General features: G+C 69.6%; 42 protein-coding genes, 1 pseudogene and 1 riboswitch (1 of these 44 only partly in view). Of the genes and pseudogenes, 14 read left to right on the forward strand and 29 right to left on the reverse strand.

The window, feature by feature from the left end; genetic code table 11:
* Positions 1-32: 32 nt before the first annotated feature.
* Positions 33-314, forward strand: coding sequence for an HPr family phosphocarrier protein (locus ACWEFL_RS08640; protein ID WP_451709376.1), 282 nt, complete (start codon positions 33-35; stop codon positions 312-314).
* 283 nt (positions 315-597) lie between these two features.
* On the opposite strand, the gene ACWEFL_RS08645 is transcribed toward ACWEFL_RS08640, so the two are convergent.
* The 3 genes from ACWEFL_RS08645 to ACWEFL_RS08655 all read right to left on the reverse strand — a co-directional run bounded on the left by ACWEFL_RS08645 (position 598) and on the right by ACWEFL_RS08655 (position 4,693).
* The gene (locus tag ACWEFL_RS08645; RefSeq protein ID WP_451709378.1) at positions 598-1,371 is read right to left on the reverse strand and encodes a M23 family metallopeptidase; all 774 of its coding nucleotides are present in this window, start codon (positions 1,369-1,371) and stop codon (positions 598-600) included.
* Between the two features lie 13 nt (positions 1,372-1,384).
* Positions 1,385-1,546: riboswitch (cyclic di-AMP (ydaO/yuaA leader) on the reverse strand.
* Between the two features lie 376 nt (positions 1,547-1,922).
* Positions 1,923-3,290 carry a M16 family metallopeptidase gene (locus ACWEFL_RS08650; protein ID WP_451709500.1) on the reverse strand — a complete coding sequence of 456 codons (1,368 nt, stop codon included), beginning with the start codon at positions 3,288-3,290 and terminating at the stop codon, positions 1,923-1,925.
* Positions 3,291-3,316: 26 nt separating this feature from the next.
* A complete protein-coding gene (locus tag ACWEFL_RS08655) occupies positions 3,317-4,693 on the reverse strand; it encodes a M16 family metallopeptidase (protein ID WP_451709502.1) in 1,377 nt (458 codons plus the stop codon).
* Between the two features lie 402 nt (positions 4,694-5,095).
* Between ACWEFL_RS08655 and ACWEFL_RS08660 the strand changes: the two genes are divergently transcribed.
* On the forward strand, positions 5,096-7,576 hold the full coding sequence (locus tag ACWEFL_RS08660) for a DNA gyrase/topoisomerase IV subunit A (protein WP_451709381.1): 2,481 nt from the start codon (positions 5,096-5,098) through the stop codon (positions 7,574-7,576).
* A gap of 192 nt (positions 7,577-7,768) precedes the next feature.
* Here the strand turns inward: ACWEFL_RS08660 and ACWEFL_RS08665 are convergent, their stop codons facing one another.
* Complete coding sequence (locus ACWEFL_RS08665) at positions 7,769-9,004, reverse strand: CobW family GTP-binding protein (protein WP_451709384.1); 1,236 nt, start codon at positions 9,002-9,004, stop codon at positions 7,769-7,771.
* Between the two features lie 407 nt (positions 9,005-9,411).
* Between ACWEFL_RS08665 and ACWEFL_RS08670 the strand changes: the two genes are divergently transcribed.
* Both ACWEFL_RS08670 and ACWEFL_RS08675 read left to right on the forward strand, forming a co-directional pair.
* Positions 9,412-11,109 (forward strand): ATP-binding protein, encoded by a 1,698-nt coding sequence (locus ACWEFL_RS08670; protein ID WP_451709386.1) that lies wholly within the window; start codon positions 9,412-9,414, stop codon positions 11,107-11,109.
* Positions 11,110-11,174: 65 nt separating this feature from the next.
* Positions 11,175-11,855, forward strand: coding sequence for a response regulator (locus ACWEFL_RS08675; protein WP_451709504.1), 681 nt, complete (start codon positions 11,175-11,177; stop codon positions 11,853-11,855).
* A 208-nt stretch (positions 11,856-12,063) separates the two neighbouring features.
* On the opposite strand, the gene ACWEFL_RS08680 is transcribed toward ACWEFL_RS08675, so the two are convergent.
* The 3 genes and pseudogenes from ACWEFL_RS08680 to ACWEFL_RS08690 form a co-directional block, all read right to left on the reverse strand.
* On the reverse strand, positions 12,064-13,656 hold the full coding sequence (locus tag ACWEFL_RS08680) for a solute symporter family protein (RefSeq protein WP_451709389.1): 1,593 nt from the start codon (positions 13,654-13,656) through the stop codon (positions 12,064-12,066).
* Between the two features lie 194 nt (positions 13,657-13,850).
* Positions 13,851-14,390: pseudogene (locus ACWEFL_RS08685) on the reverse strand (DUF485 domain-containing protein); the annotation flags it as partial.
* Between the two features lie 314 nt (positions 14,391-14,704).
* Entirely contained in the window at positions 14,705-16,822 is a 2,118-nt protein-coding gene (locus tag ACWEFL_RS08690; protein ID WP_451709392.1) for a DNA gyrase/topoisomerase IV subunit B, read from the reverse strand.
* A gap of 433 nt (positions 16,823-17,255) precedes the next feature.
* On the opposite strand from ACWEFL_RS08690, the gene ACWEFL_RS08695 reads away from it, so the two are divergent.
* Positions 17,256-17,486 carry a DUF7455 domain-containing protein gene (locus tag ACWEFL_RS08695; RefSeq protein ID WP_250918724.1) on the forward strand — a complete coding sequence of 77 codons (231 nt, stop codon included), beginning with the start codon at positions 17,256-17,258 and terminating at the stop codon, positions 17,484-17,486.
* 261 nt (positions 17,487-17,747) lie between these two features.
* Here ACWEFL_RS08695 and ACWEFL_RS08700 read toward each other — a convergent pair whose 3' ends face one another.
* From ACWEFL_RS08700 to ACWEFL_RS08725, 6 genes are all read right to left on the reverse strand, one after another.
* A complete protein-coding gene (locus tag ACWEFL_RS08700; RefSeq protein WP_451709395.1) occupies positions 17,748-18,566 on the reverse strand; it encodes a S1 family serine peptidase in 819 nt (272 codons plus the stop codon).
* 136 nt (positions 18,567-18,702) lie between these two features.
* Entirely contained in the window at positions 18,703-20,247 is a 1,545-nt protein-coding gene (locus ACWEFL_RS08705; RefSeq protein WP_451709398.1) for an RNA polymerase sigma factor, read from the reverse strand.
* Between the two features lie 345 nt (positions 20,248-20,592).
* Positions 20,593-21,477 carry a FadR/GntR family transcriptional regulator gene (locus ACWEFL_RS08710; protein ID WP_451709401.1) on the reverse strand — a complete coding sequence of 295 codons (885 nt, stop codon included), beginning with the start codon at positions 21,475-21,477 and terminating at the stop codon, positions 20,593-20,595.
* A 231-nt stretch (positions 21,478-21,708) separates the two neighbouring features.
* Complete coding sequence (locus tag ACWEFL_RS08715) at positions 21,709-23,502, reverse strand: ATP-binding cassette domain-containing protein (RefSeq protein WP_451709402.1); 1,794 nt, start codon at positions 23,500-23,502, stop codon at positions 21,709-21,711.
* A 265-nt stretch (positions 23,503-23,767) separates the two neighbouring features.
* The gene (locus ACWEFL_RS08720; protein ID WP_451709405.1) at positions 23,768-24,535 is read right to left on the reverse strand and encodes an NUDIX hydrolase; all 768 of its coding nucleotides are present in this window, start codon (positions 24,533-24,535) and stop codon (positions 23,768-23,770) included.
* A 177-nt stretch (positions 24,536-24,712) separates the two neighbouring features.
* Positions 24,713-26,236: a DUF4192 domain-containing protein gene (locus ACWEFL_RS08725; RefSeq protein ID WP_451709407.1), complete on the reverse strand. Its 1,524-nt coding sequence runs from the start codon at positions 26,234-26,236 to the stop codon at positions 24,713-24,715.
* Between the two features lie 110 nt (positions 26,237-26,346).
* Here ACWEFL_RS08725 and ACWEFL_RS08730 point away from each other — a divergent pair, with 110 nt between their 5' ends.
* Both ACWEFL_RS08730 and ACWEFL_RS08735 read left to right on the forward strand, forming a co-directional pair.
* Positions 26,347-28,527 carry a RecQ family ATP-dependent DNA helicase gene (locus tag ACWEFL_RS08730; RefSeq protein ID WP_451709408.1) on the forward strand — a complete coding sequence of 727 codons (2,181 nt, stop codon included), beginning with the start codon at positions 26,347-26,349 and terminating at the stop codon, positions 28,525-28,527.
* A gap of 228 nt (positions 28,528-28,755) precedes the next feature.
* On the forward strand, positions 28,756-29,373 hold the full coding sequence (locus tag ACWEFL_RS08735) for a hypothetical protein (protein WP_451709410.1): 618 nt from the start codon (positions 28,756-28,758) through the stop codon (positions 29,371-29,373).
* A gap of 307 nt (positions 29,374-29,680) precedes the next feature.
* On the opposite strand, the gene ACWEFL_RS08740 is transcribed toward ACWEFL_RS08735, so the two are convergent.
* The 5 genes from ACWEFL_RS08740 to ACWEFL_RS08760 form a co-directional block, all read right to left on the reverse strand.
* On the reverse strand, positions 29,681-30,298 hold the full coding sequence (locus tag ACWEFL_RS08740; RefSeq protein WP_451709413.1) for a hypothetical protein: 618 nt from the start codon (positions 30,296-30,298) through the stop codon (positions 29,681-29,683).
* Between the two features lie 82 nt (positions 30,299-30,380).
* Positions 30,381-31,082: a ribonuclease HII gene (locus ACWEFL_RS08745; RefSeq protein WP_451709415.1), complete on the reverse strand. Its 702-nt coding sequence runs from the start codon at positions 31,080-31,082 to the stop codon at positions 30,381-30,383.
* A 722-nt stretch (positions 31,083-31,804) separates the two neighbouring features.
* Positions 31,805-32,713, reverse strand: a complete 909-nt coding sequence (locus ACWEFL_RS08750) for an ADP-ribosylglycohydrolase family protein (protein ID WP_451709418.1) — start codon at positions 32,711-32,713, stop codon at positions 31,805-31,807.
* 12 nt (positions 32,714-32,725) lie between these two features.
* Positions 32,726-33,385, reverse strand: coding sequence for a histidine phosphatase family protein (locus ACWEFL_RS08755; protein WP_451709420.1), 660 nt, complete (start codon positions 33,383-33,385; stop codon positions 32,726-32,728).
* Between the two features lie 183 nt (positions 33,386-33,568).
* The gene (locus ACWEFL_RS08760) at positions 33,569-34,174 is read right to left on the reverse strand and encodes a YdbC family protein (RefSeq protein ID WP_451709423.1); all 606 of its coding nucleotides are present in this window, start codon (positions 34,172-34,174) and stop codon (positions 33,569-33,571) included.
* A 205-nt stretch (positions 34,175-34,379) separates the two neighbouring features.
* Between ACWEFL_RS08760 and ACWEFL_RS08765 the strand changes: the two genes are divergently transcribed.
* Complete coding sequence (locus ACWEFL_RS08765) at positions 34,380-34,904, forward strand: TerD family protein (protein ID WP_451709425.1); 525 nt, start codon at positions 34,380-34,382, stop codon at positions 34,902-34,904.
* A gap of 97 nt (positions 34,905-35,001) precedes the next feature.
* Here ACWEFL_RS08765 and ACWEFL_RS08770 read toward each other — a convergent pair whose 3' ends face one another.
* Complete coding sequence (locus tag ACWEFL_RS08770; RefSeq protein ID WP_451709428.1) at positions 35,002-37,884, reverse strand: vitamin B12-dependent ribonucleotide reductase; 2,883 nt, start codon at positions 37,882-37,884, stop codon at positions 35,002-35,004.
* A 165-nt stretch (positions 37,885-38,049) separates the two neighbouring features.
* A complete protein-coding gene (gene nrdR, locus ACWEFL_RS08775; protein WP_451709430.1) occupies positions 38,050-38,559 on the reverse strand; it encodes a transcriptional regulator NrdR in 510 nt (169 codons plus the stop codon).
* A 790-nt stretch (positions 38,560-39,349) separates the two neighbouring features.
* Between nrdR and lexA the strand changes: the two genes are divergently transcribed.
* Positions 39,350-40,144, forward strand: coding sequence for a transcriptional repressor LexA (gene lexA, locus ACWEFL_RS08780; RefSeq protein ID WP_451709506.1), 795 nt, complete (start codon positions 39,350-39,352; stop codon positions 40,142-40,144).
* Between the two features lie 278 nt (positions 40,145-40,422).
* Here the strand turns inward: lexA and ACWEFL_RS08785 are convergent, their stop codons facing one another.
* The gene (locus ACWEFL_RS08785; RefSeq protein ID WP_451709432.1) at positions 40,423-42,393 is read right to left on the reverse strand and encodes an ATP-dependent DNA helicase; all 1,971 of its coding nucleotides are present in this window, start codon (positions 42,391-42,393) and stop codon (positions 40,423-40,425) included.
* A gap of 331 nt (positions 42,394-42,724) precedes the next feature.
* Here ACWEFL_RS08785 and ACWEFL_RS08790 point away from each other — a divergent pair, with 331 nt between their 5' ends.
* Entirely contained in the window at positions 42,725-43,900 is a 1,176-nt protein-coding gene (locus ACWEFL_RS08790) for a trypsin-like serine peptidase (RefSeq protein ID WP_451709435.1), read from the forward strand.
* Between the two features lie 150 nt (positions 43,901-44,050).
* Positions 44,051-45,214: a trypsin-like serine peptidase gene (locus ACWEFL_RS08795; protein ID WP_451709438.1), complete on the forward strand. Its 1,164-nt coding sequence runs from the start codon at positions 44,051-44,053 to the stop codon at positions 45,212-45,214.
* 132 nt (positions 45,215-45,346) lie between these two features.
* On the opposite strand, the gene hflX is transcribed toward ACWEFL_RS08795, so the two are convergent.
* The 6 genes from hflX to miaA all read right to left on the reverse strand — a co-directional run bounded on the left by hflX (position 45,347) and on the right by miaA (position 53,604).
* A complete protein-coding gene (gene hflX, locus ACWEFL_RS08800) occupies positions 45,347-46,849 on the reverse strand; it encodes a GTPase HflX (RefSeq protein ID WP_451709441.1) in 1,503 nt (500 codons plus the stop codon).
* A gap of 264 nt (positions 46,850-47,113) precedes the next feature.
* Complete coding sequence (locus ACWEFL_RS08805) at positions 47,114-48,625, reverse strand: M1 family metallopeptidase (protein WP_451709443.1); 1,512 nt, start codon at positions 48,623-48,625, stop codon at positions 47,114-47,116.
* A gap of 66 nt (positions 48,626-48,691) precedes the next feature.
* On the reverse strand, positions 48,692-50,962 hold the full coding sequence (locus ACWEFL_RS08810; protein WP_451709446.1) for a RelA/SpoT family protein: 2,271 nt from the start codon (positions 50,960-50,962) through the stop codon (positions 48,692-48,694).
* 145 nt (positions 50,963-51,107) lie between these two features.
* Positions 51,108-52,052, reverse strand: a complete 945-nt coding sequence (gene dapF / locus ACWEFL_RS08815; RefSeq protein ID WP_451709449.1) for a diaminopimelate epimerase — start codon at positions 52,050-52,052, stop codon at positions 51,108-51,110.
* 58 nt (positions 52,053-52,110) lie between these two features.
* The gene (locus ACWEFL_RS08820; protein WP_451709508.1) at positions 52,111-52,560 is read right to left on the reverse strand and encodes a hypothetical protein; all 450 of its coding nucleotides are present in this window, start codon (positions 52,558-52,560) and stop codon (positions 52,111-52,113) included.
* A 105-nt stretch (positions 52,561-52,665) separates the two neighbouring features.
* Positions 52,666-53,604 (reverse strand): tRNA (adenosine(37)-N6)-dimethylallyltransferase MiaA, encoded by a 939-nt coding sequence (miaA, locus tag ACWEFL_RS08825; protein WP_451709452.1) that lies wholly within the window; start codon positions 53,602-53,604, stop codon positions 52,666-52,668.
* A gap of 182 nt (positions 53,605-53,786) precedes the next feature.
* On the opposite strand from miaA, the gene ACWEFL_RS08830 reads away from it, so the two are divergent.
* Together ACWEFL_RS08830 and ACWEFL_RS08835 are read left to right on the forward strand one after the other, a co-directional pair.
* Positions 53,787-54,065: a hypothetical protein gene (locus tag ACWEFL_RS08830; RefSeq protein ID WP_451709455.1), complete on the forward strand. Its 279-nt coding sequence runs from the start codon at positions 53,787-53,789 to the stop codon at positions 54,063-54,065.
* An 82-nt stretch (positions 54,066-54,147) separates the two neighbouring features.
* The gene (locus tag ACWEFL_RS08835; protein ID WP_451709458.1) at positions 54,148-54,405 is read left to right on the forward strand and encodes an antitoxin; all 258 of its coding nucleotides are present in this window, start codon (positions 54,148-54,150) and stop codon (positions 54,403-54,405) included.
* A gap of 190 nt (positions 54,406-54,595) precedes the next feature.
* Here the strand turns inward: ACWEFL_RS08835 and ACWEFL_RS08840 are convergent, their stop codons facing one another.
* Both ACWEFL_RS08840 and miaB read right to left on the reverse strand, forming a co-directional pair.
* Positions 54,596-55,315, reverse strand: a complete 720-nt coding sequence (locus tag ACWEFL_RS08840) for a class III extradiol dioxygenase subunit B-like domain-containing protein (RefSeq protein WP_451709460.1) — start codon at positions 55,313-55,315, stop codon at positions 54,596-54,598.
* A gap of 91 nt (positions 55,316-55,406) precedes the next feature.
* A complete protein-coding gene (miaB, locus tag ACWEFL_RS08845; protein ID WP_451709463.1) occupies positions 55,407-56,927 on the reverse strand; it encodes a tRNA (N6-isopentenyl adenosine(37)-C2)-methylthiotransferase MiaB in 1,521 nt (506 codons plus the stop codon).
* Between the two features lie 161 nt (positions 56,928-57,088).
* On the opposite strand from miaB, the gene ACWEFL_RS08850 reads away from it, so the two are divergent.
* Positions 57,089-57,671, forward strand: partial view of a TAXI family TRAP transporter solute-binding subunit gene (locus ACWEFL_RS08850; RefSeq protein WP_451709466.1) — the 5' portion only. The gene runs 416 nt beyond the window's last position; the window shows 583 of its 999 coding nt (coding positions 1-583); it begins with the start codon at positions 57,089-57,091; the stop codon falls past the right edge of the window.

Here is a 57,671-nt window from a genome sequence, read left to right on the forward strand (position 1 = left end):
TAGACAACCGCTGAAACTTGAAGGGCAACACCATGGCTGAGCGCCGCGTCAACGTCGGCTGGGCCGAGGGCCTTCACGCCCGCCCCGCTTCCATCTTCGTCCGTGCCGCCACGGCCTCCGGCGTCCCGGTGACGATCGCCAGGGCCGACGGCACTCCGGTGAACGCCGCCTCCATGCTCGCCGTCCTCGGCCTGGGCGCGCAGGGCGGCGAAGAGATCGTGCTCGCGTCCGACGCGGACGACGCGGAGGTCGCCCTGGACCGGCTGGCCAAGCTGGTGGCCGAGGGCCTCGAAGAGCTGCCCGAGACGGTCTGACGACCTGATCCGTTCCTGATCCGTCGATCCGCCGTCGTTGTACGGATCTCCGTTCGGCCGTACGACCTGGAGCCGCGCTTCCCGTATTCGGGAGACGCGGCTCCTTCCGTTCCATGAGATGCCCGGCCCTGTTCGTCCGATGGCCGGCGAGTTCTTCGGCGGTCGGACGGGACGGCGAACGCCGGAGGTCCCGGCGTCTGTACGCCGGGACCTCCGGAAGGCGAATCCTATGGACAGCACGGCTGACGCGGACAGCAGCACAGGCAGCGATTCGGCGCGGAGATCAGACCTTCACACCGCGCGCACGCAGATACGAGATCGGGTTGATGTCGGACCCGTACTCGGCATCGGTGCGGACCTCGAAGTGAAGGTGCGGCCCGGTGGAGTTGCCGGTCGAGCCCGCGGCACCGATCCGCTGGCCGGGCATGACGTTCTGGCCCACGGAGACGCCGATGGCGGCGAGGTGGCCGTACTGGGTGTACGAGCCGTCGTTCATCTTGATCACGACGTTGTAGCCGTACGCGCCGCCCCAGCCGGCCTCGACGACGGTGCCGGCGCCCACGGACACCACGGAGGTGCCGTACGGCGCGCGGAAGTCGACGCCGGTGTGGCTGCCGGAGGACCAGAGCGAACTGTTGGCCTGGTAGGCCGTGGAGACATGCGAACCGGCGACGGGCAGCCGGTAGGAGTTGAGGAGCTTGCGCTCGGCCTCACGGGCGGCGCGCTCCTCGGCCGCACGGGCCGCCTTGGCTCGGGCTTCGGCCGCCGCCTCCGCGCGAGCGGCGGCCTCGGCGGCCTCCTGCTGCTGGACGAACGCCTGATCGGCGACCTCGTCGGCGAGGGTCTCGACGGCGAGGGTCTGGGTGAGTCCGGTGTCCTCGACGCTGACACCGCCGGGCTCCGCGGTCTTGGCACCGGAGTCCGCGGCGAACGCCGGGGACGCGATGGTTCCGATGACACCGGTGGTGGCGAGAGTCGCGGCTCCGGCGATGCTCGCGCTCTTGCGCGTCACACGGTTCGGGGCGCGGTGTTTCCCGGCAGGACGGGCGAACGCCATGGAGAGGCTGATCCTTTCCTTCCTTCTCGCCTACCGGGTTAGCTGACGGGTTCGGAGCAGGAAGGTCTCCTACGGACTCCTCCGCACGGCGCGAAGGGGTCCGATTCACCCCATGGGGACTGGGTCCCCGGCTCCCCCTGGCTCGCGCCTGACGGGGATTCGGCGATGACTGCCCGTGCCGCGGATGCGGCGTGCTTCTGGCGTGCAGCCGGGTCGACGCTAGGCCGGAGCGCTGTCGATCACCAAACACACGCCCTGTTTTGTTGCACATGCCACAGGACTTCTCGCCCAACTTCTCAATAAATGGGACATTTGACGGTGTCTACGACAGATCCCCGACATCCCATGGATGCCGGGGATCCGTGCCGCTCACGCGTTCGCTCCGACGGCGACCCGGACGCGGCCAACCACCGCGGCCGAGCCGTGTCACCCCCGCGTCGGGTCCGAGCCGGGCCGGGTCGGTCGGGTCGCCGTCGGATCCGGGCCGGATCCGGGCGGGATCCGGGTCGGTTCCAGGTCAGGTCCGGGTCGGACTCCGCGCGGTGGCTCAATCAGCCCGTGACAACCGTCACTTCGCCGATCCCGAGCGCCCTGACCGGCTCCTCGATCTGCGAGGCGTCACCGACCAGCACGGTGACGAGCCGGTCCTCCGGGAAGGCGGCCACGGCCGCGGCCGTCGCCTCCACGGTGCCGGTCTCGGCGAGGCGGACGTACAACTGCGCCTGGAAATCGTCCGGGAGATGCTGCTCCACCTGGTCGGCGAGGGTGCCCGCGACGGAAGCGGCCATCTCGAACCGCAGCGGCGCGACGCCCACCAGATTCTGCACGGCGACATCGCGTTCGCTGTCGGTCAGGCCCTCGGCCGCCAGCGTCCGCAGCACCTTCCACAGGTCCTCCAGCGCCGGTCCGGTGTTGGGCGTGTCCACGGAACCGCTGATGCCGAGCAGCGACGCGCCCGACCCGTCCGGGGCGGAGCACAGCACCTGGCCGAAGGCCCGTACGCCGTACGTGTAGCCCTTCTCCTCACGCAGCACCCGGTCCAGCCGGGAGGTGAGCGTGCCGCCCAGGCAGTAGGTGCCGAGCACCTGGGCGGGCCAGACCCGGTCGTGCCGGTCCGGGCCGATCCGGCCGATCAGCAACTGGGTCTGCACCGCGCCGGGACGGTCCACGATGACCACCCGTCCCGTGTCGTCCGCGGTGATCACCGGCGCCGGCCCGCGCTCGGCCGTGTCGCCCGTCCAGTCGCCGACGGTCTCGGCGAGCACGGCGTCGAGATCGACCCCCGTGAGATCACCGACGATCACCGCGGTGGCCGTGGCGGGCCGTACATGGGCCTCGAAGAACGCCCGTACGGCGGCGGAGTCGATCCGGGCCACGGTCTCCTCCGTCCCCTGGCGGGGACGGGACATGCGCAGCGAGGACGGGAACAGCTGCCGGTACAGCTCCTTGGCCGCGCGGCGGCCCGGGTTGGCCGTCTCGTGCGGGATCTCGTCCAGCCGGTTGCGTACGAGCCGCTCGATCTCGCTCTCGGCGAAGGCGGGCGCCCTCAAAGCCTCGGCGAGCAGCCCGAGCGCCTTGGGCAGCCGGGAGACCGGGACTTCCAGGGAGACGCGGACGCCGGGGTGGTCGGCGTGCGCGTCGAGGGTGGCGCCGCAGCGCTCCAGCTCGGCCGCGAACTCCTCGGCGGTGCGCTTGTCGGTACCCTCGGACAGCGCGCGCGCCATGATCGTGGCGACACCGTCGAGTCCCTCGGGCTCGGCGCCCAGCGGGGCGTCGAGGGAGATCTCGACCGCCACCACCTGCTGGCCGGGGCGGTGGCAGCGCAGCACGGTCAGGCCGTTGTCCAGGGTGCCGCGATCAGGGGCGGGGAACGCCCAGGGCATGGGCTCCCCCGCCTTGGGCTGGGGGTGGAACTCCATGGTGGTCAACGGCTCAGCGGCATGGGTCACCGGTCCGCTCCCTCTTCCTCGTCGCTCTGGTTGTCCTGGTCGGTCGTGCCGGTCGTGCCGGTCGTGTCGCCCGTGTCGGAGACCGGTTCGTACACCAGCACCGCGCGGTTGTCGGGGCGCAGCCGGGCCTTGGCGACCGCCCGCACCTCCTCGGCGGTGATCGTGAGGATGCGCTCCACGGCCGTCAGCGCGAGCTGCGGGTCGCCGAACAGCACCGCGTACCGGCACAGTTCGTCGGCGCGGCCCGCGACGGTGCCGAGCCGGTCCAGCCACTCGCGCTCCAGCTGGGCCTGCGCGCGCTCCATCTCCTCGGACGTGGGACCTTCCTCGGCGAACCGGGCCAGCTCCTCGTCGACCGCGGCCTCGATCTGCGGCACCTCGACCCCGCCGGACGTCTTCACGTCCAGCCACCCCAGGGAGGGCGCGCCGGCGAGGCGCAGCAGCCCGAATCCGGCCGCCACAGCCGTCTGGTCTCGGCGCACCAGACGGTTGTGCAGCCGGGAGGACTCGCCCCCGCCCAGCACGGTCAGCGCCACGTCGACGGCGTCGCATTCGCGGGTGCCGTCGTGCGGCAGCCGGTAGGCGGCCATCAGCGCACGGGCCGGTACGTCCTCCTCGACGACCTCGCGCAGTTGCTCGCCGATGTTCTCCGGGAGGGAGCCGTCGCGCGGGGGCTGCTTGCCGTCGTGGGAGGGGATGGAGCCGAAGTACTTCTCGATCCACGAGAGCGTCCGCTCCGGATCGATGTCGCCGACGACCGACAGCACCGCGTTGTTGGGCGCGTAGTACGTACGGAAGAAGGCGCGGGCGTCCTCCAGGGTCGCCGCGTCCAGATCGGCCATGGAACCGATCGGGGTGTGGTGGTACGGATGGCCCTCGGGGTAGGCGAGGGCGGTCAGCTTCTCGAAGGCCGTGCCGTACGGAACGTTGTCGTACCGCTGTCGGCGCTCGTTCTTGACCACGTCGCGCTGGTTCTCCATCGACTCGTCGTCGAGGGCGGCGAGCAGGGAGCCCATGCGGTCCGCCTCCAGCCAGAGCGCCAGCTCCAGCTGGTGGGTGGGCATCGTCTCGAAGTAGTTGGTCCGCTCGAAGCTGGTGGTGCCGTTGAGCGAGCCGCCGGCGCCCTGCACCAGCTCGAAGTGCCCGTTGCCATGGACCTGCTTGGAGCCCTGGAACATCAGGTGCTCGAAGAGGTGGGCGAGTCCTGTGCGTCCCTTGACCTCATGACGTGAGCCCACGTCGTACCAGAGGCAGACCGCTGCGACCGGGGTCAAGTGGTCCTCGGAGAGCACCACGCGCAGGCCGTTGGCCAGCCGGTGCTCCGTCGCTGTCAGGCCGCCAGAACCGGCCTGCGCTGTGGCCGTGTGACCCATGGGCATGTACGTCCCTTCGATCGCGATGCTGTTGGTTGTTTTCCCTGCACTGCCACTGTATGCAAGCGCGCTGACACCTGGCGAAGTTCCCGTTTCGCGGCAGGCGAAGTTCCGGGAGCGCGCTGGGCGTGTTCGCGCTCCCGCCCGGCGCGCCGGGCGGGCCGCCGCCGGTGCTCACGGCGGGGTTCCGCCGGTGCTCACTGCGGGGTTCCGCCGGTGCTCGCGGCGGGCTTCGGCAGGCGTGTCCGGCGCCTCGCGGCAGGCGTGTCCGGCTCCTCGCGGCGGGCGTGTTCAGCGGGCCGCGGCGGGCGTGTTCACGGGTCGCGGTCCGTCTTGTCAGTGGGACGGTCCACAATGGTCGGCGTCAGTTCCCGATCCGGTACGTGAGGAGCAGCAGCCGCGATGGCCCGCCGCAGCACGAAAACCCCGTCGCCTGGGGGTCCCCCCAACCGAAGGTCAGGGGGAGATTTCGAGGAGCGGATCCTCGACATCGACGTCGTCGACGAGATGCAGGGCTCCTTCCTCGAATACGCATACTCGGTGATCTACTCGCGTGCCTTGCCCGACGCCCGCGACGGCATGAAGCCGGTGCAGCGCCGCATCGTCTACCAGATGAGCGAGATGGGGCTGCGCCCCGACCGCGGCTATGTGAAGTGCGCGCGTGTCGTCGGCGAGGTCATGGGCAAGCTGCATCCGCACGGCGACGCCTCGATCTACGACGCGCTGGTGCGGATGGCCCAGCCGTTCTCGATGCGGGTCCCGCTCGTCGACGGCCACGGGAACTTCGGCTCGCTGGGCAATGACGACCCGCCCGCCGCCATGCGGTACACCGAGTGCCGGATGGCCGACGCGACGACGCTGATGACGGACTCGATCGACGAGGACACGGTCGATTTCGCACCGAACTACGACGGCCAGGAGCAGGAGCCCGTCGCGCTTCCGGCCGCGTATCCGAATCTGCTGGTCAACGGCTCGTCGGGCATCGCGGTCGGTATGGCGACCAATATGGCGCCGCACAATCTGGGCGAGGTCATCGCGGCCGCCCGGCATCTGATCAGATATCCGGGCGCCGATCTGGAGGCCCTGATGCGGTTCGTACCGGGCCCCGATCTGCCGACGGGCGGCCGGATCGTGGGTCTGGCAGGGATCAAGGACGCGTACGAGACGGGCCGGGGCACCTTCAAGATCCGTGCGACGGCGACCGTGGAGGATGTCACGCCGCGCCGCAAGGGCCTGGTCGTCACCGAACTTCCCTTCGCCGTCGGTCCGGAGAAGGTGATCGGGAAGATCAAGGATCTGGTGGGGTCGAAGAGGCTCCAGGGCATCGCCGACGTCAAGGACCTCACCGACCGCGCCCACGGGCTCCGCCTGGTCATCGAGATCAAGAACGGCTTCGTTCCGGAGGCCGTGCTGGAGCAGCTCTACAAGCTGACGCCGATGGAGGAGTCCTTCGGCATCAACAATGTGGCGCTGGTGGACGGCCAGCCGCTGACCCTGGGGCTCAAGGAGCTGCTGGAGGTCTATCTCGACCACCGCTTCGAGGTGGTGCGCCGCCGCAGCGAGTTCCGGCGCGGCAAGCGGCGCGACCGCCTGCATCTGGTGGAGGGCCTTCTCGTCGCCCTGCTCGACATCGACGAGGTCATCCGCCTCATCCGGTCGAGTGAGAACTCCGCGCAGGCGAAGGAGCGGCTGATCGAGCACTTCTCGCTCTCCGACATCCAGACGCAGTACATCCTCGACACCCCGCTGCGCCGGCTGACCAGGTTCGACCGCATCGAGCTGGAGAGCGAGCGCGACAGGCTCACGGACGAGATCGCCGAGCTGACCCGGATCCTGGAGTCGGACGCCGAGCTGCGGAAGCTCGTCTCGGGCGAGCTGGCGGCGGTCGCGAAGAAGTTCGGGACCGAACGGCGGACCGTGCTGCTGGAGTCGGCGGCGACCCCGGTCGCGGCGGTGGCGCTGGAGGTGGCGGACGACCCGTGCCGGGTACTGCTGTCCTCGACGGGCCTGCTGGCGCGTACGGCGACGGGCGAGCCCCTGCCGGAGAGCGGCGACAAGCGGACCAAGCACGATCTGATCGTGTCGGCCGTTCTCGCGACCGCGCGCGGCGATGTGGGGGTGGTGACCTCGGCCGGACGGCTGCTGCGGCTCGCGGTGATCGATCTCCCGCAGCTTCCGCAGACCGCGACCGCGCCGAACCTCTCGGGCGGGGCTCCCCTGTCGGAGTTCCTGTCGCTGGAGGCGGGCGAGACGGTGGTGTGCCTCACCACGCTGGAGGAGTCGTCGCCCGGTCTCGCGCTCGGCACGCTGCACGGCGTCGTCAAGCGTGTGGTGCCCGACTATCCGGCGAACAAGGACGAGCTCGAGGTCATCACCCTCAAGGAGGGCGACCGGGTCGTCGGCGGCGCCGAGCTGCGTACGGGCGAGGAGGACCTCGTCTTCATCGCCTCCGACGCGCAGTTGCTGCGCTACCAGGCGTCCCAGGTCCGGCCGCAGGGCCGGGCGGCGGGCGGCATGGCCGGAATCAAGCTGTCGGAGGGCGCTCAGGTGATCTCGTTCACCGCGGTGGACCCGGCGGCCGACGCGGTGGTCTTCACCGCGGCGGGCTCGACGGGCGCGCTCGACGACTCGATCACCACGGTGAAGCTCACCCCCTTCGACCAGTACCCGCGCAAGGGGCGGGCCACGGGCGGGGTGCGCTGTCAGCGCTTCCTCAAGGGCGAGGATGTGCTGCTGCTGGCATGGGCTGGCGAGACCCCGGCGCGCGCGGCGCAGAAGAACGGCGCGCCGGCCCGGCTCCCGGAACCGGACCCGCGCCGGGACGGCTCGGGAACCCCGCCCCCCTCCTCGGATGTGGCGGTCCTGGCGGGCCCGGCGCGCTAGCCGCGCCCCGGCAGGGTCTGTTGCCGGCCCGTCCGGATCCGGACGGGCCGACGACCGGCGTGCCTCTGCCCGGCGACGGAGCGTCGCGAGCAGGGAGCGTTCCGGGCGGCGGAGCCCTGCCGACGGGACGGCCTTCCCATGGCAGACGGCGAGCAGGGTGCGGAGCGGCCGCGTGCGGTGGGCCGGGCCGGCTCAGCCCTCTCCGTACCCCTGGCCGTACGGGCCCGTGGAGCCGTACAGGTCCGCGGAGTCGGGGTTCGGCGTCGGCTCGTCCCGCTCGGCGGGGTCCGCTTCGGGTCCCGGCTCGTCGGACGCGTCCGGTACGTACCGCAGGATGCCCCACATGCTCCGCTCGTCGCCGATGTCCTCCGGTCCGGTGGCGCGGGCCGCGTCGAGTCGCTTCAGCAGCGCCGGGGCGTCGATGTCCGAGCCGATGAGCACCAGTTGGGTCAGCCGCTCGGCATCACGCGGCCAGGGCTCGGGGTAGAAGCGCAGGAACCGCCCGACGGCGTGGACCGCGTACCGATTGCGCGGATCGGCGTCACCGAAGTCGACGAAACCCTTGATCCGGTAGAGCCCCTCGGGCCGCGAGTCGAGGAAGTCCAGCAGTCTGCGTGGATTCATGGGCTCGTACGCGGTGAAGTCGGCGCTCTCGTAGGCGGCGTGCAGATGCGTGGACGGGACCCCGCCGTGAGCACGGTCATGGTCGTGATCGTGGTCGTGACCGCAGCCGCGGGCTTGAGCGTCATCGTCGTCCAGGAGGTCCTCGAAGGCGAGCTGACCGACCCGTTCCGCGCTCGGGCGGCGATCGAAGAACAGCTCCGGGTCGACCCTTCCGTACACGGACTCGACCACCGCCGCCGGTCCGAAGAGCCTCGTACGGAGCCGGGTCAGCTCCGCGCGCTCCACCCGGTCCGTCTTGTTGAGCACCACGAGGTCGGCGACGGCCAGATGCCGGTCGATCTCCGGGTGCCGCTCGCGCGTGGCCTCGAACTCGGCCGCGTCGACGACCTCGACGAGCCCCCCGTACACGATCCGTTCGTTCTCGCTGGCGAGCACCATCCGGACGAGTTCCTGCGGCTCGGCGAGTCCGCTCGCTTCGATGACGATCACATCGAGACGGGCGGCGGGACGGGCGAGTCTGTCGAGAAAGAGATCCAGTTCTCCGGCGTCGACGGCACAGCAGAGACAGCCGTTGCCGAGGGAGACGGTGGAGTCCCCGAGCTGACCGGCCACGGTCATCGCGTCGATCTCGATGGACCCGAAGTCATTGACGATCGCGCCGATCCGGGTCCCCCGACTGGCCCGGAGGAGGTGGTTGAGCAAGGTGGTCTTGCCCGATCCGAGGAAGCCCGCGAGGACGATGACGGGGATCTGCTGGTTCGGCGGGCGGACCGGGCCGGGCCTGGAACGTGCCTGGGAACTCACCTGGGGCCTCTCTCGGACTGCGGGAACGTACTGCGGAATCAGACATCGGAATCAGACTCGGCAAACGGGCTCGGCAAACGGGCTGCGGCGGAGCGGGCCCACAGAGCGGGCCGCCGGTCGGATGACCTCCGAGTCCCCCGGCCGCTCCAGGATATGGGCGCTGCCGCCGACGGCGCGGGCCACGCGGAAGGGCTCCGTACATCGCTCGCGGCGGCCCGCACCGTTCCAGGGCCACCCCGACGCGCAAACCGGGCATCGGTGGGATTCCCTCCGCCCTCGGCCCCGTGCCCGCGCGCGGCGGACAACGGAACCGGGCCGGAAGCCATCCACGCCCCGGCCCCTCACCGCACCACCACATCCGTACGCACGATTTCGAAAAGCCCCCCTCTCCCTCTACCGTCCTTGACATGAGTCCCGAACCGACCACCCGGGCCCGACGTCGCCGGTTCGGCTGGCCGCAGCGGGTCTTCTCCCAGGTCCTGCTGATGCAGCTGGCCATCGCCACCGGGGTGACCGTCCTCGCCACCGGCCTCTTTCTCGCTCCGCTCAGCGCTCAGCTCGACGAACAGGCGATGCACAGGGCCCTTTCCATCGCCCAGACCACCGCGTCCGTCGAAATCGCCGAGAAGCTCACCAGCACCCGCCCCTCGCTGACGGGCCCCGTTCAGATCGAGGCCGAGCGGATCAGGAAGGCGACCGGCGCCGAGTACATCGTGATCATGGACTTGGACGGGGTGCGCTGGTCGCACACCTCCCCCGAGGAGATCGGCCGGGTCGTCTCCACCGACCCCAGCGCCCCCCTCGCGGGACGGGAGGTCATGGAGATAGACAGCGGAACGCTCGGTCGCTCCGCCAGAGGCAAGGTGCCTCTGCGCGACCACACCGGCGAGATCGTCGGCGCGGTCTCGGTCGGCATCGAGTACGACAATGTCCGGGACCGGCTGTTCTCGGCGATCCCCGGACTGGTGGTGTACGCCGGAGGGGCGCTCGCCGTAGGCGCGCTGGCCGCCTTTCTGATCTCCCGCAGGCTTCAGCGGCAGACGCATGACCTGGCCTTCTCCGATATCTCCGCCCTGCTCGCCGAGCGCGAGGCGATGCTGCACGGCATCCGTGAGGGCGTTGTGGCGCTCGACGCCTCGGGCAGGGTCCGCCTGATGAACGACGAGGCACAGCGCCTGCTGGGCCTCGAATCCGATGGCAAAGGACTGCCGCTGGAGCAGGTGCTGGGCGAGGGCCGTACCACCGACGTGCTCGCGGGCCGCGTCGTGGGCGAGGACCTGGTGACCGTGCGCGGCCACCGGGTCCTGATCGCCAACCGGATGCCCACCGACGACGACGGCGCCGTCGCCACCCTGCGCGACCGGACCGAACTGGAGCAGCTCGGCCGGGAACTGGACTCCACCCGTGGCCTCATCGACGCCATGCGCGCCCAGGACCATGAGCACGCCAACCGGATGCACACCCTCCTCGGTCTGCTGGAGCTGGAGATGCACGATGAGGCGCTGGACTTCATCACCACGGTGGTCGGGGTGCACCGGGCCACGTCCGAGCAGGTCACCGAGAAGATCCACGATCCGCTGGTGGCCTCCCTGCTGGTGGGCAAGGCGGCGGTGTCGGCGGAGCGCGGAGTCTCGCTGCGCATCGCGTCCGGCACGTTGCTGCCCGACCGGGTGGTCGACCCGCGCGAGCTGGTCACCGTCGTCGGCAACCTCGTGGACAACGCGACGGACGCGGCCTCCGGGACCGAGGACGCGAAGATCGAGGTCGAACTGCACGCGGAGGGCAGCACGGCGATCATCCGGATCACGGACAGCGGTCCGGGTATCCCGCCCGAGCAGCTCGACCTGATCTTCATCGAGGGCTGGACCACCAAGAAGGTGCCGACGCACGGCAAGCGCGGCCTCGGACTCCCCCTCGTACGCAGACTCGCCGAACGTCAGGGGGGCAGCGTCCAGGTGCGCAACGCGCCGGGCGGGGGCGCGGACTTCATCGTCGTACTCCCGGAGGCGCTGTCCGGACTGAGCGAGTCCGAACCGAGCGAGGCCGAACTCGCCGAACACGAACCGACCGGTTCCGGATCGACGTCCGTCGCGGTGGTGCCATGAGCGAGGGACGACAGTGCGGGAACGGGCCGGCCGGCCACGCCGACGACGACCGGGACGGGGACGACGTGATCGACGTGCTGGTCGTGGACGACGATGTCCGGGTCGCGCGCATCAACGCGGCATACGTCGCCAAGGTGCCCGGCTTCCGGGTCTCGGCGAAGGCCCACTCGGCTGCCGAGGCACTCGCCCGGATCGCCGATTCTCCGGTGGACCTGGTGCTGATGGACCACTATCTACCGGACGGGAACGGTATCGGAGTCGTACGCGAGCTGCGGAGGCTCGGCCACCAGACGGACGTGATCATGGTGACGGCGGCCCGGAATGTGGCCATCGTCCAGGCCGCCATGCGCCATGGCGCGCTCCAGTATCTGGTGAAACCTTTCAACTTCGCCGGTCTGCGCACCAAGCTGGAGGCGTACGCGGGTCTCCGTCGCACCCTCGGCAGGGGCGGTGAGGCGGAACAGGCGGAGGTGGACCGGCTCTTCGGCGCGCTGTCGGCGGGGGCGATCGAGCCGGATCTGCCGAAGGGGCACGCGCCGACCACCGCCGAACTCGTACGCCGTGTGCTGCTGGCGGCCGAAGGTCCGCTCTCCACCCAGGAGATCGCCGACCGCGCGGGGGTGAGCGGGCAGACGGCGCAGCGCTGTCTGAAGCTGCTGGAGCGCGCCCGCAGGGTCCGGCTGAGCCTGAGGTACGGCGAGACGGGCCGCCCGGAACACCGCTACCTCTGGTCTACGAACACCTGACGTCCGCACGGGCGCACCGGACGCGGTGGGTGCGGGCCCACCCGTCACCGGCCGGAACCCGCCGCCCGCACCGGCACTCGCCGTCCATCGGAACCGCCGCCCGACGAAGTCCCTCGCTCATCGGAGTTGCCTCTCATCCGGCCTCCGCTCATCGGAGGCTCCACTGGTGGCGGCCGACGTCCGGCAAGAGGCTCCCGGTCACCGTCGGTCACACGGCTCCCGCACCCGTCAGGGACCTGACCTCCGTCTCCGCGTGCTTCGCCTCGTCCGGCGGCTCCTTGGACATCACCGTGCCGATCCACCCCGCCAGGAACCCGAGGGGGATGGAGACCACGCCCGGGTTCTGCAGCGGGAAGACATGGAAGTCGACACCGGGGAAGAGCGACTCCGGACTGCCGGAGACCACCGGCGAGACCACGACCAGCAGTACGGCGGGGATCAGCCCGCCGTACACCGACCAGACGGCTCCGCGCGTGGTGAAGTTCCGCCAGAACAGCGAGAAGAGCAGGGCGGGCAGATTCGCGGAGGCGGCGACCGCGAAGGCGAGGCCCACCAGGAACGCCACGTTCAGATCGCGGGCGAGCAGCCCGAGCGCGATCGCGACGATCCCGATCCCGGCAGCCGCGACCCGCGCGACGGCGACCTCACTGCGCGGCTTGGCCCGCCGGCGCTGGAGCGTGGCGTACAGATCGTGGGCGACCGACGCGGACGAGGCCAGCGTGATGCCCGCGACGACGGCCAGGATCGTCGCGAACGCCACAGCCGCGACCACGGCGAACAGCACCGTGCCTCCGGTCGATCCCGCCCCTCCGCCGAGGTCGAGGGCGAGCAGCGGCACAGCCGTGTTGCCCGCGGCGCTCGACGCCCGGACCTCGTCGGAGCCCACCACGGCGGCGGCCCCGAAGCCGAGCACGATCGTCATCAGATAGAAACCGCCGATGAGACCGATCGCCCAGACGACCGAACGACGGGCGGCCCGCGCGGTCGGCACGGTGTAGAAGCGCGCCAGGATGTGCGGCAGACCGGCCGTGCCGAGGACGAGCGCCAGGCCGAGGCTGATGAAGTCGAGGCGTGCGGTCCAGCCCCCGCCGTACTTGAGGCCGGGCGACAGAAAGTCCCTGCCGTGGCCACTGCGCTCCGCGGCCGTGCTGAGCAGCTGGTTCACATCACCGTGGAAGCGGGCGAGTACGAGCACGGTGAGAGTGATGGTGCCCGCCATCAGCAGCACGGCCTTGACGATCTGGATCCAGGTAGTGGCTCGCATCCCCCCGAACGACACATAGACGACCATCAGTGCGCCCACGCCGATCACGGTCCACGAGCGGGCGGCTTCGCTCGTACCACCGAGAAGGAGCGCGACGAGGCTTCCGGCCCCGACCATCTGCGCAACCAGATAGAGAACGGACACGGTGACCGAAGAAGTTCCCACCGCGATACGGACAGGGCGCTCTCTCATCCGCGAGGCGACGACATCGGCGAGCGTGAACCTGCCGCAGTTGCGGACGAGTTCGGCGACAAGCAGCAGCACGACCAGCCAGGCGACCAGGAAGCCGACGGAGTAGAGCATTCCGTCGTAGCCGAAGAGCGCGATCAGACCGGAGATGCCGAGGAAGGACGCGGCGGACATGTAGTCGCCCGCGATGGCGAAGCCGTTCTCCATCGGGGAGAACAGCCGCCCGCCCGCGTAGAACTCCTCCGCGGAGCCGCGTCTGTTGCGGCTGACCCAGGTGGTGATGCCGAGGGTGACCGCGATGAACGCGCTGAACAGCAACAGGGCAAGGGTCTGGTGATCGCCGCTCACCGCTCGCCCTCCGCTGCGGTCGCTCCCGGAGCCGTGACCGGTCCCGTGGCCACTCCCGGCCCCGGCCCTGGCCCTGGCCCTGGTCCCGCGAACCCACCGGTCCCGGCGCGCCGCCGTGCCGTGCCCCGTACCGCTTCCGCCCTCGCGCTCGTCCCCATAGCGGTCGCCGTCACAGTCGCCGTCGGCTCGTGGATCCTCGCCCGGTCGAAGACGGTCCACCGGAGGTCGAGTGCCGCCCTGTCCCGGCGCAACCGCGCATGGCGCGCGTAGGCCCAGGTCAGCAGGAAGGTGGTGAGGAACTGTGCCAGCCCGGCGACCATCGCCACGTTCACCGCACCCGCCACCGGCCGCGCCATCAGAGCGGGTGCCGTGGTCGCCGCGACGACATAAGCCAGATACCAGAGCAGAAAGGCCAGCCCGGCGGGAACGACGAATCGCCGATACCGGCTGCGCACTTCCTGGAAGGCCGGGCTCCGCTGCACTTCCAGATAGATGTCGGCGGCACCGGGCCCGTCGACCGTGCGGTCCGTCGGCCGGCCGTCCATGAACCACGTGTGCGCGGACCGCCGACCGGTCGGCGAGCGCCCCCCGGGCGTTCGGTCCGTGGACAGCTCGGGCGCTGCGGCGGCCCCGGCGTCCGTACGGTCCGGCTCGCCCCAGCCGGAGGCCGGCTCGTCGTACCAGGGGTCATCGAGCCGCAACACTGCGGCGTCCTGCCCTTCCCGCTTCTCCACCGCTCAACTCTCCTTGTCAGCGAACCGTTTCGGCCGCGTGCACAAGGATGGACAGAGCGGGAAGATCCCGGACTCTTCTCCCGGTGGGCTTCATCCCTTCAGGTGACGCTGCTGCCAGGCGGCTGCGCGAGACCTTCCCGGTAGGCGTCCCGCACCGCCCGGGCGCGATCGCGGAGTCCGGCCTTCGCGCACAGACTGTTCGAGCAGCCTCTGCCGCACGACGGGTGACCGGAATCGGGGCAGGGTGGAGACGCCCGCTCCGCCCACGGGTGGTGTGGGCCCGTGGACGGAGCCGGCTCTCGGGTCCTTCGCGGTCAGGCGTCGATCCGTGAACGGTCCAGCGTCGCCGCGGAACTGGTGATGAACTCCTTGCGCGGCGCGACCTCGTTGCCCATCAGCAGATCGAAGACCTGCTCGGCGGAGTCGAGGTCTCCGATGTTGATCCGGCGCAGTGTCCGGTGGCGCGGGTCCATCGTCGTCTCCGCGAGCTGGTCCGCGTCCATCTCGCCGAGACCCTTGTAGCGCTGGATGGAGTCCTTGTAGCGGACGTTCTTCCGCTGGAACTCCAGCAGCGTCTGCCGCAGCTCGTTGTCCGAGTAGGTGTAGACGTACTTGTCCTGGCCCTTCTTGGGCTGGACGAGCTCGATCCGGTGCAGGGGCGGAACCGCTGCGAAGACCCGGCCCGCCTCCACCATCGGGCGCATATAGCGCTGGAACAGGGTCAGCAGCAGACAGCGGATGTGGGCGCCGTCGACATCGGCGTCGACCAGCAGGACGATCTTGCCGTAGCGGGCGGCGTCGAGGTCGAAGGTACGGCCCGATCCGGCCCCTATGACCTGGATGATCGCCCCGCATTCGGCGTTCTTCAGCATGTCCGACACGGATGACTTCTGAACGTTGAGGATCTTGCCGCGGATCGGCAGCAGCGCCTGGAACTCGCTGTTCCGTGCGAGCTTGGCGGTGCCGAGCGCCGAGTCGCCCTCGACGATGAACAGTTCACTGCGCTCCACGTCGTCGCTGCGGCAGTCGGCGAGCTTGGCGGGCAGCGAGGAGGATTCCAGTGCCGTCTTGCGGCGCTGCGCCTCCTTGTGCTGACGTGCGGCGATACGGGTGCGGGCGGCGGCGACGGCCTTCTCCAGCACGGCACGGGTCTGCGCCTTGGCGTCCCGCTTGGTGGAGGTCAGGAACGCCTTCAGCTCCCTGGCCACCACATTGGCCACGATCCTGTTGGCGGCCGAGGTGCCCAGTACTTCCTTGGTCTGGCCCTCGAACTGGGGCTCGGCCAGCCGGACCGTGACGACCGCGGTGAGGCCCTCCAGGGCGTCGTCCTTGACGATGTCGTCCTCGGCGACGCGCAGCAGCTTGGCGGAGCGGAGCACCTCGTTCATCGTCTTGGTGACCGAGCGCTCGAATCCGGTGACGTGGGTGCCGCCCTTGGGAGTGGCGATGATGTTCACAAAGGACTTGAGCGTGGTGTCGTAGCCCGTGCCCCAGCGCATGGCGATGTCGACGGCCAGCTCACGGGTGACCTCGGTGGGGGTCATATGGCCGCGGTCGTCGAGGACGGGAACGGTCTCCTTGAAGGTGCCCTGTCCGCTGAGCCGCAGCACGTCGCACACGGCCTTGTCCTTGGCCAGGTACTCGCAGAACTCGCTGATTCCGCCGTCGAAGCGGAAGATCTCCTGGCTCTTGCCCTCGCCCTCCAGATCCCGCTCGTCGCGCACCACGATGGTCAGTCCGGGCACGAGGAAGGCGGTCTGGCGGGCGCGCTGGTGCAGCGTCTCCAGTGAGAGCTTGGCGTCCTTGAGGAAGATCTGGCGGTCGGCCCAGTACCGCACCCGGGTGCCGGTGCGGGTCTTGGGGACGCGCTTGCCCTTCAGCAGCCCGTTCGTCGGGTCGAAGGGGGCGTCGGGTCCCTGCTCGGTGAAGATGCCGGGCACTCCGCGGCGGAAACTGATCGAGTGGGTGGCGCTGTTCCGGTCGACCTCGACGTCGAGGCGCGCGGAGAGCGCGTTCACCACGGAGGCGCCGACACCGTGCAGACCGCCGGAGGCCGCGTAGGAGCCGCCGCCGAACTTTCCTCCGGCGTGGAGCTTGGTCATCACGACCTCGATGCCGGAGAGGCCGGTCTTGGGCTCCACGTCGACCGGGATGCCCCGGCCGTTGTCGCGCACCTCGACGGAGCTGTCGTCGTGCAGGATCACCTCGATGTGGTCGCAGTAGCCGCCGAGGGCCTCGTCCACCGAGTTGTCGATGATCTCCCAGAGACAGTGCATCAGACCGCGGCTGTCGGTCGATCCGATGTACATGCCGGGACGCTTGCGGACCGCTTCGAGACCTTCGAGGACGAGCAGATGCCGCGCTGTGTAGTTGGAGCCGTCACGCTCCGCAGTCAGCAACGCTGTGGAAGGCACGGACGATTCGGCGGTCACGCGGTTCGCTCCTCGCTGAATTTCAAATGTGGCCCAGAGGGGAATAGGCCCGGCGTCGGTCGCCGGTCAGAGGGTACCGAGCCCTGATAGAGCCGATGTAACACCACCCTCGTGATTCCTCATGCTAGTCCAGCATCGCATGAGTGTTCGATCCCCCGATGGGGTGACGCGAACATCACGTTCCATTCGAGGCATGAACCATTTAGGCTCCGGGCACGTCCTCATCAACAACCGGCAACCCGGCCGGGAGGGCGAAACAAGACAAACCACGCGAAATCCGTAAAGCGAAGCAATACGGCTCATTCGCCGCCACCTGGTAGCAGACGGCCGCCTTGAGAAGAAGTTTCGAGGAAAAGCCCCGAGCGGGAACGTTTTCGGGCTGGTTGGATGTTGACCCTGGTACGACAGCTCGTCGAGCTAGAGAAGAGGCGACGTGACTACTGTTCTGACCCCCGCGAGCCCGTTGACGGCCGCTGACCGCTGCGACCGCTGCGGCGCCCAGGCGTACCTGCGCGTCGTCCTGACCAGCGGCGGTGAACTGCTCTTCTGCGCCCACCACGGACGCAAGTTCGAGCCGGAACTCAAGAAGATCGCCGCGGAAATACAGGATGAGACCGACCGACTCACGGCCGTTCCGGCCGGTGCCGGAGAAGAGGATCACTGACACCTCGCATCCACGACGAGCCAAGGCCGGCCCAAAGACCGGCCGACGGGCGGCACCCCTGATCCATCAGAGGTGGCCGCCCACTCTCGTCGCCGACCGTGACACAGGCGTCACGGTCGTCCACATCGCCGCCCGCGAGCCCGCGCCGCCGCTCCCCGAGCAGCGCCCCGGACCTCGCGGGAGCCGGGCCCGGCCCCATCCGTCGTGAAGGCGGTTCCGGGACCGACCGGACGCCCGGCCCCGGAACCGCTCCGGCTCAGGTCACTGGGGAGACGGCACCCCCGACACCCGCGTGTAGACGCCCGGGCTGTCCGCCCGTCCGCAGCCGCTGCCCCACGAGACCAGACCGATCAGCTTTCCCTGGGCCACGAGCGGCCCTCCGCTGTCGCCCTGGCAGGCGTCACGCCCTCCCCGCGGGTCTCCGGCACAGAGCATCACCGAGGCCGTGTAGCGGCCGCCCAGGCTGCCTGGATAGGCCGTCTGGCAGTTCTGGTCGGGCAGTACGGTCACCTCGGCAGCGCGGAGCGCCGAAGCGTAGCTGCCGTCGCCCGTCGTGTCGCCCCAGCCGTACACGGTGGCGCTCGTGCCCGGTTCGTACGCGGGGTCCCCGGCGCCGGCCGCCGCGATCACCGAGGAGGCGGGCAGGGCCTCGGCCAGGGTCAGCACCGCCATGTCCGAGCTGTTCGTGGCCGGGTCGTACGCGGGCGCCACCCAGCTGTCGGTGATGGCGATCTCACGGCCCTCCCCGGTCGCCAGCTCGGTCCGTCCGGCGATGACCCGCAGATCACGGACCTCGTTCACCTCCTGACCGAGCACGGCCCGGCTCAGACAGTGCGCGGCGGTCATCACCTTCGTGGGCGCGACCACCACACCGCCGCAGAACTGGCCTGCCCGCGTTCCTCCGAACCGGTCACGGCTGGAGAGCGCGACGACCCATGGCGTCTCGGCGACACGTACCGGAAAGCCGCCCACGACGACACTGTCGGCGGCGGCCGGCACGGGCGAGGCCAGCGGTGCCACGGCCCCTGCGGCGACCAGGGCCAGCGCCCCGGTCAGGGCTCGGGTGAGGGGACGGCGCATTCGGTCTCCTGACTCTACGTGAATGGAGTCCACTCAGCGTCGGACAGCAAGCCGTCACTCGCACCCCCGGATACGGAGATGGGTCCGGTTCCGCGAGGGAACCGGACCCATCTCCGTATCCGGGGCTGACCGCCGATCAGTCCAGGTAGTCGCGGAGAACCTGGGAACGCGACGGGTGGCGCAGCTTCGACATCGTCTTCGACTCGATCTGGCGGATGCGCTCACGCGTCACCCCGTAGACCTTGCCGATCTCGTCCAGCGTCTTCGGCTGACCGTCGGTGAGACCGAACCGCATGGAGACGACGCCCGCCTCACGCTCGGACAGGGTGTCGAGCACCGAGTGGAGCTGCTCCTGGAGGAGCGTGAAGCTGACCGCGTCGGCGGGCACGACGGCCTCGGAGTCCTCGATCAGGTCGCCGAACTCGCTGTCGCCGTCCTCGCCCAGCGGGGTGTGCAGGGAGATCGGCTCGCGGCCGTACTTCTGGACCTCGATGACCTTCTCCGGGGTCATGTCCAGCTCCTTGGCCAGCTCCTCCGGGGTGGGCTCCCGGCCCAGGTCCTGGAGCATCTGGCGCTGCACGCGCGCGAGCTTGTTGATGACCTCGACCATGTGCACCGGGATACGGATGGTGCGGGCCTGGTCGGCCATGGCGCGGGTGATCGCCTGGCGGATCCACCAGGTGGCGTACGTGGAGAACTTGTAGCCCTTGGTGTAGTCGAACTTCTCGACGGCACGGATCAGGCCGAGGTTTCCCTCCTGGATCAGGTCCAGGAAGAGCATGCCACGGCCGGTGTAGCGCTTGGCCAGCGAGACCACGAGACGGAGGTTGGCCTCCAGCAGATGGTTCTTGGCCCGGCGTCCGTCCTCGGCGATGATCTCCAGCTCGCGCTTGAGCTTCGGCGCCAGCTTGTCGGAGTTCGCCAGCTTGTCCTCGGCGAACAGCCCGGCCTCGATGCGCTTGGCCAGCTCCACCTCCTGCTCGGCGTTGAGGAGGGGGACCTTTCCGATCTGCTTGAGGTAGTCCTTGACCGGGTCGGCCGTGGCGCCGGCGACCGCGACCTGCTGGGCGGGCGCGTCGTCCTCGTCGTCGTCCGACAGGACGAATCCCTTGCTCTCGCCCTCGGCCTCTTCGTCGTCGCCCTTGCCACCGGGCTGGACGTCGTCCATGAGCTCGTCGCCGTCGGCGGACTCGTCGGAGTCCTTCTTGCCCGTGGTCTTCTTGGCCACGGTCTTCTTGGCGGCGGCCTTCTTCGCCACCGTCTTCTTGGCCACCGTCTTCTTGGCGGCGGCCTTCTTGGCGGGCACGGTCGCCGCGCCCTCTTCGCCGGCTGGTACGTCGACGGTCTCGGCCGTCGGCACCGCGGTGGCGGCGACGGTCTTGGCCGGGACGGTCTTGGTGGCGGTGCGCTTCGCCGGGCTCTTCGCAGCGACGCTCTTGCGGGAGCGTTTCGGTGACTCCGCGGCACTGACCATCAGCGTCACACCCTCTTCCTCGAGGATCTGGTTGAGGCTGCGCAGAACATTCTTCCACTGGGTTTGCGGAATCTGGTCAGCCTCGAAGGCCCGACGCACGTCATCGCCGGCGATCTGCCCATCAGCCTTCCCCCGCTCGATGAGCGCCATCACAGACTCGGACTCGGCGATCTCCGGCGGGAGCGTACGGGATGTGCTGGCCGACACGAACAACCTCTCGGAACGATGGGAACGGCTTCCGGCTCCACCCATGATCGGGCCGGAGCCGACGACCACCGGGCTGCGGATGTGCCGGTGGCGCGGTCGGAACCAACCTCGGAACTGCACAGCGCCGTGAACGGCTGCTGTATTCCCTCCTAGGCGGTCACCTCTTAGGTCATCGCGCTGTTTCGACGAGTGTTACGCCCAATCCGCGTGGCCCGAGTCACACGACATTCACGACGAACCGTCCGGATCGGGTGTTCGACGCACAATCGTGCCGCCGGACTCCACGGGAGTCCGGCGGCACGATGGGTGTCCGCCTCCGCACGTCCGGTCGCCGTGGCCGGGCGGTCAGTGCTCGCGCGGCGCGGGAACGACGCGCTCCACCTCTGGGTGGACGGTCAGCAGTTGGCGCATGGCCGACTCGGCGGCGTGCGCGTCGCCTGCGGCGAGCGCTTCGACGATCCGAGCGTGGTGGGCCAGCGATACCTCATTCGGACGGTCACAGCCGGTGACCGGTCCGCCGGAGACCTGAAGGGCCGCGGAGACGATCCCCGAGAGATGCTCCAGCATGCGGTTGCCGGCGAGCTGAATGAGCAGGGCATGGAACTCGGTGTCGGCCCGGGAGAAAGTGATCCCGTCACCCTGAGTAAGCGCATGACCCATGATCTCGACCATGTCCGTGAGCCGCTGCTGGACGTCCTCACGGCCGTGCCCCGCGGCGAGCCGGGCGGCGAGGGGCTCGATGGTCCAGCGCAGCTCGGACAGCTCCCGCCGCTGATCTTCGCGCTGCGGACCGAAGGCACGCCACTCGATGATGTCGGGGTCGAGCAGATTCCAGTCGCTGACCGGACGCACACGGGTGCCGACATTGGGCCGGGCGCTGACCAGGCCCTTGGCTTCGAGGACGCGCAGCGACTCGCGTACGACGGTACGGGAAACCTCGAAACGCTGGCCGATCTCCTCGGGAACCAGCGGACGGTCGGCGCCCAGATCTCCCGAAACGATCATCTGACCCAGCTGCTGGACGAGTTGGCCGTGCAGCCCGCGGCCCCGGCTTCCTGCCGCGCGGCGGCCGACCCGGCCCAGCTCCGCGTCGGCGCTGTCCCAGGCGGGAGGGCCGACACGGTCGGCAACGGGCGCGTCCGCGTAGGGGTATCGGTCGAGTTCGCCCGGACCGGCGAGGCCGGAGTCTGCGGGGCGGGCGGTCATCATGGTCTGCGCAAGGGTACTCACGTCATCCTTTGTCGGCTCGACTCCCCCAACTCTTGAGGTCTTTGGTGAAAAGCACACGAAAGGGTGATCGGCGCTTCCCCCACAATTGACGACTTATCGTATAGAAACGGGCATCTTCCACGTAGTTGCAGGCGCCTCAGCGGACGGGCGCCCGCCGAACCACCGACGGAGCGTCGCCACAGTCTCGACGGCCCGTCGCCGAACTGCCGCGGGATCACCGAACTCGATCGATCACGGTCGCCAACGCGCACTGCGGCGAAGCCCGGTGAACACATACGCGCAGACCAGAACCGACAGCGACAAAAGGAAAGCGACGCCGACGGGTCGGGCGAGCATGTGTGATCCGGCCGTCACCCAGTCGTCCGCCTGGCGCGGCAGTCGCACCCAGGTGAGTTCACGGAGCCTGGCGGGGAGTCCGGCGATGGACCGCACCGATGGAACGATGAACGCCTTCTGCACGAGAGGCGCGACGACGACCGGTACCGCGAGAACCGCGGCCACGCCGGCCGCCGTGACCCGGAAGGTTCCGGCGGCGAGCAGCCCCGCCCACGCACAGCAGACGGAGAGAGCGCTCCAACCGGCGACGAGCGCGGGCCAGTTTCCCGGCAGGGCCGTCATGTCGCTTCCGTAGACGACGCGAAGAGCCTGGACGTCGACCACGGCGACGGCCAGGGCGATCAGCACCGCGACCGCCCCCGTCACCGCGAGTTTGGCGAGAAGAAGTGCGAGGCGGCGGGGCACGGTGCCGCGCGCGGCGGCGAGCGCGGGATAGCGGTACTCCTCCCCGAAGGAGAGCGCCCCGATCAGCCCGGCCCCGAAAGCGGCGGGGGGCAGTGGGAGGAATTCCGGCCAGGCGGCGAGGGCGACCGGCACCGGGGTGCCACGGGAACGGGCGAGCAGCAGACAGAGGACGAGGGACGTGAGGAGTACGGCGGCGACAACCGTCGCGCCGGTACGGACTCCGACGAGCCGGCGCCACTCGTACCGGAGCGGCCTGAGCGGGCCGGCGACCGGCCGGGGGGTGCGAAGGGGAGCGGCGGGCGCCGTCCCCGAGGGGCGAGCTCCGGCGTTGCGGAAGGGGCTGTTTCCGGGGTTCCGCAGGGATTGGACGCCGCCGTCCGCGGCGGGCGTTTCGGCAGTCGGCGGGGTGGGAGCCGCGTCTCCGCTTTCGTCGGTGAGCCGGTGGAGGAGTACGCCGTGCCGGAAGGCGGTTTCGCCGACTTCGGCACAGGTGCTGCCGTACACCGCGATCAGGCCGCCGTTCTCTCTGACCACTTCCACCGACCGCTGCGCGGCGCGCGATTCCCGGTGTACGAGATCGGCGAGACGGACGGCATGCGGGGTGCGGACGACGACACGGGGACGCAGCCGTGTACGGGAGAACTCGGCTACCTCCTGGTCGGCGACCAGGAGGCCGGCGTCGATCGTGACCACCCGGTCCGCGGTGCGGACGGCTTCCCTGGGATCGCTCATGGTGCAGAGAACCGTTCCGCCACGGTCGGCGTGAGCGCGCAGCAGCCCGTACAGCCAGGCGTGTTCGTCGGGCGGGAGACCCTTGAACGGCTCGTCGAGGATGAGCGTCTGAGGATCGCCCAGCAGTGCGGACGCGAAGCCGAGCCTGCGGTCCATGCCGAGCGAGAGCGCGCCGAGGCGCTCGTCACCGAGGCCCGCCAGGCCGACGGCTTCGAGCAACTCGTCCGCCCTGCCCACCGGTACCCCCGCCGCGGCGCAGAGCATGCGGAGCTGACCGCGGGCCGTGCGAGCGGGATGGCCCGGTACGTCTCCGAGGAGCACCCCCACCTCCCGGACGGGGTGGGCGATCCTGTGGAGACGGTTCCCCCGGAAGTAGGTGGCGCCCCGGCCGGATTCGAGATCCAGTATCAGGCGCAGCGCGGTGGACTTGCCCGATCCGGAGGCACCGAGAAGGACCGTGACCTGGCCGTGGCGGGCTTCGAAGGAGAGACCGCCGACGGCGGGCGGGCGGTCTCTCCGGGGGGTGCTGGTCAGTCCGATGGCCTGGAGCATCGCTTCTCTCGCGGAAGGGCGGACAGGAGACCGCTCGGCGGTAGGCGGCTACCGCAGCAAGATAACGTGACATTTAGGACTTTTGGCGTAATGGGCCGGGAGGGGTGTCAGCCCCGGTCCGTCCGTGGCTCGTGTCCCTTCACCGGTGGACCGTCGCGCGGTGGCGGACCGTCGCGCGGTGGCGGCCCGGTGCCCTCCCGGCTCCAGCCGGCCCTCCCGTCCTGCGGCGGGTCCCTGCCGTCCGCGGGATGTGTCGGGCGGTGTTTCAGACCTCGGGACGCAGCATCGGCGGATTGAGCAGGGTGGCTCCGCCCGCGCGGAAGAGCTGTGCGGGGCGGCCTCCCTGACGGGTGGTCGTCCCGCCCGCGGGAACCAGGAACCCTGGCGTGCCGGTCACCTTCCGGTGGAAGTTCCTCGGGTCCAGAGCCACCGCCCAGACGGCCTCGTACACCCTTCGCAGCTCGCCGACCGTGAACTCCGGCGGGCAGAACGCGGTGGCCAGCGACGAATACTCGATCTTGGAGCGGGCCCGCTCCACCCCGTCCGCCAGGATCCGCGCATGGTCGAAGGCGAGCGGCGCGGACTGTTCGCCCTCCCGGCCGATCCCTCCTTCCCGTCCGAGCAGATCCTCGACGGACGCCCACCGCGCACTGTTGGCGTCACCGCCGGCCCGTGGGGCCGGAAGGTCGGGGGCCAGCACCAGATGGGCGACGCTGACGACCCTCATCCGGGGATCCCGGTCGGGGTCGCCATAGGTGGCGAGCTGTTCGAGGTGGGCTCCTCCGCTGCCGGGTGCGGAGGAAGCGGGATCGTGGGCGCAGAGCCCTGTCTCCTCCTCGAGCTCCCGCCCAGCCGCGGCCGCCAGATCCTCGTCCGCCCTGACGAAGCCGCCGGGCAGCGCCCACCTGCCCTGAAACGGCGACTCTCCGCGACGGACGACCAGCGCACAGAGCGCGTGACGGCGCACGGTGAGCACGACCAGGTCGACGGTCACAGCGAAGGGGGGAAAGGCCGACGGGTCGTAGGGAGACATGCCCGCGATCATAGTCGTCTGCCTGACGATAAACAGGCCATTCGCCGCTGGTGCTCCGTCTTTCTTCCTCCTCCCCCGCTGGTCTCCCGCGTCCCGTGCCGACCGGGCCCTGACATGGGAATCCACTCCCTCGCGCAGAACCGGGCCGCCGGCTGGTCGGCCTCACGGCCATGGGCGTCACTCCTCGCCCGGAGTATCCCGAGCGGTATCCCGCCGGCCGCTGCGCCTCCTCTCCTCAGTCGCCCGGACTCGGCCGCCCGCAGGCGTGCCGGGCCGCGTCCCGGCACGCCTGAGCGGCTTCCGGCCGGCAGGCGGGCGGACCTGCCGCGGACCCGAGGACCCCCGGTGACCTGCGGCCTCGGCGCTCTTCGAGATCCGCCGGATGGTTGTGGCCTCCTCGCCTCCGGGGGCTCCGGGGCCCTCGGAGGGGTTCCACGCTCCTCGGAACCGTGCGGGCTCCTCCACACAAGGGATTCCGCCGGTTCCCACCGGCTCCGTCGTCGGGGCTGTCCCCTCACTGCGAGCCGTCGCCTCCGTCCGGGCCGTCTCCCGCTCCGGCTCCTGTGCCCTTTCCCGCGATTCCCGCTGGCCGCGGAGGCACCTGCGCACGCTCTCCGGATCGAGGTTCTCGTTGCATGCCTGGTGGAGCAGGCGCGCGAAGACGTATTCGGGATCCCTGCGCAGGGCGAATCCGAGTGCTGCCCTCGCGGCCGGCTCGTCGCCGGTCGACCAGGCGACCCAGCCCGCGAGGGTGAGCGGCGCGGCGGCGTACTCCTCGAAGGACCGGACGCAGCGGCGTGCCATCGCCCGCCACAGCCGCAGTGCGGACTCGGCGTCCGGCCCCTCCATCCACTCCGCCGCCCGGTCCCTGGTCTCACGGTCCTGCAGCCCGAGAATCAAGGCGGCCGCCTCGTCATCGGTGATGAGCCGGTCGTCCGCCAGGTCGGCCCCGGCAGGGCTCCGGTCACCGGGCGCACCGGCCAGGCGGCGCATGAGTCCGCGGGCGAGGCCGACGGTCTCATCGGCGACCTCTTTCCGTCCCTCCCCCTCCAGAACCCTGGGCACGAGAGACGCGGCCACGCTGTCGAGCGCCTTCTCCTGAGCGTGCGCCGCCGATGTCGTCCAGGGTTCGAGCCGTGCCTCCATTTCCTTCAGGGATCCGCGCACTTGGATCCCTGCGTAGGCGGCCGCCGCCGCCATCACGGACGTACCGGAGGGGACCAGCGTGTTCCCTTCCGGCGGACAGCACCGCTCGTCCGGACAGCAGTAGGACCAGAACCGGCCGCCGGAGAGGCACAGTGCCTCGTACACGGGCACGTCGAGCGCGCCGCAAGCGGTCCGCAGGCGCTGTGCGAGAGGGCGCAGCCGCTCCATCACGCTGTGGCTCGACTCGCCTTCGGCCGGGTCCTGGCAGAGAAAGAGCACGATGCCGTCAGGGCGCGAGCCGCGCCGCTCGCTTCCTTCGATCAGGCATTCGGCCAGTTGACGGGCCGCGGGCGGCCATTCACTCGGCGAACACGGAATACCCACCCTCACCCGCCCGCCGAATCGGCCGCTGCTGCCGTGCAGCGCGACCATCACGACGGAATCGGTGGGGCGATAGCCCAGCATGTACGGGAGCGCGTCCGCCAGTTCGGCGGGGCCGCGCAGGGTGATCTGCGGTTCGTCGGGACGGTCGGTCGGTTCCTGGTGCTTGTTCATGGCATGACGGTCCCGCAACCGTCCCGACTCCGTGCAAGCCTGTGGATAACTTATCCACAGGCTTGCGGTCCCGTTCGCGCTCTGTCGGTCCGATCGGGTTGCATGGGGTCATGACCAACGCAGACCCCGCGGACTCCGCGGACCTCAGGGCTTCGGCGGACGCCGTGCTCGCGCGCCTCGTCTCGGACGGTACGGGCACGGCCCGGCTGCGGGAGGACCAGTGGCGGGCGATCGAGGCGCTCGTCGCCGACAAGCGCCGGGCGCTGGTCGTGCAGCGGACCGGCTGGGGCAAGTCCGCCGTGTACTTCGTCGCGACCTCGCTGCTCCGGCGGCAGGGCAGTGGCCCGACCGTGATCGTCTCCCCCCTCCTCGCGCTGATGCGCAATCAGGTCGAGGCCGCCGCCCGTGCCGGGATCCGGGCCCGGACAATCAATTCGTCCAATACGGAGGAGTGGGACACGGTCCAGGCCGAGGTGAACGCGGGCGAGGTGGATGTCCTTCTGGTCAGCCCCGAGCGGCTGAACAATCCGGACTTCCGCGATCATGTGCTGCCCGAGTTGGCGGCGTCCACCGGCCTGCTGGTGGTGGACGAGGCCCACTGCATCTCCGACTGGGGCCATGACTTCCGGCCCGACTACCGCCGCCTGCGTACCATGCTGGCCGAGTTGCCCGCCGATGTTCCGGTGCTGGCGACGACGGCGACCGCCAACGCCCGGGTGACCGCGGACGTCGCCGTGCAGCTGGGCACCGGCGCCGGGACGGACGCCCTGGTCCTGCGCGGCCCACTCGACCGGGAGAGCCTCAGCCTGGGAGTTCTCCAACTGCCCGACGCGGCCACCCGGCTGGCCTGGCTGGCCGACCACCTGGGCGAGCTGCCGGGCTCCGGGATCATCTACACCCTGACGGTGGCCGCGGCCGAAGAGGTCACCGCGTATCTGCGGCAGTGCGGGCACACGGTCGCCTCCTACACCGGACGCACGGAGAACGCGGATCGGCAGCAGGCCGAAGAGGATCTCCTGGCCAACCGGGTCAAGGCCCTGGTCGCCACCTCCGCGCTGGGCATGGGTTTCGACAAGCCCGACCTCGGCTTCGTCGTCCACCTCGGCTCCCCCTCCTCCCCGATCGCCTACTACCAGCAGGTGGGCCGCGCCGGCCGAGGCGTGGAGCACGCCGAGGTGCTGTTGCTGCCCGGCAAGGAGGACGAGGCGATCTGGCAGTACTTCGCTTCGGTCGCCTTTCCTCCCGAGGAGCTGGTGCGGCGCACCCTCGACGTACTGGCCCGGTCCGAACGACCGCTCTCCCTTCCAGCCCTCGAACCCCTGGTCGAACTGCGGCGCACACGTCTGGAGACCATGCTCAAGGTCCTCGACGTCGATGGCGCGGTACACAGGGTCAAAGGCGGCTGGACCAGCACCGGCCGCCCCTGGTCCTACGACTCCGAGCGGTATGCCTGGGTCGCCTCGCAGCGGGAGTCCGAGCAGCGGGCGATGAGGGAGTACGCGCGGTCGACGGAATGCCGCATGGAGTTCCTGCGGAGGCAGTTGGACGACGACGCGGCGAAGCCGTGCGGGCGCTGCGACAACTGCGCGGGAAGCCGGTTCAGCGACAAGGTCTCCGACGCGGCCCTGGACGCCGCGCGCGGGGAGCTGAGCCGACCCGGCGTGGAGGTGGAGCCTCGGAGAATGTGGCCGACCGGGCTGGCCGCTGTCGGAGTCGCTCTCAAGGGCCGCATCCCCGAGGGAGAACAGGCGTTCACGGGGAGAGCACTGGGGCGGCTCTCCGACATCGGCTGGGGCAATCGGCTGCGACCGCTACTGGCGGCTCAGGCGGCCGATCGCCCGGTGCCGGACGATGTGGTGGGCGCGGTGGTGACCGTGCTCTCCGACTGGGCGAAGGGCCCCGGCGGCTGGGCCTCAGGGGAGCCGGGCGCGCCGGTCCGTCCGGTCGGTGTGGTCACCTTGGCCTCCCGGGGACGGCCCCAGCTGGTGGGTTCGCTCGGCACCCGGATCGCCGAGGTCGGCCGGATGCCCCTGCTGGGTACGGTGGAGTACGCCCCTGACGGGCCGGACGCGCGGATCTCGCGCACCAACAGCGCCCAGCGGGTGCGGGCGCTGCACGAGGCGTTCACGGTTTCGGCCGGTCTCGCCGAGGTCCTCACGGCCACCGAGGGACCTGTACTACTTGTCGACGATCTTTCGGACAGCGGTTGGACCTTGGCGGTCGCATCGCGGCTGCTGCTCAGAGCCGGCGCAAAGGGCGTGTTCCCCCTGGTCCTTGCGGTTCAAGCGTGACTTCCGGGGGCACGCAAGGGGGCACAGGTGAAGTTGATGGGCAGGGATATCAGACGCATACCGCCCGTTTCCTGCCAGCGGGATCGAATTGCTCGTTGCCGCAATCCGACGGGCCAGGGAGAATTGGAGTGCTCCCGCACGACCCTTCTGCGGTCCGCAAGGGCTGTGCTGTGGCGCGCCCTCACCCGATCCTGCCCGCACTGTGGGCGCGTATGCGAAGGGAGGAACGTGACCTTCGGATTCGCTTCGTCCGCAGCCACTTCGATGACCAACTCCGCCAACCGCCTCGCCAGGATGCTGGAGCCCGCCGAGTGGGCGGCTGCCGGGATACCGCTGCTGCGCAACCCCCGAGAAGTGGTCAGCGGGCTGCACACCCGGCACCGGCCGACGCCGACCACGGCGGTCGTCGCCGTGCTCGACCCCGAGGAACGACTTGCCGCGAGCGCCTCGTTCGCCCGGCGCTCCGCTCCCGTGGACGGCTGGGAGTTCAGGAACGCCTTGCTGGCGCACCTGCGCCGGGTGATCCCGCATGATCTGCGCCGCCGGACTCCGGTGCGTACCGCCGTGCTGCTCTACTGCCGTGACGGCGACGAGCGGTGGACCGAGGAGGACGGCGCGTGGATGTGGGGACTGCGGGATGCCTGCACCCTGCACGGCCTGCGCTGCGGCGCGTACATCACGCTGACCCGCGGCGGCTGGCAGGTCCTGGGCGAGGGGCGGGGCGGCCGTCGCCCCAACTCCACCTCGGTGCCGGGTGACCTCTCCGACGCGATCATCAGCGAACCGCTGGAGCTTCGCACGGCCAGCGGCGCACCGGAAGCCCTCCGTCGCGCGGCGGCACGCTGACAGTCCGGGCACGCCGCGGGGAAAGACCAACCGCCCCCTGCACGGCGGCATCCGGAACACGCCGTTCCCCGGCCGGACGACATCCGGCCGGGGCAGCCTCCCGCCGACCGGGACTGCTCCTCGGTCCTGCGGTGGAGGCCATGGCTCCAAGGGCATATGCATCCGGCGGCCATACGGGAATCCGGGCATCACAGCGCACCCACCGTGCACCCCGCCCAGCGGGCGACCACGGCCGACTCCCACCGGCCGAGGACTCGCCAAGCGTCCGCCGGAACGTGTCACGTGCCCACGCGCCGGTCGTACGGAGTCAGACGCTCGCGCCTAGCACGGCGTTGATCCGCTTCGGGTCGCCGCACACGATCAGCAGCGCGGCCGCCTTCGCCATAGCCGCCGGCAGCGCCCGCGAGGCATCGTCGTCGGTGCCTCCGTTGAGCGCTACAACGACCACAGGACGGGATGATGCCCGGCCCACCGCGGTGGCGTCCGCGTAGAAGACATCATCACCGGCATCGTGCTGGGTCCAGTAAGCCGCCTCACCGAAGGACAGCTCATGTGCGGCCCACGGATGCTGTTCACCCGTGGTGAGCACCAGGACATCGCCCGGTGCGCGACCTGTGTCGAGCAGCAGATCGACCGCCTCGTCGGCGGCGTCGAGCGCGCCGTCCGCAGGTGCGGGGATCAGCTGGATCTGCGGCTGGGAATCGCCATCCCGCCGGGCGGCCTGGGGCTGCTCGGCGGAGGCGTGCGTACGCTGCGGCGGCGTGGGCCGGGCGGAACCGGACCCCGGATTTCCGGGACGCGGGGAGGCCGTGGAACGCGGACCGGGTACGGGACGAGGGGTCGGCGCGGGACGGCTTGCGGCCGGAGTGGCGCGGGGACCCTGGGCGCTCTCGTGAATCTGAGGCTCCTCGGGAAGGAGAGGCATGGGTGGATGTCTATCAAATGCCGGTTCGGACCGCACCGGCGGGTGGGCACATAAGTGCGACTGCCCTGTTGGCAGGGCCCGTTCAGAAGTCGAAGCCGAGCTGGCCCCCGCTCTCCAGTTCCGCCGCCTCCGCAGAGAGCCGGATCTTCTTGAGATGCCGCCACCTGGGAAGTGCGTCGAGATAGGCCCATGAAAGCCGGTGGTACGGAGTGGGGCCCAACTCCGCGAGAACGGCCTTGTGCACGGGTGAGGGGTAACCGGCGTTGGCCGAGAATGCGTAGTCGGCGAACTCCACCGGCAGTTCGGCCATCATCGCATCCCGGCGCACCTTGGCGATCACGGAGGCGGCAGCGACCGCGACACAGGACCGATCGCCCTTGATGACCGTTCGGACACGCCAGGGGTCTCCGAGGTAGTCGTGCTTACCGTCGAGGATGACCGCCTCGGGACGTACGGGAAGCGCGTCCAGCGCCCGGCAGGCGGCCAGCCGCAGCGCAGCTGTCATCCCGAGTTCGTCGATCTCCTCCGGGGAGGCGTGCCCCAGGGAATACGCCGTGACCCATTTCTCCAGTTCGACGGCGAGTTCCTCACGGCGCTTCTGCGTGAGGAGCTTGGAGTCGGTGAGTCCGGCGGGCGGACGGCGCAGTCCCGTGATCGCGGCGCATACCGTGACCGGTCCGGCCCAGGCCCCGCGTCCGACCTCGTCGACACCGGCGATGACCTTGGCGCCGGTGGTGGCCCGGATCGAGCGCTCGACTGTGTGTGTGGGTGGTTCGTAGGGCATGGCGCCAGCAAGGTTACGCCGCCCTCCCCCGTCGGCCACAACCGGATTCCGATCACGGTTCCGCCCCGGCCGCACCAGGGCACGGCCCCTTCCGGGACCGGAGGCTCGGGTCGGGTCTCGGGGTTCGGAACTCGGGGCTGTCGACAAGTCCCCAGAGGCCGACGACCGGGGCCTCGCGGATGCCCGGCGACGGTGATCCCTCGGCCGTTCCGCTGGAGCGGACGAGAGCATCCCCTGATCGATCACCTCGCGATGCGAGCGCCTCGCCGTTCGCTTCCGCATACCGTGCGAGATTCCGTGCGAGCGTCTCATCGCCAGCCGGAGATCAGGTGGAGCGCGGTCCGGCCGGTCTTGTCCGGATGCCCCCTCCAGGGCTACACCTCGTCCGATCAACGCGGGGAAGCCCCGCTTCGATCAGATCGACGACGTGCGCACGATAGCCGGACAGGATTCCTCCGCCGATCCGGGGTCACACCCGTGAAGGAGTGAACGGCGAGAGAATCCGGGCCAACCGGCACATCGCGTCCGCCGTCCGGCGGCAGAGTTCGGGGCCACGGCAGGCATCGAAGAGTATGCCGCCCGACGCCCGGACGAGGATCGCCCTCCCCGGAGTGCAGCCCTCACTTGCGTTCATCAAGGCTTGCCGATGGAGTTCGCCGTCAGGCTCGAACGCACCGCCCTCTCCGCGTGGACCGACGACGTATCCGTGCCGGGCTCTCGGGTCAGAGCGTGTTCCGCAGCGCCCAGGCCGGCAGGTCCTCTGTCCGTTCCAGCCATGCGGCGGGAGGCTTGCCGGTCATTCCGGCGGCGATCACACCGCAGGTGATGGCACAGGTGGTGTCCACATCCCCGCCGACCTGAGCAGTCGCCCAGAACGCCCGCTCGAATCCGTCGAGGGCACGCGCGGCCGACCACAGAGCGAACGGGACGGTGTCATGGGCACTCGTCCGCCTTCCGCTCCCGAGGACGGCCGCGACGGTTCCGGCGTCGTCGTAGTCCAGCATGTCTCGCGCCCGCCGGAGGCCGGCCCCCACCGCGCTGCGGGGCACGAGAGCGATGACACCGTCGAGCAGCTCTTCCGGACCGGGCGGACCGGCCGGATTCGCGGCGAGCGCCGCGGCCGCGGCCACCGCCATCGCCCCGACCACTGCCTCACGGTGCTGATGTGTGGTGTAGGAGGAGATCTCCGCCTGATGGGTGGCCTGCTCCGGGTCATCCGCGTACCAGGCGCCGAGGGGCGCGATGCGCATGGCGGATCCATTGCCCCAGGAGCCCTGTCCGTTGAAGAGTGCGGCGGCGAGTTCTCGCCAGTCACCACCCTCCCGCACCAGCCGGAGCATACGGTTGACCGCAGGGCCGTAGCCGCGATCGAAGTCATGGTGGTCGGCGAAGGAGCGGGCCAGCGCGTCCTGGTCCACCCGGCCGTGATCCGCGAGCACGGCCAGCACCGAGCAGGCCATCTCCGTGTCGTCGGTCCACTGCCATGTGCCCGACGGCAGCTCACGCCGCTTCAGAAGGGGGTAATTCGACGGTACGAAGAACTGGGAACCCAGGGCGTCCCCGACGGACAGGCCACGCAGGCTGTTCAGGGCGCGTTCGAAGCGCCGGTCATCAGTGGAGTCAGTGGTCATCTTCCTGCCACTCTATCCGGTGACGCCGTACGGTTCCGGGGTACGCCAGCGTTCGAACGGCCGGTCAAGGGTGTAACGCCCGTCCTCCCCCAGCTCCAGCATCCGGGTCTCTCCGTTGCCGGGGTTGGAGAGCGATTCGAAGTCCGCTACCGACCAGTGGAACCAGCGCATACAGAACAGCCGCATCGTGAGGCCATGGGTCACCAGAAGCACGTTCGGTGGATGGTCGGGCGACTCGAAGCTCCGGTGAAGGCTCTCCAGGAAAGCCCCGACCCGGTCGTACACATCCGCACCCGACTCACCCTGCGCGAAGCGGTAGAAGAAGTGCCCGTAGGTGTCCCGGTACGCCTTCTGCAGCTGTACGTCATCCCTGTCCTGCCAGTTTCCCCAGTCCTGCTCACGCAGCCGCGGCTCCTCCCTTACGCGTACGCGTTCGGGGTCGAGGCCGAAGAGCTGGAAGGTCTCGTGGGTACGCCGATAGGGCGAGACGTAGACACTGACCCGCTCAAGCCCGAACAGCTCACGCAGTCGAACGCCCGCGTCTTCGGCCTGGGCCCGGCCGGTGGCCGTCAGCCTCAACGCGTGATCGGGCTCGCGTTCGTAGACGGTGTCATCGGCGTTGCCCTCCGACTCGCCGTGCCGGACGAGGACGATGCGTCGCGGTCTTGCCATACCTCGACCCTAGATCGCACCGCGCGCGGCCGGGTGGCCAGGCCACACCCATACGGCGTATACGACCGGTGACATGCGGCACACCGACCGCGCCCGGTACCTGCGGGCACAGAGCCGGACCCCGCCCCGCCCCGCGCTGTCCTGCCCTGTCCGGGAGCAGTGCACAGACTCACAGCAGGAGTCTCAGACCGTCCACGACGGTTCGAGTTGCACCACATCACCCGTGAGCGCCATGACATCGGTCTCGGTCTGCGCGCGCACCAGCAGGCGCTCGACCCGCTCATGGCGGTACTTGCCGTGCTCGGCCTCGGACTGCCACATCGACATCACCAGAAACTCGTTCTCCGGCGCCTCGCCGAAGAACCCTCGCACCATTCCCGGCGATCCGGCCATAGCCGGGTTCCACACCTTCTCCTGCATCAGCGCGTAGTGCTCGACCCGATCCTCATGAATCCTGCAGTGCGCGACCCGCACCACATCGACCCCCGTGAAACGCGGTTCGAAGCCCGTCTTCACATCGAAGCGGTAGTCGAACAGCTTGACCTGGCTTTCTCTGTACGTGCCCGACTGCCCCGCCGCCAGCCGGTCGTGGGACCGTGCCATGAACGAGTCGTAGAACGCCCTGCTCTCCCAGAAGGCGAAGACATGAGCGACCTCGGGCCGCCCTTTGCTCCACCCGCCGCCCTGTCCCCGAAACCCCGGCTCACCCAGCAGCCCCGCCCATTTCCGCTGTCCCCGTTCGAACCCACGACGGTCCACCACGACGCAGCGAATCCACTTGACCAGCACCGCGCCATCGTACGGCTCCGGACATGGAACCGGTCACCGTCCCGACGAGTGCGCTCTCTTCCGGGGCGCGGAATCACGGCTTTCGGAAGCAAACGCGGGCCGGACGGAAATGGCGTACACCTGACATCTCCTCGCGGTGTGCCCCGCTGAGCAGATACGGTCAACAGAAGGAGAACTCCTGGAAGTTACGGGGAAGGGAAATCTGGTGAGCAGCCTGAGCAAGGGCGTCCGGACAGTCGAGGTGTCCCTCAGCTGGGACCCCAGCCCGATGGGCGAGGCGCCCCATGACCTCGACATAGTCGCCGCGACCTACCGGGCGGGAGCGATCTCCGGCGACCCGGCGTATGTCGTGCACTTCGACAGCCGGTCACCCGACGGCACGATAACCCTGACCCGGGACAGCAAGACCGGGCAGGGTTTCGGCGCCGACGAGGTCATGAAGCTCGAGTTCGATCGTCTGTCGCCGGAGTACGGACGGGTCGTTGTCGGTGTGGTCGTCCAGCAGCGGCACGGCCGCTTGGTGTTCGGTGGCGTACGGAACGCCCTCGTCAGGGTGAAGGAGGGCCATACCGAGTTGCGGAAGATCGACTTCACCGAGGTCCCCGAGTCGACCTCCGCGGTCATAGCCGAGTTCGTCCGCGGTGAGACGGGCGCCTGGAACTTCCATGGACTCGTCCGTGGATTCGACGCCGATCCGCACGCCTTCACCGCACTGATGGGCAGCGACTGACCCCGTTCCCGGGCCGCACCGACGGCGAAGGCGGGTGAAGCCGAGAATCCGGCTCCACCCGCCTGACCAGGTCATTCACTCCTGGTAGCGCCCAGGATCAGCTGCAACCGCTGGTCGAGCCGCACCCCTCGCAGATGTAGCAGGAGCCGGCGCGCTGCATCTTCGTACCGCAGGAGAAGCAGAGCGGGGCGTCGGCGCTGATGCCCAGTTGCATCTCGACCAGTTCGGCCGAGGTGTGGGCCTGCTTCGGCGCAGGCACCTCCGCCTTCGGAGCCGCGACCACCGGAATGTCCTGCTGACGCGGGGCGGACTGGGCGAGGCCCTCGACGTCCATCTCGTCGTCGGTCGGTTCGTACGAACCGGTTTCCAGGTGGCGCTGGCGCTCCTCGGCGGAGTGGATGCCGAGCGCGGAGCGGGTCTCGAAGGGCAGGAAGTCGAGCGCCAGGCGGCGGAAGATGTAGTCGACGATCGACTGCGCCATCCGCACATCCGGGTCGTCCGTCATTCCGGCTGGCTCGAAGCGCATGTTCGTGAACTTCGAGACGTACGTCTCAAGGGGTACGCCGTACTGAAGGCCGACCGAGACGGCGATGGAGAAGGCGTCCATCATGCCCGCGAGGGTGGAACCCTGCTTGGACATCTTGAGGAAGACCTCGCCGAGACCGTCGTCCGGGTAGGAGTTGGCCGTCATGTAGCCCTCGGCGCCCCCGACCGTGAAGGAGGTGGTGATCCCGGGACGGCCCTTCGGGAGGCGCTTGCGGACCGGGCGGTACTCGACGACCTTCTCGACCGCGGCCCGGATGGCTCCCTCGGTCTTCTCCGTGATCTCGGCCTTCTCCTTCTCCTTGGTCTTGGCGGAGAGGGGCTGACCGACCTTGCAGTTGTCACGGTAGATCGCGAGCGCCTTGACGCCCAGCTTCCATGCCTCGAAGTAGATCTCCTCGACCTCTTCGACGGTCGCCGTCTCCGGCATGTTGACCGTCTTGGAGAGCGCGCCCGAGATCCACGGCTGGATCGCGGCCATCATGCGAACGTGGCCCATCGCGGAGATGGAGCGCTCGCCCATGGCGCAGTCGAAGACTTCGTAGTGCTCGGTCTTCAGGCCGGGTGCGTCGATCACATTGCCGTGCTCGGCGATGTGGGCGACGATCGCCTCGACCTGCTCCGGCTGGTAGCCGAGCCGGCGCAGTGCCTGCGGCACCGTGCCGTTGACGATCTGCATCGAGCCGCCGCCGACCAGCTTCTTGAACTTGACCAGGGCGAGGTCCGGCTCCAGGCCGGTGGTGTCACAGGACATCGCGAGACCGATCGTGCCGGTCGGGGCGATGACGGACGCCTGCGAATTGCGGAAACCGTTCTTCTCGCCAAGGCGGATCACGTCCTGCCAGGCTTCCGTGGCGGCGGCCCAGATCGGGGTGTCCAGGTCGTCCACACGGACGGCCGCGGCGTTGGCGTCGGCGTGCTGCTTCATGACGCGGTTGTGGGGAGCGGCGTTCCGGGCGTAGCCGTCGTACGGGCCGACGACCGCGGCCAGCTCCGCGGAGCGCTTGTACGACGTACCCGTCATCAGCGAGCTGATGGCGCCGGCCAGGGCACGGCCGCCGTCGCTGTCGTACGCGTGGCCGGTGGCCATCAGCAGGGCGCCCAGGTTGGCGTAGCCGATGCCCAGCTGGCGGAAGGCGCGGGTGTTCTCACCGATCTTCTGCGTCGGGAAGTCGGCGAAGCAGATGGAGATGTCCATCGCGGTGATGACCAGCTCGACGACCTGGGAGAAGCGCTCGACGTCGAAGGACTGTGTGCCCTCGCCGTCGTCCTTGAGGAACTTCATCAGGTTCAGCGAGGCGAGGTTGCAGGACGTGTTGTCCAGGTGCATGTACTCGCTGCACGGGTTCGAGCCGTTGATCCGGCCGGACTCGGGGCAGGTGTGCCACTGGTTGATGGTGTCGTCGTACTGGATGCCGGGGTCGGCACAGGCCCACGCGGCCTCGGCCATCTTCCGGAAGAGGGACCTGGCGTCGACCTCTTCGATGATGTCGCCGGTCATCCGGGCCCGCAGGCCGAACTTGGCGCCGGACTCGACGGCCCTCATGAACTCGTCGTTCACACGGACCGAGTTGTTGGCGTTCTGGTACTGGACGGACGTGATGTCGTCGCCGCCCAGGTCCATGTCGAAGCCCGCGTCACGCAGGGCGCGGATCTTCTCCTCTTCCTTCACCTTGGTCTCGATGAAGCCCTCGATGTCCGGGTGATCGACGTCGAGAATGACCATCTTGGCCGCGCGGCGGGTAGCACCGCCGGACTTGATCGTTCCAGCGGAGGCGTCGGCCCCACGCATGAAGGAGACCGGTCCGGAGGCGTTGCCCCCGGAGGAGAGGAGTTCCTTGGAGGATCGGATACGGGAGAGGTTCAGGCCGGCCCCTGAGCCGCCCTTGAAGATCATGCCCTCTTCCTTGTACCAGTCGAGGATCGACTCCATGGAGTCGTCGACGGAGAGGATGAAGCAGGCGGAGACCTGCTGCGGCTGGGCTGTGCCGACGTTGAACCACACCGGAGAGTTGAAGCTGAAGATCTGGTGCAGGAGCGCGTACGCCAGTTCGTGCTCGAAGATCTCGGCGTCGGCGGGCGAGGCGAAGTACTTGTAGTCCTCGCCGGTCTTCCGGTACGTCTTCACGATCCGGTCGATCAGCTGCTTGAGACCGGTTTCGCGCTGGGGGGTGCCTACCGCCCCTCGGAAGTACTTGCTGGTGACGATGTTGACCGCGTTGACCGACCAGAAGTCGGGAAACTCGACACCACGCTGCTCGAAGTTGACCGAGCCGTCGCGCCAATTGGTCATGACGACGTCACGGCGCTCCCAGACCACCTCGTCGTACGGATGCACGCCGGGGGTGGTGTGGACGCGGTCGATACGCAGGCCCTTGCTCGCCTTGGCTCCCTTGGCGCGGGCCCCCCGTGCCGGGCCGCTCGTCGTCTCTGTCATGCCGCCTCCCATATACGGGCAAAAACGCCCTGAAGTGCCCAGATCTTCCCTGGCACAGTCTCTGTGTGATGCCACGGACGCCCACCGCGCCCGTGACAGATGTTGTTACCGCCCACCGCCGACCGGAGATCCGGTCGGGTGGCCCGAGCCGCCCGGCCGGTTCGCTCAGTCGGCGGCGCGGGCGGGAACGGGGACCTCCTGGGCCCCTCGGGTCCCGCTCTCGGCAGGCTGCCGTTGCTCGCGGAGTTCCGCGATGGCGGCCTCGAAGTCTTCGAGTGAGTCGAATGCCCGGTACACGGACGCGAAGCGCAGGTAGGCGACGAGGTCGAGCTCCTGCAGAGGGCCGAGTATGGCCAGACCCACATCGTGGGTGGTCAGCTCGGCGCTGCCGGTGGCACGAACCGCTTCCTCGACACGCTGGCCGAGCTGAGCGAGAGCGTCCTCGGTGACGGGCCGCCCCTGGCACGCCTTGCGCACGCCGGAGATGACCTTGGTACGGCTGAAGGGCTCGGTCACACCGCTGCGCTTGATCACCATCAGCGAGGCGGTTTCCACCGTCGTGAAGCGACGGGAGCAGTCGGGGCACTGCCGACGGCGTCGGATCGACGTTCCGTCGTCGGTGGTTCGACTGTCGACGACACGGCTGTCGGGGTGCCTGCAGAAGGGGCAGTGCATGGTTCCCAACCCTCCCTCACGGCACGACTCAATAGCCTCGACAGACCTGTCGAAGCCCTTCGAAGCAGCCCCAAGCATAGGCGATGACCACGGTCTTGAAGGACCGGGGACCACAACTTGTGGGCGGCAGTCACCATCCAACCACTAGATCTGGGGTTTGCGCGCACTTTCGGCCCTGGCGCGTGTCGCGCGGCGGGCGTAGATCGCGGAGGGCGTACGCGCGGTGACACCACGGCATCGGACGGCCCGCCCGACGAGTCCCCGCCGGCGAAGCCATTCCTCGGCGGATGTACGTCCGCCCGTACGGAACCGCGAGGATGCGCTCACGGGGCCGGGCGGACACCGCCCCGAGATGGGCGGGGCCGACGGTTCGGGAAGGCCCACCGGCAGTGCGGACCGCGTCGAGGGTACGGGAAGCACTCGGCTCCGTGGATTCCGGGGCAGCGGATGCGAGACTGGACCCGTCGACGGGAACCCCCGGCGCATCGTCCGGCGCTCGCGACATCACCGTGGAGCCACTCGAAGGAAGTCCGGCCCGGAAAGCGGCGGCCGACCCGGGTTCCGTGCACGCACGACCGCGAACGCGGCGGAGCGTACGTGCCGACGGGCTCGGGATCGCAGTGCGACTGTCCTACGGTTCACCTGGTCGCGTTACCTTCGACGCATACACCCAAACGCATGTCCACGTAAGGGAATCTTAGATTTTTCACTCGAACGTGTGTTTGGCGCAACCTTTCGAAACCTACTACCGTTGTCCAACCAGGGAGACCATTCGAGAGGGGCCGCCGACGTGACCACCACAGCAGACAGTGCCATCATCACTGCCCAGGACCGCTCCCAGAACCGATTCGAGCCGGCGCATGCCATGAATGACGCAGCCACGCCCCCCGACGGGGCAGAGCCTTCCCGGCCTGCGCGTTCGCTGCCCGGCCGACCTCCAGGCATTCGGGCGGACAGTACCGGTCTCACGGATCGGCAGCGGCGGGTCATCGAGGTGATCCGTGACTCCGTGCAGCGTCGGGGATACCCTCCGTCGATGCGCGAGATCGGCCAAGCCGTGGGGCTGTCCAGCACCTCCTCGGTAGCCCATCAGCTGATGGCTCTTGAGCGCAAAGGTTTCCTGCGCCGCGACCCCCACCGCCCCCGCGCATATGAGGTTCGCGGCTCCGACCAGCCCAGCACCCAGCAGACCGACACGACCGGCAAGCCCGCCGCGTCGTACGTCCCGCTCATCGGCCGGATCGCGGCCGGCGGCCCGATCCTCGCCGAGGAATCGGTCGAGGACGTTTTCCCTCTCCCCCGGCAGTTGGTCGGCGACGGTGAACTGTTCGTCCTCAGAGTCGTCGGAGACTCGATGATCGAGGCCGCGATCTGCGACGGCGACTGGGTGACCGTGCGCCGTCAGCCCGTCGCGGAGAACGGCGACATCGTGGCCGCAATGCTGGACGGCGAAGCCACCGTCAAGCGCTTCAAGCGGGAGAACGGGCACGTATGGCTCCTCCCGCACAATGCGGCTTACCAGCCGATCCCTGGTGATGAGGCGACCATTCTGGGAAAGGTCGTCGCGGTGCTTCGGCGGGTGTGACACATCCGTCGGCCCTGACCGGCCCCGGGACCCACTGCGCCGGTCCCGGGGCCCTGCTCGTCCGCAGCGCATCCGGCCAGGTCAGGACTCAGTCTGTCCGCCCTGGCCGTCGGCTCCCAGGATTCTCCTGTCGGCCATGGCATGAGGTCCCCTTGCCCTCGCCAAGACCTCCCACTCGGCCTCCGGGAACGACCGGCCCGCTGGTGTGAGCCGGCCCGCCGGGGCGGACCGGTCAGCCACCTCCGTGCGCCTTGGTCACGTTGGCCACGGGCGTACGGCTACTTGCCGTCTGCGGTGGCCGCGGCATCGATCGCGGACAGTGAGCGGCGCACCTGGTTTTGGTCCGTGGTGTACCAGAAATCGGGCAGGGAGGCCCGTAGATAGCTGCCGTACCGGGCGTTGGCCAACCTCGGATCGAGTACGGCGACGACCCCCCGGTCCCCCGCTGCCCGTACGAGACGGCCCGCGCCCTGGGCCATCAGCAGCGCGGCATGCGTTGCCGCGACGGCCATGAAGCCATTGCCCCCCGCCTCCTCAACCGCCTTCTGCCGGGCGCTCATCAGCGGATCATCGGGCCTCGGGAACGGAATCCGGTCCATGACCACCAGCTGACAGCTGGGTCCGGGCACATCCACCCCCTGCCACAGTGAGAGCGTGCCGAACAGACAGGTCTGGGGATCCGCCGCGAATGCCTTGATCAGTTCACCGAGCGTCTCCTCGCCCTGGAGCAGAATCGGGTTGTCGAGTCGGCCTCGCAGTTCCTCGGCGGCGGCTTGGGCGGCCCGCATGGAGGAGAAGAGTCCGAGCGTCCGGCCGCCGGACGCCTCCACCAGTTCGGCGAGTTCGTCCATCATGTCGCCGCGAGAGCCTTCACGGCCGGGAGGGGCCAGATGGCGGGCTACATACAGGATCCCCTGTTTCGGATAGTCGAAGGGGGAGCCGACGTCGAGCCCCTTCCACTGCGGGATGTCGTCGCCCTCGGTGCCCTCGGGGGAGAGTCCCAGCGAAGCGCCGACACCGTTGAAGTCGCCGCCGAGTTTGAGCGTGGCCGACGTCAGGACGACCGAACGCTCGGTGAACAGCTTCTCGCGCAGCAGTCCGGAGACATTCATGGGCGCCACGCGCAGGGACGCGCCGAAACGGTCGTGGCGCTCGTACCAGACGACGTCGTACTCGGACCCTTGAGTGATCCGCTCCGCCACGTCATGGACGTTCTCCACGGAGGCCAGGGCCTGCTTGCGTACGGCGTCCTCGTCCTGGACCGACTTGTCACGGGTGGAGCCAAGGCCCGAGATCACATTGCGGGCCGCGTCGCGCAGCGCCAGCAGGGCATAGCCGAGGTCTTCGGGGATCTCCTCCAGACGACCGGGGAGCGCGAGCTCCATGACCCGCTCGAAGGTCTCGGCCGCGGTCTGCAGCGAATCGGCCGTCTTCTCGTTGACCAGCTTGGCGGCTCGACGCACGGCACGGTTGACCTGGCCCGGTGTGAGCTCGCCTGTGGCGGCACCGGTGACCCGGGAGACCAGTTCATGGGCCTCGTCGATGACCAGGACCTCATGCGGCGGGAGCACGGGGGCACCCTCGATCGCGTCGATGGCCAGCAGCGCGTGATTGGTCACGACGACTTCGGAGAGCTTGGCCCGCTCCCGCGCCATCTCGGCGAAGCACTCGGCTCCGTACGGGCACTTACTCGCCCCGAGACACTCGCGCGACGAGACCGAGACCTGGGCCCAGGCCCGGTCGGAGACGCCGGGCGTCAGCGCGTCCCGGTCACCGGTCTCCGTTTCATCGGCCCAGTCCCGCATGCGCAGCAGGTCCTGACCCAGCTTGCTGGTGGGCGCGGCCGCTTCGAACGGGTCGAAGAGCCCGTCCTCCTCTTCCTGCGGCACACCTTCGTGCAGCCGGTGCAGACAGAGATAGTTGGACCGTCCCTTCAGCATGGCGAACTCCGGTCGACGACGCAGCAGCGGATGCAGCGCGTCGACCGTGCGCGGCAGGTCGCGCTCGACCAGCTGGCGCTGGAGTGCCAGCGTGGCCGTGGCGATAACGACCCGCTCACCGTGGGCCAGGGAGGGCACCAGATAGCCCAGGGACTTTCCGGTGCCGGTTCCGGCCTGGACGAGCAGGTGTGATCCATCGGCGACGGCCTCGGCAACGGCCTCGGCCATGGCGATCTGACCTTGCCTTTCCACACCACCGACGGCGGAGACTGCGGCGTGGAGGAGTTCGGGGAGGGTTGGCTTTGTCATAGGCCGACAACCCTACGGCTCGCCAGTGACAATCCGATCCGATCCCGCCAGGATCCACTCGTGCCGGCGGATTGGGCACGGTGCCGTGGACGGCCGAGGATCACGGGCTCGGAGAAGTTCCTTGCGCGGGTGGAACCGGCGGAACTCCGAGGCCCCGGAACCGCGAACCTGCCACAAGCCGTCCCCATCGGCACCGGAACCATGGGGGGCCTCATGCGGAAAGTGCCCGGACTTGTAAGGTTCCCGGCGGTTCCGTCAGTTCCACGATTCACCAGCGCGGTTCCACCGTTCAGAAGCTCAAGAGTTCCGAAGTTCCCAGGGGGATCACGACATGCGACCCATTCGCCCAATGCTGGCAGCGGCCTCCCTTGCCGCCGTGCTCACACTGACGGCCACGGCCTGCGGTCCGAGCGAGGAGAACGCGGGCGACAAGCCGAGCGCTCCCGTGAACCTGCCCACCGACGGCAAGATCACGATCCCGGACGATCTCAAGGACAGGCTCAAGGAACACGGGATCGATCTGGACCAGTGGCGGAACGGCGAGTGGAAGAACTGGGATCAGGAGAAGTGGCTCCGCGAGGCCAAGGACTACATCAACCCGATCATCGAGGGTCTCTGGGACCCGGACCGGATGCGCGACGCCGAGAAGCCCCCGGAGCAGCCGGTGGACAACGGCATATCTGGTGACGACGGCGTCACCGACCCGACGCCCGAACCGGTCACGGCTCAGCCCGTGCGGGCTCCCTACCGTACGAGCGCTCCCGAGGCCGGCAAGGTCTTCTTCGACGGCCCCGGTGGTTCGATGGTCTGTTCCGCGACCGTCGTCCAGGACCCGGCCAACCCCGGGAAGTCCAACATGGTGTGGACGGCGGGCCACTGCGTCCACGCGGGCAAGAAGGGCGGCTGGTACCGCAACATCGCCTTCGTGCCCTCGTACAACGACAGCGCCAAGCCGACGGCCCAGTTGGAGAGCGCGGCCAAGGAGGAGGTCGCCCCGCACGGCGTGTGGTGGGGCGACTGGGCGCAGACCTCGGAGCAGTGGATCAAGCAGGGCGCGGCGACCGGCGGCCAGGGCGCTCCCTATGACTTCGCCGTTATCCATGTCACTCCCGAGAAGGGCGGCTCGGGCAAGTCGCTGGAGGAGACGGTCGGTTCCGCGCTTCCGGTGGACTTCGCCGCTCCGGCCGCGCCGAAGGTCGACAGCATGACGGCGACGGGATACCCGGCCGGTCCGCCGTTCGACGGCCAGCGCATGTTCCAGTGCTCGGACAAGCCGGGACGGCTCTCCGTGAAGGCAGATGAGCCGACGATGTACCGCATCGGCTGCACCATGACCGGCGGCTCCTCCGGCGGCGGCTGGGTGGCCCGGGGCCAGGACGGCAAGCCCGCCCTGGTGTCCAACACCTCGATCGGCCCGATCACGGCCGGCTGGCTGGCCGGACCGCGGCTGGGTGAGGAGGCGAAGGGCATCTACCAAGCGGTCAGCGAGAAGTTCGCCAGCCGGTAGATCCGCCCGCGGAGCCGTCAGTACCCCGAGCCCGTGCGGGTCCGCCAGAGCGGTCCGCACGGGCTCGAACACTTTCCGCCTCCACCACGTAATCAGGGAGAGAGCCTCCGCAATTCCGCAACACGGCAAGACCTCAGGGAGATTCGTTCCATGCGACCTATACGCCCGTTGCTGACCGTCACCGGCATCGTCGCGGCCCTGGCGCTGACGGCCACCGCCTGTGGCCGGAGCGAGGACAACGCCATCGGCAGCCCCGGCCTATCGAGTCCGGCCGTGGACAGGGGCGGACGGGAGCTCCCGGGAGGGTCGGCCGACAAGGGCGAGGGCCGCGGGATCGACCCGGACGACTGGCGGGACGGCGGGTGGAAGGACTGGGACACGGACAAGTGGCTGCGAGAGGCCAAGGACTTCATCAACCCGGTGATCGAGGGCTTGTGGAAACCCGAGCGCATGGCCTCCGCAAAAGTCCCCGATCAGCCGCTCACCACCCAGGACATCTCCGGTGACCAGGACGTCACCGACCCCGAACCGCGTCCGGTCCAGGCTCAGGAGGAGCAGCGGCCGTACCACCAGAACGCGGCAACGGTCGGCAAGGTCTTCTTCGACACCCCCAAGGGCACGATGGTCCGCTCCGGGACGATCGTGAAGGATCCACGGAACCCCGGCAGATCCAATCTGGTGTGGACGGCAGGCCACTGCGTCCACGCGGGTCGGTCAGGCGGCTGGTACCGCAACATCGCCTTCGTCCCCGCCTACAACGACAACGGCCGGTCGCCGCGGGCCCTGGCCTCTGCCGGACCTGAGGAGGTGGCTCCTTATGGCACTTTCTGGGCGGACTGGGTCATGACGTCGGGTGAGTGGATCGGTCAGGGGGGACCTTCGGGGGGTGCGGGGGCTCCCTACGACTACGCCGTGATGCATGTGAAGCCGAAGGCGGGTTCCAAGTCGCTGGAGGAGACCGTCGGCGTCGCGCTGGACATCGACTTCAACGCGCCACCGGCGCAGAGCATCAGTGCCATGGGCGCGTGGGGCTACCCGGCCGCTCCCCCGTACAACGGCGCGATCATGCACAAGTGCATCGACCGTCCGAGCCGTCTCTCGGCCGCCGCCGGCACGCCGACGATGTGGCGCATCGGCTGCACCATGACGGGTGGCGCCTCCGGCGGGGGCTGGCTCGCCGATCGGAACGGGACTCCCGTTCTGGTCTCCAACACGTCCATCGGCCCGGTCGAGGCGGGATGGCTGGCGGGGCCACGGCTGGGCGCGGGCGCACAGCAAATCTTCACGATGATCAGCGAGAAGTTCGCACAGTAGTCGGGCAACCCACCACACGGTGGGGGTACGTCCACATGGCTGTGCCGCCCCTTGTGGTGAAGGGGCGGCACATTCGTCACCGTCGGCGGTGCCTCGGAGCGGAGGGTCGGGGACCCGGCGGTCCGGACCGTATCAGCTGGTCACCGGGACATACGGCTCCAGCGCCGCGGCCAGCTCCGCGTGGACGCGTGCCTTGAGCAGGGTGCCTTCCGTGGTGTGCTCCTCGGAGAGAACCTCGCCCTCGGCATGCACCCGCGAGACCAGACCGCCCTGGGTGTACGGCACGAGCGCCTCGATCTCGACCTCGGGCCGGGGCAGTTCGACATCGATGAGCGCGAGCAGCTCGTCGATGCCCTGGCCGGTCCGCGCCGAAACCGCGATCGCGTGGCGCTCGATGCGCAGCAGCCGCTGGAGTACCAGCGGATCCGCCGCGTCCGCCTTGTTGATCACGACGATTTCGGGCACCTTCACCGCGCCCACGTCCCGGATCACCTCGCGCACGGCGGCCAGCTGCTCCTCCGGGGCGGGATGCGCTCCGTCCACCACATGAAGGATCAGATCGGAGTCCCCGACCTCCTCCATGGTCGAGCGGAACGCCTCCACGAGGTGGTGCGGAAGATGCCGCACAAAGCCGACGGTGTCGGCCAGGGTGTACAGCCTTCCACTCGGAGTCTCGGCCCGGCGGACGGTCGGGTCCAGGGTGGCGAACAGCGAGTTCTCCACAAGGACACCGGCACCGGTGAGGCGATTGAGCAGAGAGGACTTTCCGGCGTTGGTGTACCCGGCGATCGCGACCGACGGCACCCTGTTGCGCCGTCGTTCCTGCCGCTTGATCTCACGGCCGGTCTTCATCTCCGCGATCTCCCGGCGCATCTTCGCCATCTTCTCGCGGATCCGCCGCCGGTCCGTTTCGATCTTGGTCTCACCTGGGCCGCGGGTGGCCATTCCGCCACTGCCGCCGCCCATCTGCCGGGACAGCGACTGGCCCCAGCCGCGCAGCCGCGGCAGCATGTACTGCATCTGGGCCAGCGCGACCTGCGCCTTGCCCTCCCGTGACTTGGCGTGCTGGGCGAAGATGTCGAGGATCAGGGCCGTACGGTCGACCACCTTGACCTTGACGACGTCTTCGAGGTGAATCAGCTGGCCGGGACTCAGCTCACCGTCGCAGACGACGGTGTCGGCACCGGATTCGAGCACGATGTCCCGCAGCTCCTGTGCCTTGCCCGAGCCGATGTAGGTGGCCGGGTCCGGCTTGTCACGGCGCTGGATGACACCGTCGAGCACCAGCGCGCCCGCCGTCTCCGCGAGTGCGGCGAGTTCCGCGAGGGAGTTCTCCGAGTCCTGCACCGTCCCCGAGGTCCATACGCCGACCAGCACCACACGCTCCAGGCGCAGCTGCCGGTACTCGACCTCGGTGACGTCCTCGAGTTCGGTGGAGAGACCGGCCACCCGGCGCAGTGCCGCCCGCTCGGAGCGGTCGAACTGGTCGCCGTCCCGCTCTCCGTCGATCTCGTGGCTCCAGGCGACGTCCTCTTCCATCAGGGCATCGGCCCGAAGGCTCTCGGTGCGCGTCTCCGCGAAGCTCTGCTTGTCGAAGCTCTGCTCGTCCTGGGAAGGGGATGAAGAGGAGGTCATTGGATCCTTACGTCGATGGGGATTGAGTCGTACTCGGTCGCGCAGTCTGGGGGCACCCTTCCGGCACGGCCGTCACTGGTCACAACGCGTGACGGCACGAAATGATTCCCGTACGGAATCCGTGAGCGTGCTCGGCACCGTCGTTCACGACGGCGTCGTCCGCTCCGGCCGCGTCGCCGACACCTCGATGGTCGCACGGTGCCGCACGAGCCGTCACCCCGGTTTCCCGGGCTCCGGGGGCTCCGGGCTCCGGGGCTCGACGGTTCAGGACGCGGCCGATGGCGCGGCGCTCCGCCAGTCCGGATGTCCCGGCATCGGAGGGGTCCGCTCCTCGTACAGCCAGGCGCGGAAGAAGGCCGTGAGGTCACGCTTCGCGATCTGTGAGGCGAGCCGCACGAAGTCGGCGGTGGTCGCCGTTCCGTCGCGGTACGTGTCCACCCATGCCCGCTCCAGCCGGTCGAAGGCGTCCGTCCCGATCGTCTGCCTCAGCGCGTACAGGGCGAGCGCGCCGCCGTCGTACACCACCGGCCGGAAGAGGCTGATCTTCCGGCCGGGAGCCGGGGGCTTCGGGGACGCGGGCGGACCTCCCTCGGCGCGCCACTGGTCGGAGCGCCGGTACGCCTCGCGCATCCGGCGCTCCAGGGTGTAGCCACCGCTGTCCTGTGCGTACAGCGCCTCGTACCAGGTCGCATGTCCCTCGTTCAGCCACAGATCGGACCAGGCACGGGGCGAGACACTGTTTCCGAACCACTGATGGGCCAGCTCGTGCACCATGATCGAGTCGACGTACCACTGGGGGAACGACGTGTCCGTGAAGAGCGAGCGCTCGAAGAGCGACAGTGTCTGTGTCTCCAGTTCGAAACCGGTGCTCGCGTCCGCGATCAGCACGCCATAGGTCTCGAAGGGGAAGCGTCCGACCTTTCGCTCCAGCCACTCCATCTGGGCCGGAGTCTTCCTCAACCACGGTTCCAGCAGGGTGCGGTCCTGTGCGGGAATCACATCGCGGATGGGCAGCCCGCCGGGGCCTTCACGGGTCGGGACGGCGGAGCGGCCGATGGAGACCTGGGCGAGTTCGGTGGCCATGGGATGGCGGGTCCGGTACGCCCAGGTGGTGGTGGATCCTCTCGACTTCCGCCACTGCCGTACGCCGTTGGCCACCGCCGTCAGTTCGCTGGGGGCGGTGATCCGGAAGGTGAAGTACGCCTTGTCCGCGGGGTGATCGTTGGAGGGAAAGACCCGGTGGGCGGCGTCGGCCTGGTTCGCCATCGCGAGACCGTCACCGGTCCGCACCCAGCCTCCTTCGGCGATCGCGCCGCGGGGGTCGCTGGTGTGCTCGACCCTGATACGCGCCCGGGCGCCGACGGGAAGGGCTGTGAACGGGCGTACGACCAGGTCCTCCCCCGCGGTGGCGAACTCCGCCGGGATGCCGTTGACCTCGACCGCGCCCACGGTGCCGTGGGTGAAATCGAGGTTGATCCGTTCCAGCCGCTCGGTCATCCGCGCGTCGATCGTGGTGACGGCGTCCAGCGGGGTGGTGTTGCTGCCGTGGTACCTGAACGCGATGTCGTACGCGATCACGTCGTAGCCGGGGTTTCCCAGGTGCGGGAAGAGCGGATCGCCGATACCGAGCGGGGCGGGCGCAGGCGGGGCCGCCGCAGTGGGTGCGGGCGGGGGCAGGGCCGCGGCGACGAGAGCGGCGGACGCGGCGGCGAGCAGCGCCGCACGGAGCCGCAGGCGGGTGGCGGGCCGGGCACCGGTGGAGGGTTCGGGCAGCATGGACTACCGCTACCAGCGCGGTACGGCACCCGCTGTGGAGGCACGCGTCATGCCACCCGAACGGGGTCAGCCGGTGGCTGCCGGGTGCTGGGTGCGGCTGACGTCGTACACGCCCGGCACATCGCGCATGGCCCGCATCAGGGCGGGAAGTCCCGCGGCGTCGGGGAGTTGCAGGGTGTAGGTGTGCCGTACGCGCTGCTCACTCGGCGGTTCGACGGTGGCGGAGACGATGGCCGCGCCTTCGGTGGCGATGGCCTCGGTGAGGTCGGCGAGCAGCCGGGGGCGGCCGAAGGACTCGGCGACGAGGGTCACCCGGCAGCCGGTGGCATCGCCCCAGCGGACCGGGATCGGCTCGCGCTCAAGGGATTTCATACGGGAGGCGGCGGGGCACTGCTCGCGGTGGACGGTCACCACCCCGCCGCGTACCGCGAAGCCGGTGACCGAATCCGGCGGCACCGGCGTACAGCATCCGGCGAGCCGGACGATCGCGTCCGGGAGGTCGACGACGGCGTTGGCGGAGCTGCGCCGTTCGGTGGTGACGGGGGCGGCTCTGCGGGGTGTCGCTTCGACGACGTCCGACCCGGCCGGGTGGGCTTCGAGCCAGGCGGTGATGGCGATGCGCGCGGCGGGGGTGCGGGCGTGGTCGAGCCAGGCGGGGGACGGCCCTGAGACCGTGTCCGGGGTGGTCCGCGCGTTCGTGCCCGCCGCGCCGACCGCGTTCGTGGCCGTGTCCGGGGCTGTGCCCGGCACCGCGTCGGTGACTTCGTTCGTGACCGCGTTCGGCTCTGTGCCCGGAATGCCGCCGGAGACCGCTCCGGCGTCCGCCGGGAGAGCCGGTGCGGGGAGCTGACCGGGAACCGCGTCCTGGGCGAGCAGCAGATGGACGGTGTCGCCGTCCTTCAGAACGGTACTGAGCGTCGCCAGTCGGCCGTTGACGCGGGCACCGATGCAGTTGTGGGCCAGTTCGCCGTACTGCGCGTAGGCGGCGTCGACACAGCTCGCGCCGGCGGGCAGTCCGAGCATCCGGCCGTCGGCGCGGAACACGGTGATCTCGCGGTCCTGCGCCAGGTCGGCACGCAGGGACGTCCAGAACGTGTCGGAGTCCGGGGTGGACTCCTGCCATTCCAGGAGCCGCGAGAGCCAGCCGGGCCTGGTCGGGTCCGCGCGCTCGCCGTCGGCGGGTTCGGCCCCGGTGCTCTCGGCGGGCGGATAGGGGTTGCCGAGGGCGATCACTCCCGCCTCCGCGACCTTGTGCATCTGGTGCGTGCGGATGAGGACTTCCGCGACCGCGCCGTCCGGCCCGGCCACGGCCGTGTGCAGCGACTGGTACAGGTTGAATTTGGGGGCGGCGATGAAGTCCTTGAACTCGGAGATCACCGGGGTGAAGCAGGTGTGCAGTTCGCCGAGTACGCCGTAGCAGTCGGCGTCCTCGCCGACCAGGACCAGCAGTCGCCCGAAGTCGGTCCCGCGCAGCTCGCCCCGTTTGAGGCTGACCCGGTGGACGGAGACGAAATGACGGGGTCTGATGAGGACTTCCGCGACGATTCCGGCGTCTTTCAGTGCGTTCCCGAAGCGCTCCGCGACGATTTCGAGCATGGCGCCCGCTGTGGTGTTGCCGGCGATGAGCGCGCGGGTGCGTTCGTACTCCTCGGGGTGGAGGATGGCGAAGACGAGGTCCTCCAGCTCGGTCTTGAGCGCCTGTACGCCGAGGCGTTCGGCGAGCGGGATGAGGACATCGCGGGTGACCTTGGCGATACGGGCCTGCTTTTCGGGGCGCATCACGCCGAGGGTGCGCATGTTGTGCAGCCGGTCGGCGAGTTTGATCGACATCACACGGACGTCGTTGCCGGTGGCGACGAGCATCTTGCGGAAGGTCTCGGGCTCCGCCGCCGCGCCGTAGTCGACCTTCTCCAGCTTGGTGACCCCGTCGACCAGGTAGGCGACTTCCGCTCCGAATTCCGTTCTGACCTGTTCAAGGGTCACATCGGTGTCCTCGACGGTGTCGTGGAGGAGTGATGCGGTCAGGGTGGTGGTCTCCGCACCCAGTTCGGCGAGGATCAGGGTGACGGCGAGCGGGTGCGTGATGTACGGCTCGCCGCTCTTGCGGAACTGCCCCCGGTGGGACGACTCCGCCAGGACGTACGCCTTGCGCAGGGTCGCGAGATCGGCGTCGGCGTGGTGCGCGCGGTGCACATCGGCGACATGGCCGATCGCGTCGGGCAGCCGGTCACGGCCCGCCGGGCCGAGGAGCGCGGCGCGGCCCAGCCTGCGGAGGTCGATCCTGGGACGGCCGCGTCTGCGGCTGTGGGCACCAGGGTTGGCGGCCTCTGCACTCATGGGGGCACCTCCGGGCGGCATTCGACCGGCGGTGCGGAAGGGGCAGGCGTGCCCTCCGGGCCGGTGCTTGATGCTACCGACCCCACCACGTGGAGCAGTCCGGCTCTCGCTCAGCGTGAACGGGATCACCCGTTCGAGCGAAGCTCTATCCCATTACGGTTTCGGAGCGTCCGAGGAGGGCCGCTCCGAGGTGTCCCTCCGCGACGATCAGCGCGGGGCCCGTCATCTCGATCTCGCCGTCGGGCCGTTCGGTGATCACCAGCCGTCCGCCCGGAAGATCCACGGTGTACGTGACGGGCACGCCGGTCGCCGATGGGTCGACGCCGTCCCTGCGGGCCGCGGCGACGGCGACGGCGCAAGCACCCGTGCCGCAGGAGCGGGTCTCGCCGGAGCCCCGCTCATGGACGCGCATGGCGACATGGCGCTCTCCACGTTCGATGACGAACTCGATGTTCACTCCGTCGGGGTAGACGGCCGCCGGAGTGAAGCTCGGCTCAGAGAGCAGGTCGCCCGCGTGGGCGAGGTCGTCGACGAAGACGATCGCGTGGGGATTGCCCATGTTCACATTCCGTGCGGGCCAGCTGCGACCGTCCACGATGACGGTGACGGTCTCCTCGGGGAGGATCGCACGGCCCATGAAGACGGTGATGTCGCCTTCCTGACCGTCTGCCGCGCTCCTCGCGAGGCGCACCCTCTTCACCCCGCCGCGGGTCGCCACCGCGAGGTCGCCGGCCCCTGCGTGGCCGGCGCGCTGGAGGTGGCGGGCGAAGACGCGGACGCCGTTGCCGCACATCTCCGCGATCGAGCCGTCGGCGTTCCGGTAGTCCATGAACCACTCGGCCTCGTCCGCCATGGCGCGGGCCTCGGGGTGCGCCACGGACCGTACAACATGCAGCAGACCGTCGCCGCCGACACCGGCGCGCCGGTCGCAGAGCCGGGCGACGACGGAGGCGGGCAGGTCGATGGCGTTGTCCGGGTCGGGGACGATCACGAAGTCGTTCTCCGTGCCATGGCCCTTGAGGAAGGCGACAGGAGAGTCCGGCGCGGTCGGCGCGGTCGGCGAAGGCTGTGCGGTGCTCACGTCGTCCATCGTACGAGGAGGGGCTGACAGCGGGTCCGTCACCGGACCTTCGCCTCCGGGCGGGGTGTCAGCGGAGGCGGGCCACTCGCCAGACGGCCAGTGCGACGATCAGCAGGCCCACTCCCGCGTACAGGGCGAGGACACGCCAGTCCGGGCGCTCCCCGGAGCCGCGCGGCGGCAGCCCGGGCCAGGTGTGGCCCACACGGCGGGCCGCCATCAGCCCCCAGCCCGCGGCGCAGCAGCTGATCAGCAGCCCGAGCATGGCGACGACCGCGCCCCCGTCGCCCGTGCCGAAGGCGAGAGGGAAGGCGAACATCAGGGAGCCGACCGCCGCGAGCACGACAATGGGTGCCAACTGCCAGATCCGCAGTCTGCGGGCCGGGCGCAACTCGACCTCGACCTCGTCCGCGAGCATGTCCTGGTCGTCGGGCCCGTCGGGACTCAGACGGGCCGCGCCGTCCACGGCGTCCGCCGCTTCCCGCGGCTGCCGCTCGGTGTCGTGAGGGCCGGCCTCCATCGCCACGCGCCCTCCCAACTCGGACTCCACGTCGATCGATGCTCGATGATGGCACGGTCCGGGCTGCCTGATTGACGGGCATGGCGTCCCGATGCCATCACGTGATCAGGCTGTAACCGCTCGTTCGATCAACGTCAGCGCCAGCCGCGGAAGTTCCCTCCTGTGCTCGACCCCACCATTCAGCCAATGCACGCGCGGGTCGCGTCTGAACCATGAATCCTGACGGCGCGCGAAGCGCTTGGTGGCACGGACGGTCTCGTCGCGCGCCTCCTGCGGGGTGCACTCCCCGGCGAGCGCTGTGAGGATCTGCTGGTAGCCGAGGGCGCGGGAGGCCGTGCGCCCCTCGCGCAGCCCCCGCGCCTCCAGGGCGCGCACCTCGTCGACGAGGCCCGTGTCCCACATCCGGTCCACGCGCAGGGAGATGCGTTCGTCGAGTTCGGGCCGGGCGACGTCGACCCCGATCTGGAAGGTGTCGTAGACGGCCTCATGGCCGGGAAGGTTGGCGGTGAAGGGTTTGCCGGTGATCTCGATCACCTCAAGGGCCCGGACGATACGGCGGCCGTTGCCGGGCAGGATCGCCTGCCCGGCCTCGGGGTCGGCCGCGGCCAGCCGGGCGTGCAGAACACCGGAGCCTTCCGCCTCCAGCTCGGCTTCGAGCCGGGCGCGGATCACGGGGTCGGTGCCGGGAAAGTCGAGGGCGTCGATGGCAGCGCGTACGTAGAGGCCGGAGCCTCCGACGAGGACCGGGGTGCGGCCCTCGGTGAGGAGTCGGTCGATCTCGGCCCTGGCGAGTCTCTGGTACTCGGCGACGCTCGCCGGCTCGGTGACGTCCCAGATGTCGAGGAGGTGGTGAGGAATGCCGGCGCGTTCGTCGACCGTCAGCTTGGCGGTGCCGATGTCCATCCCCCGGTACAACTGCATGGAGTCGGCGTTGACGACCTCACCGCCCAGTTGCCGGGCGAGGAAGACCCCCAGATCTGACTTTCCGGCCGCGGTGGGGCCGACGACGGCGATGACCCGCGGAGCGGGAGCTGCGCTTCTCACTGCCCCAGTCTCCCAAACCCTCGGAGGTGTCCCCCAACGAGGGACGTGACGGCACGGCGGGGGCTTCGTTGCGTGTTCCGAGGTGTCGCGTGCCGGTTTCGGACCGGAATCCCCGGGGAGGCGCAACAGGGCGCTCCGGGCGGCGCGGAACTTCGCTCGCACGAGTACGCTATGGAGTAATTATGGGTGTTTTCTCATGGTTCAGCCGTAAGTCCCGGACGACCGCCGAGGCAGCGGCCGACGAGACGACCGCGGGTACGGCGACGGAGGAGTCCCCTGCCGGCGGCGGTCTCGGGGCCGAGGCGTCGACGGGTGCGCCGGCCGGTGACGCGGCCGGGGCCACCGGAGCCGCGGAGGCGGACGGTGTCCCGGAGGCGGCCGCCGACGGCGTGGAGATTCCCCGGCAGCAGTCGGCCGGGGAGGCCGCGGACAGCGGGACCAGTGAGGCCGCCCGGAAGTAATCGAGCGGTTCAGCAGTTTGCACGAGTAGCAGGAAGTAGCAGCCGCCGGTTGCCACTGTTTCGCCACGAGGGAAGGTGGCCCATGGGCTTCATGGACACGCTGAAGGCCAAGCTCGCCCCGGCCAAGGACAAGGTCTCCGACCTCGCGCAGCAGCACGGGGACAAGATCGAGCACGGCCTGGACAAGGCCGCGAAGGCAGTCGATTCCCGGACCAAGGGCAAGTACAGCGGGAAGATCGAGACCGGTGCGGGCAAGGCGAAGGAGGCCCTGGACCGCATCGCGCACAAGGACGGCGGCGGCACCCCTCCGCCGCCCGCTTCTCCGCCCCCCGCCGCCTGAGCGGATCAGGGGGCAGAACGGCGGATGGCCGCGGAGCGCTGCGTTCCGCGGCCATCCGCCGTTCTGGGCACGGATAGGGGGCGCGGTGGGGACACGGGCGGTGTGATCCCTGTCGGGCACCAGCGGGCGTATCGCGTTCCGGTCCGGGACGAAGGTCCCTTTCCCGGCGCTGGGAACGCGCCCGGCCCTGTCACGACCAGGCGGCGACGAAGTACCCGACGCCGTAGGGGGCTTCGTCGTAGAGAAGCCTTCCGGCGAACCGGGCCTTCCCGGCGGCCCCGGCGAGCACCTGCCAGGGGGCGCGGCCGGCCGCCTTGAGTTCGTAAGCCAGGGACACGTCCAGGGCCTTGAGGGCCTCGGCGTCGGCGTCGGCCAGGGCAGAGGCGGCGAGCGCGTCGAAGCCCGCCGCCCGCTCGTCCAGATATCCCGGAGCCTTGAGCGTGCGGCAGGCGCTGCCGTCGCCCATGACAAGCAGGGCCACCCGGTCGGCGCGGGCGGCGATCTCCCGGCCCTTGTCCAGGCAGTGCTCCGGCGTCAGCCGCTCGCCGACTCCCAGCCCCTCCACCGGGGAGGCCCACCGGGCCCGGTCGAGCAGCCATGCGGCGACCGCCAGAGACGCCGGGAGGAGCTGTTCCGGCGTCTCCCCGGTCCCCGGGCGGACGCCTGGGAGACGTACGTCGGCGTCCACTCCGAAGCCACGGAAGGAGCCTGCCGTCGCGCCGGGATACGGAACGCTGCCCTCCTCGCCGTCGGGCCCGACCACCACGAGCAGATCAGGCCGGGACGCGGCGAGCACCCCGAGCGCGTCGGCGCACGCCGTCCGCGCCGCGTCGAGTTCGGGCGCGGCACCCGCGGCGACCTCGGGAACGAGCAGCGGCGGACAGGGGGACACGGCAGCGGCGACAAGCATGATCGTCAGCCTAGTGCGTGACAGGCGGCTCGGGCCGGGACGCCCGGGGTCCATGGCGCCCGGGGTCCGGGCCTGCAGTGGCTGTACGCCGTCAGTCGCTGCCGCAGCCCGGCGTCGCGGCGGCCGGGAGCGGGGCCGGGACACCGACCGTCGGCAGGCCCAGCAGCACGCCGGCGGGCTTCACGGGCTCGGCCGCGTTCCGCTTCTGCCAGGCGTCACCAGCGCGGGTGGCGCGTACGGACGTCACAGCGCCCTCCGCCAGCAGGTGGTGCGGCGCGGCGTAGGTGATCTCGACGGTCACCACATCGCCCGGACGCACCTGCTCCCGCGGCTTGGTGAAGTGGACCAGACGGTTGTCGGGTGCACGCCCGGAGAGGCGGTGGGTGGCGCCGTCCTTACGGCCCTCGCCTTCGGCGACCATGACATCGATGGTCCGGCCGACCTGCTTCTTGTTCTCGTCCCAGGAGATCTGCTCCTGCAGGGCGACCAGACGCTCGTAACGCGCCTGTACGACCGCCTTGGGGATCTGCCCGTCCATGGTCGCGGCGGGGGTGCCGGGTCGCTTGGAGTACTGGAAGGTGAAGGCGTTGGCGAAGCGGGCCTGACGCACCGTGTGCATCGTCTGGTCGAAGTCCTCCTCGGTCTCGCCGGGGAAGCCCACGATGATGTCGGTGGAGATGGCGGCGTGCGGGATCGCGGCACGTACCTTCTCGATGATCCCGAGGAAACGCTCCTGCCGGTATGAGCGGCGCATCGCCTTCAGCACGGTGTCCGAGCCGGATTGGAGCGGCATGTGCAGCTGGGGCATCACGTTGGGCGTCTCGGCCATGGCGGCGATCACATCGTCGGTGAAGTCGCGCGGGTGCGGCGAGGTGAAGCGGACGCGCTCCAGGCCCTCGATCCGGCCGCAGGCCCGCAGCAGCTTGCTGAACGCCTCACGGTCGCCGATGTCGGAGCCGTACGCGTTGACGTTCTGGCCGAGCAGGGTGATCTCGGAGACGCCCTCGGCGACGAGCGCCTCGATCTCGGCGAGGATGTCGCCGGGCCGACGGTCCTTCTCCTTGCCCCGCAGGGCGGGCACGATACAGAAGGTGCAGGTGTTGTTGCAGCCGACGGAGATGGAGACCCACGCCGCGTACGCGGATTCACGGCGGGTCGGCAGGGTCGAGGGGAACGCCTCCAGGGACTCGGCGATCTCGACCTGTGCCTCTTCCTGGACACGGGCGCGTTCCAGCAGGACGGGCAGCTTTCCGATGTTGTGCGTACCGAAGACGACGTCGACCCAGGGGGCGCGCGTGACGATGGTGTCGCGGTCCTTCTGGGCGAGGCAGCCGCCGACGGCGATCTGCATGCCGGGCCGCCGGGATTTCATGGGAGCGAGCCGGCCCAGGTTGCCGTACAGCTTGTTGTCGGCGTTCTCACGCACCGCGCAGGTGTTGAAGACGACGACGTCGGCGTCACCGTCGGCGTCCTCCGGCGCGCGGACGTAGCCCGCGTTCTCCAGGAGGCCGGAGAGCCGTTCGGAGTCGTGGACGTTCATCTGGCACCCGTAGGTGCGTACCTCGTATGTGCGCTTGACGTCCACTGCTCCGCTCCGGTCCCTGCTGCTCATGCGACAAGAGTAGGCGGTGCCGGGAGAGCGTCCTGCCCGGAGTCCGGAGGCACGGAGTACCGGAGCACGAGGAGCCGAGAAGGAGACCCTCCGGTTCCACCTCTGGCGTCTACTGGACAAGGTCTGGCCATCACGGTGAGTGACCTGGCAGGATCGCAAGCATGTTCCAGGCCCTGTCCCGCGTCAGCCGCCGTCGCGCCCTCCAGGCGTCCACGGCGGCCCTCGCGACGCTCGGCCTGCTGCTCTGGTGGATCCTTCCGATCGGGGAGTCAACCCCACGCGGGTCGATCACCTTCAGCACCGGCGTGCAGAACGGGGTCTACCAGCGTTACGGCGTTCTGCTGGAGGACGCTCTGGCCCGCGACCTTCCCGAGGTCGACATAGACCTCCGGCTCAGCGAGGGATCGCAGCAGAATCTGGCTCGGGTGGCGGCCGGCGAGGCCGACTTCACCATCGCCACCGCCGACGCCGTCGCCAAATACCAGCGGGACGGCAAGCCGGGCGCGGACCGGCTGCGGGGCTGCGCCCGGCTGTACGACGACTATGTGCAGCTGGTGGTACCCCGCGATTCACGCGTGCGGAAGATCGGGGACCTGCGGGGCAGGAAGGTGGGCGTCGGGCAGGAGGGGTCGGGGGTGCGGATCGTCGCGGAGCGGTTGCTGGTCGCCGCCGGGCTCGACCCGGACAAGGACGTCCGTTCCGTTCCACTGGGGATAGACACCGTTCCCGACCGGCTGGAGCGGG

It is taken from the genome of Streptomyces sp. NPDC004838 (assembly GCF_053600955.1).

What these genes read in the sequence shown, in the direction of transcription:
- ACWEFL_RS08640 (WP_451709376.1), top strand. Translation starts at nt 33, where the DNA reads ATGGCTGAGCGCCGCGTCAACGTCGGCTGGGCCGAGGGCCTTCACGCC.
- ACWEFL_RS08645 (WP_451709378.1), bottom strand. Translation starts at nt 1,371, where the DNA reads ATGGCGTTCGCCCGTCCTGCCGGGAAACACCGCGCCCCGAACCGTGTG.
- ACWEFL_RS08650 (WP_451709500.1), bottom strand. Translation starts at nt 3,290, where the DNA reads ATGGAGTTCCACCCCCAGCCCAAGGCGGGGGAGCCCATGCCCTGGGCG.
- ACWEFL_RS08655 (WP_451709502.1), bottom strand. Translation starts at nt 4,693, where the DNA reads ATGGGTCACACGGCCACAGCGCAGGCCGGTTCTGGCGGCCTGACAGCG.
- ACWEFL_RS08660 (WP_451709381.1), top strand. Translation starts at nt 5,096, where the DNA reads ATGGCCCGCCGCAGCACGAAAACCCCGTCGCCTGGGGGTCCCCCCAAC.
- ACWEFL_RS08670 (WP_451709386.1), top strand. Translation starts at nt 9,412, where the DNA reads ATGAGTCCCGAACCGACCACCCGGGCCCGACGTCGCCGGTTCGGCTGG.
- ACWEFL_RS08700 (WP_451709395.1), bottom strand. Translation starts at nt 18,566, where the DNA reads ATGCGCCGTCCCCTCACCCGAGCCCTGACCGGGGCGCTGGCCCTGGTC.
- ACWEFL_RS08715 (WP_451709402.1), bottom strand. Translation starts at nt 23,502, where the DNA reads ATGCTCCAGGCCATCGGACTGACCAGCACCCCCCGGAGAGACCGCCCG.
- ACWEFL_RS08720 (WP_451709405.1), bottom strand. Translation starts at nt 24,535, where the DNA reads ATGTCTCCCTACGACCCGTCGGCCTTTCCCCCCTTCGCTGTGACCGTC.
- ACWEFL_RS08725 (WP_451709407.1), bottom strand. Translation starts at nt 26,236, where the DNA reads ATGAACAAGCACCAGGAACCGACCGACCGTCCCGACGAACCGCAGATC.
- ACWEFL_RS08730 (WP_451709408.1), top strand. Translation starts at nt 26,347, where the DNA reads ATGACCAACGCAGACCCCGCGGACTCCGCGGACCTCAGGGCTTCGGCG.
- ACWEFL_RS08740 (WP_451709413.1), bottom strand. Translation starts at nt 30,298, where the DNA reads ATGCCTCTCCTTCCCGAGGAGCCTCAGATTCACGAGAGCGCCCAGGGT.
- ACWEFL_RS08745 (WP_451709415.1), bottom strand. Translation starts at nt 31,082, where the DNA reads ATGCCCTACGAACCACCCACACACACAGTCGAGCGCTCGATCCGGGCC.
- ACWEFL_RS08750 (WP_451709418.1), bottom strand. Translation starts at nt 32,713, where the DNA reads ATGACCACTGACTCCACTGATGACCGGCGCTTCGAACGCGCCCTGAAC.
- ACWEFL_RS08755 (WP_451709420.1), bottom strand. Translation starts at nt 33,385, where the DNA reads ATGGCAAGACCGCGACGCATCGTCCTCGTCCGGCACGGCGAGTCGGAG.
- ACWEFL_RS08770 (WP_451709428.1), bottom strand. Translation starts at nt 37,884, where the DNA reads ATGACAGAGACGACGAGCGGCCCGGCACGGGGGGCCCGCGCCAAGGGA.
- nrdR (WP_451709430.1), bottom strand. Translation starts at nt 38,559, where the DNA reads ATGCACTGCCCCTTCTGCAGGCACCCCGACAGCCGTGTCGTCGACAGT.
- ACWEFL_RS08785 (WP_451709432.1), bottom strand. Translation starts at nt 42,393, where the DNA reads ATGACAAAGCCAACCCTCCCCGAACTCCTCCACGCCGCAGTCTCCGCC.
- ACWEFL_RS08790 (WP_451709435.1), top strand. Translation starts at nt 42,725, where the DNA reads ATGCGACCCATTCGCCCAATGCTGGCAGCGGCCTCCCTTGCCGCCGTG.
- ACWEFL_RS08795 (WP_451709438.1), top strand. Translation starts at nt 44,051, where the DNA reads ATGCGACCTATACGCCCGTTGCTGACCGTCACCGGCATCGTCGCGGCC.
- hflX (WP_451709441.1), bottom strand. Translation starts at nt 46,849, where the DNA reads ATGACCTCCTCTTCATCCCCTTCCCAGGACGAGCAGAGCTTCGACAAG.
- ACWEFL_RS08805 (WP_451709443.1), bottom strand. Translation starts at nt 48,625, where the DNA reads ATGCTGCCCGAACCCTCCACCGGTGCCCGGCCCGCCACCCGCCTGCGG.
- ACWEFL_RS08810 (WP_451709446.1), bottom strand. Translation starts at nt 50,962, where the DNA reads ATGAGTGCAGAGGCCGCCAACCCTGGTGCCCACAGCCGCAGACGCGGC.
- dapF (WP_451709449.1), bottom strand. Translation starts at nt 52,052, where the DNA reads ATGGACGACGTGAGCACCGCACAGCCTTCGCCGACCGCGCCGACCGCG.
- ACWEFL_RS08820 (WP_451709508.1), bottom strand. Translation starts at nt 52,560, where the DNA reads ATGGAGGCCGGCCCTCACGACACCGAGCGGCAGCCGCGGGAAGCGGCG.
- ACWEFL_RS08830 (WP_451709455.1), top strand. Translation starts at nt 53,787, where the DNA reads ATGGGTGTTTTCTCATGGTTCAGCCGTAAGTCCCGGACGACCGCCGAG.
- ACWEFL_RS08835 (WP_451709458.1), top strand. Translation starts at nt 54,148, where the DNA reads ATGGGCTTCATGGACACGCTGAAGGCCAAGCTCGCCCCGGCCAAGGAC.
- ACWEFL_RS08840 (WP_451709460.1), bottom strand. Translation starts at nt 55,315, where the DNA reads ATGCTTGTCGCCGCTGCCGTGTCCCCCTGTCCGCCGCTGCTCGTTCCC.
- miaB (WP_451709463.1), bottom strand. Translation starts at nt 56,927, where the DNA reads ATGAGCAGCAGGGACCGGAGCGGAGCAGTGGACGTCAAGCGCACATAC.